Here is a 57250-nt window from a genome sequence, read left to right as displayed (position 1 = left end):
AGATGGCCGGTGACGATGCCGCGACGCTCGGCGGGGTGCTGCATGACGCCTGTGTGCTGCGCCCGGCGGACCCGGTGGCATGGGTGATCGCGTCCCTGCGCCAGCGCACCGGCGACGGCCCCGCGCACGCACGCGACACGCGGCTGGCGGCATGGGACGCCATACCGGACCTGCGCGGGATATGACGATGCATGACATGACCGACCCACACGCCATCCCCATTCCCGCCGTGCCGGACGGATGCGCATGGCGTCCGGCGGCGGGGGATGTCGCGGGCCTGCTGGCGGCCATGCGCGCGGGGATGACCATCCTGCCACGCGACCTGACGCCCGCACGCCTGCACGCCCTGCGCACGCAGATGGCCCATGCCGATAACGCCGCCCGCCCCGCGCCGCCGGTCGTCATTGCCGCGTGGCTGAAAAAACTTGCCCCGCTGGTCAGCAATCCCCCACCCACGGCGCAGGTCGTGGGACAGACCGCCGCCATTGCCGAAGTCTGCGCCGATATCCCGTTCGGGGCATGGACACCCGCCACCCGCATGGCCTGGTGCCGACAGCCGCCGCGCAACGGATATCCCGTCGGCGCACGCTGGCCCGCGCCCGGCGAACTGCATGCCCTGCTGTACCCAACAGCACAGCGCATCCGCACGGAACAACATAATTTGCGGCGGCTGCTGACATTGCGGGAACGGGAATGACCCATTGGAAACCGTGACTTCGTCAACAGATCAGGATGCGGGGAACATGCGTCCCGCCGGGGCCGGGCGGAACGCGGAGAGGGCGACTGTTTGAAAAGTCAGGCGTGATAACATCCTGAAATCATAAAGGTTTTTGGTGAAGCTTTTTCCAAAAAGCTTCGAAAGACGCCGCTTTTTTGGAAAAAGGCGGCACCCAAAGATTTTTCCTGTTGTTTATCAATGGGTTATTTTCAAACACTCTCTAAATGCGACATTCAGGGGCTTTGCCCCCGCACCCCCACCAAAGGGTATTCCCCTTTGGAAACCATGACTTTTCGGCCGATGTCCCTGTTGCCTTATGCCATAGCGTTTTTTCAGGAGTCTTCATATGCCCCGTCTTTACACCGCCACCACCGCGCGTCCCGACATGGGCGCACCCGGTCCAGCCGCGCGTGCGCGCGAGGTTGTGTCCGACATGGTCGTCACCACCCCCCGCACCCCGGCGCAGGCCGTGCGGCGGGTGCGGTGTGAATGTATGCTCGACCGGCTGTTTTACCGCGCCAACAGCGCCATAGATCCCGCACAGTATCGCGCGGGCCTGCGCTTTCGCGGCCTGTGGACACGTGCGGCGCGGCAGACACCGTTAACACAGTCCTATCGCCCCACAACGGGCGACGCCCGTGGCCCGGCGGGCGGGCATGATCCGGTCACGTGGGCGGTGCTGGAGCTGAACGAAGCCCTGTCCTGCCTGAGCGCCGCGCAACGCCGCGCCGTCATCGCCACATGCGGCATGGATGAACCCACCGGCCTGCGCACGCGCACGCTGCGCGCGGGACTGGATGCGCTGGACATATTCTGGCGCAGGGCAAGGAGCTGATCTCCGCCGGTTGGAAAATACAGGACGGCCTGAACACAATGCATGGACAGGAGACAGAAAATGCTTCGGACCCTGCCTTTTGCAAAGGCGCTGTTTTGTAAAGATTGCCGCCGAAATTTTCATGATTCCGATCACTGGCCTGCGCTGACACCCCCAACATTCCAATATCCCTTGGGGGACAAAAATACCCCCGGCCCCACCAGAAGATTGCCTGAAAACAGACCAGCAATAAAAAACAAGAAAAGCGTCAAAAAAAACCTTATGATTTCAGCATGTTATAAGTCCAGACATTTCAAACATCCTGTAAAAGTCACGGTCTCCAAAGGGCAATGCCCTTTGGTGGGGGTTCGGGGGCAAAGCCCCTGAGTAAAGCAAGCCCCCCTGAAGCAACCCCCCCGCCCCATCACAAATAACGGAAGGCACATCCCTTTCCCCCTGTCGCGGCGTTAGTGCCTGCAACGCGGCGTATCCCGCGCTGTCGGGACAATAAAGAAAGAACATCGTTCATGTCTCTTGTTGGGAAAGTGGCCGTCGTGACGGGTGCGGCACAGGGCATCGGGCGCGGCATTGCGTTGCGTCTGGCGCGTGATGGCGCGGACGTGGCGCTGGTGGATATGAACATGGACCGCCTGGCGCAGGTGCGCGCGGACATCATGGCGCTGGGGCGCAGGGCGGTTGCCATCAGCGCGGACATCAGCGTGCGTGACGAGGTCTTTGCCACCATTGCACGGACGATGGAGGAACTGGGCGGTGTTGACATCATGGTCAACAATGCAGGCGTGGCGCAGGTCAAGCCGTTGCTGCATGTGACACCCGACGACATGGGGCGGATTTTCCGCATCAATGTGGACGGCACGTTGTGGGGGATTCAGGCCGCAGCGGAGGCATTCAGGAAACAGGCATGCAAGGGCAAGATCATCAATGCCTGTTCCATTGCGGGGCATGATGGTTATGCGCTGCTGGGTGTCTATTCCGCGACGAAATTCGCGGTGCGGGGCCTGACGCAGGCGGCGGCAAAGGAACTGGCGACCTTTGGCATCACGGTCAACGCCTATTGCCCCGGCGTGGTGGGCACGGACATGTGGGTGGAAATCGACCGCCGCATGGCCGAGGAAACCGGCGCGGAAATCGGTGCGACATACAGGAAATATGTCGATGGCATCACGCTGGGCCGGGCGGAAACGCCCGATGACGTGGCCGGTTTCGTCGCATGGCTGGCGGGGCCGGATTCCGATTACATGACAGGACAGTCGGTGCTGATTGATGGCGGGCTGGTGTTTCGCTGACACCATGGGGCGCGCGGGTGTTCACGCCCGCGTGTCATGATGCCTGTGGCGCGCGGGGGCGCGGGTGGTGTACGCTGCCGCCCGGTTATCGTCACACCACACGGAAAACGACCATGGGAAAGCAGCCATGAAAATTGACCTTACGGGCCGGACGGCCATTGTAACCGGATCGACAGGCGGCATCGGGCTGGCCATCGCCACGGGTCTGGCGGGGTGCGGGGCGCGCGTTGTGGTCAACGGGCGCAGGCAACCGGCGGTGGACCGGGCGGTGTCCATCGTATCGGGGGCGGGCGGCGACGCGGTCGGGTTCGTGGGGGACCTTGGCACGGCAGACGGATGCGCGGCCCTGGTCGCGGCGCATCCATCATGCGATATCCTGATAAACAACCTTGGCATTTTCGAACCCAAGGATTTCTTTGACACCCCGGACGAGGACTGGACCCGTTTTTTCGAGGTCAACGTCATGTCAGGCGTCCGCCTGTCGCGCGCATACCTGCCGGGCATGCAGGAACGCGACTGGGGGCGGGTGGTGTTCATCTCGTCTGAATCCGCGCTGAACATCCCGGTGGAAATGATCCATTACGGATTCAGCAAGACCGCACAGGTGGCGGTGGCGCGTGGCCTGGCGGAACGGATGGCCGGGACGAACGTGACGGTCAATTCCGTTCTGCCGGGGCCGACCCTATCCGAAGGGCTGGCGGAAATGTTGCGGCCAGAGCAGGAAAAAACCGGAAAGACGCTGGAGGACGTGGCCGCCGACTTTGTCATGACGCATCGTCCCTCCTCCATTATCCGTCGCGCCGCAACGGTGGAGGAAGTCGCAAACATGGTGGTGTACCTGTCCTCGCCCCAGGCTTCGGCCACCACGGGGGCATCGGTGCGCGTCGATGGCGGGGTGTTAAGCGTCATCTGAACACCCCATCCATGAGATCAAAAACAAGAAAAGTTTTTGGGTGCCGCCTTTCGATCGGCGAAGGCGGCGTCTTTCGAAGCTTTTTGGAAAAAGCTTCACCAAAAACTTTTATGATTTCATGATCTTAGCGGACTTAGCTTTTTTTGGGATCGAATCTCATGAGGATGGGGGCAGATTGTTTCCAACCTCATGACCATAAATCGCGATTGAGAAAGCAAAACACCCTATCCGGCCTTCCCTGTAAACATCAGCGTTCCTTAAGAGACTGTTTGAAAAGTCAGGCCTGATAACATCCTGTAATTATAAAAGTTTTTGGTGAAGCTTTTTCCAAAAAGCTTCGAAAGACGCCACCTTTTTGAAAAAAGGCGGCACCCAGAAACTTTTTCTTATCAACGCGTTGTTTTCAAACACTCTTCCAAGTAACGGAAATAACTCTATTCATTTTCGGTCAGGCTTTTCAGCCATGGCGACATAGGCACAAAAGGACAGGCCACGCACAGGGAAAGGCACGGTCCCTGCTCCATATCCATGCCCCCTTGACGCGCGGCGTGTGACGCGGTGCAATCGTGGCATCATACGTCCCGATCCATACGAATAAACAGGCCCCCGATGAAACATTACTGCGCGACGCAGACACAGGCGCTGCTGCCATTCCCGGCGCTGGTGGACATGCTGGCGCGCACCGTGCGCGATTACGCGGGCGGCACCATCGCCTGCCCCGAACGCACCACCGTTCCCACCCACGATGGGGGCGGGGTGCTGATGTGCATGCCCGCCGTCGGGGCGGACCTGATTACGACCAAGCTGCTGACGATCTTTGGCGCGAACACGGCGCTGCACCTGCCGGCCATACAGGGGACGGTCACGTGCGCGGATGCGCATGACGGGCGGTTCCTGTTCGGGCTGGATGGGCCAACGGTCACGATGCGCCGCACCTCGGCCATCAGCATGCTGGCGATCCGCACCTTCGTTCACGGGCATGTGCGCCGCGTGCTGGTGATCGGCACTGGCACGCAGGCCCTGGCACATGTGGAGGCATTGGCCGCCCTGCATCCCGCCATCGAGGTTGCGATCCGTGGCCGCACCCCCGACCGGGCGGAGCGTTTTTGCACCCAGCACGCAACCGACCGCCTGACGCTGCGTCCCGAACGGGCCGGGGCAGAGGACGGATTTGATGTCGTCATCACCACGACATCCAGCACCACGCCCATTTTCGACACACCCGCCGATGCGCGCCGCCTGGTGATCGGGGTTGGGGCCTATCGCCCGGACATGGCGGAAATCGCCCCGCAGGTCGTCCGCGCCAGCCAGATTTACGTGGATGATCCCATCGGCGCCCCGTCAGAGGCCGGGGACATCCTGCAGGCCGGTGTGCCATGGGGGGATGTCCGCGCCCTTGCGCAGGCATTCGACACGCCACGCGACCCGGCCCGGCCCGTATTTTTCAAATCCGTGGGATGCGCGGCATGGGACCTTGCCGCCTGCCGGGTCGCACGCGACATGCAGACACGCCTGTCACCCGAAGCCTAGGGCATTTCCACCGAAAACCGGTTCGGTGAAAATGCTCCGGTTTATTGTTTTTACGAGCATCTTCACCTGTTTGAAGGCACGCCTTCAAACAGGATCTGCCCTAGCCCCACAGACCGTTTGGAAAAGGGGCCGCAGCGCCCCATTGGACGCCAATGGTTCCGGGGGATGGCTTTTTCAAAAAGTCCTGAAAATATTAAGAGAGTGTTTGAAAAGTCAGGCTCTATAACATTCTGAAATCATAAAAGTTTTTGGTGAAGCTTTTTCCAAAAAGCTTCAGAAGACGCCGCCTTTTTGAAAAAAGGCGGCACCCAAAAACTTTTCCTGTTTTTTATCAATGAGTTGTTTTCAAACACTCTCTAAGAAAAGTTCTTGGATGCTGCTTTTTGATCGAAAAAGGTAGAGTTTTCTGAAGCTGTTTCCAAAAAGATTTACCAAAAAACCTTATATTATTTAAGGATATTGTTAATCCTGACTTTTTAAACAGTCCCTATATCAGGATCTTTCAAAAACTTTCCCTATTCCAACAGGTTGCTGTTCCCCAATATTTCCAGCCATCTCTTATGGTCTGGACCCTATCACACCGTTTTGCGTGATGCCACATGGCATGGCGGCAATCTGTCGGGGAAACATCGTGTGTTCACAAGGAGATTTTGCAATATCCGTCTTTTTGAAAAAGCTTCACGAAAATATCGACTTCTGGGAAGCAGGCGTTTTGTGAAATTATTCCCCTTCCTTATCAATGGGTTAATTTGAAATCGCATCCGCTTCGCGCGCGCCGCTGTCTTTTACCTTTGGGATGGGGGAATCCTTGGGGCAACATCCCTGTGCGTGCCTGCTACCTTGATATGCATTTTAAACATTCATTCAGAATGGATCTTATTGCCGGGCATTCTGCGGCCCTGCGCAGGGGGCTGCCCTTGTCACACATGTGCAAGGCGGCCTAAAATGGGGAATGACCGTGTATTTCCATGCCCCGGCGGGGTAAGCGCCACCATGACCCGGATCTTTATTGACGCCGATGCCTGCCCGGTGCGCGATGAAACCTATCGCGTGGCGCTGCGCCATGGGGTGCATACTTTTGTCGTGGCAAACCGGATGATCGCCATCCCGCCCTCGCCCCTGATTGAACGGGTTGTCGTGACACAGGGCATGGATGTCGCCGATGACTGGATCGCCGGGCATGCCCACGCCCATGATATCGTGATTTCAACCGATATCCCGCTGGCCGCGCGATGCGTGGCACAGGGCGCCTGCGTGCTGGACCCGCGCGGGCGCATCCTGGATGAAAACGCAATCGGCATGGCGCTTGCCGTCAGGAACCTGATGGACGACCTGCGCTCCACCGGGGCCATCATGCAGGGGGGACGCGGCTTCTCCCGCGGGGACCGCTCCAACTTCCTCTCCGCACTCGACACCGCCGTCGTGCGCGCCCGCAAAAACGCCACACGCCCAAAACCACCCCCGTTCGTCCTCCCAACAGAATGACAGGGACGGGCCGCGCCCGGAGGGTGCGTCTGTTATAAGTGCGGCATTCAGGGGCTTTGCCCCCGAACCCCCACCAAAGGGTATTACCCTTTGGAAACCATGACTTCTTAAACAGATCAGGGTGCAGGGAGCACGCTCCCTGCCGGGTCCGGGCAGAGCCCGGATCGTGAGACTGTTATAAGTGCAGCATTCAGGGGCTTTGCCCCCGAAACCCCCACCAAAGGGTATTACCCTTTGGAAACCATGGTTTTCAGGTTTCCGCCAGTGCGCGCAGGGCGACCTGTGTGGCGAGTGTCAGCGGGGTGGGCAGGTCATCCAGCGCGAACCAGCGGACGGCCGACAGGGCGTCGGGTTCACATAACAGCGCCCGCGCCGAGGTGATCGGGGTCGCAAGATAGACAGGCGCAACCCAGTGCGACGCATCTTCGCGCGCGGTGGCCGGGGTGATGTGGTTCACGACACATAACAGGCGCGACAGGCGGACCACCAGGCCGGTTTCCTCCGCCACTTCGCGCCGGACGGCGTGTTCCACCGTTTCCATCCACTCCACCTTGCCACCCGGCAGGCCCCAATGCCCGGCCTCTGGCGGGCGGCGGCGACAGACCAGCACGATGCGCCCATCGCCACGACGCACCAGCGCGCCACATCCCACGCGCGCATCCGCCACACCCTCCCGCGCCATCGCGCCATACCCTCAGCGCGTGGGGGTATAGGACTGCACATCCTCGATCGTATGATTCAGCACAAGGCGCTTGTCATCAATGGAGGCAACCCAGTCCGCCGGGATTTCGAACATGCTTTCGGCGGGACCATCAACCGTTACCTGGATCATGCCATTGCCTGTCACCGCGCTTAATGTCCCGACGCGGCCACCTGCGGATGCCATGACGTCACGACCTATCATCTGTTGGGTTACATCAGCCATGTCATGTCCTTTCATATCAATGCCCGCGCCATGCCCATCCCGCCGGGACGCATGCCCCCACCGGTCCGGTGGGGCCGGCGCATCGCCTGTCATGGCCACGACAGGCAGGCCCGGCATCATGTTTGCGGTAAAGCCGACTGTACCGGCTGCCGCCGCCAATCACAACCCTGCCGGGCCACGCACGCTATTGCCGCATCCGACGCCACATCGCGGCAATGACGCCGTACAGGCTAACGCTGCTCCAGAAGGCTTCGATGCACAGTGACGGCATGTTGAAGTGAACACATAACGAGGCCATCACCATCAGGCTGCCGCACAGATTGCCCAGGGGATAGGCCACGCCCGTCGTGTCGATACGCCCGCGCAGGCTGAGGTAATATTGCACCACGATCACGATCGACCCGACGAAACCGATGCTGTCGGCCGCGATGTCCATGCCCGTCATGCCCCACCCCACGCCTGACGCGCCGGCACGTCAGTTGACGCCGTACTGCTTGCGCTGGTTCATCTTGGTGTTCAGCTTCTCGTTATACGTGTGATAGCTGCCCTTGGGCACGCATCCCATTTCCTCCAGGTCCTCCAGATGGACGCTGTCATTGATCCAGCCATTGACCTCGGCAAAGGGGATGACGGCAGGGATGGGACGGTTGGCGAACACGATCGGCTCATCATGGCCGACGACATAACCGAACTGCGCGAAATGGGCGCCCCGGGCCGGGGTTTCGGCCACCTCGCCACACACCACGCCCGCACCATCGGCATCATGGGCCGCAAGGTGGCGGAAGCGTGCATCGTTCGGGTGTTTCAGGGTGGCGGCGACCTTTTTCATTGCCTCTGCCGCGCCTGCGACATGGGCGTCACTGCCGTCCAGCACCGTCTGCGCCGCGCACGGACCGCCCGGCACACCAGCAAGAGCCGCGCCAAAAACCGCCGCCAGTATCATGGCCTTGTACATCTGTCGTTTCCTTCCTGCCCTGGACCTGCGCCGTGGAATATCCATCGCGATCGGGCCAGGTGCGTGCCCCTTGGTGCCTGCCTTCGCCGCGTGGGGTCAAGCATCGGGATGGTTCCTTTTTCAATTGTATTACGTTTGATAATATTGTGGAAAATATGTGCGTCATGGCCACCGCGACCGGCGGGCAAGCGGTGCGAAGGCCGGGTTTATGGTATGGCTGCGGCCATCTGATGATGACGAGGACGACAATGAACACCGACCCGAAATGCCCGCAATGCGGCTGTGCCCATGCCTATCCCGATGGTGGCCTGTGGATCTGCCCCGAATGCGGCCATGAATGGAACCCGCAGGCCGCCGCCGACACGGATGCGGATGCTGCGGCGCAGAACGTGGTGCGCGACGCCAATGGCACCCCCCTGTCCGATGGTGACAGCGTGACCGTCATCAAGGACCTGAAGGTCAAGGGCGCGTCCTCCGTCATCAAGGGCGGCACGAAGGTCCGCAACATCCGCCTGGTCGATGGGACGGACGGGCATAATATCGCCTGCAAAATCGGCGGGATCGGGGCGATGAACCTGAAATCGGAATTCGTAAAGAAAGCCTGACCCCGTATTTGGCCTGAAGGCTGCATTTATAACAGGCGCAGCATCCGGGCGCTGCCCGGACCCGGCAGGGAGCACGCTCCCTGCACCCTGATCTGTTTAAGGAGTCATGGTTTCCAAAGGGTAATACCCTTTGGTGGGGGTTTGGGGGCGAAGCCCCTGAATGCTGCATTTATAACAGACGCAGCATCCGGGCTCTGCCCGGCCCCGGCAGGGAGCATGCTCCCTGCACCCTGATCTGTTTAAGAAGGCATGGTTTCCAAAGGGTAATACCCTTTGGTGGGGGTTCGGGGGCAAAGCCCCTGAATGGCGCACTTATAACAGGCACAGCATCCGGGCGCTGCCCGGACCCGGCAGGGAGCGTGCTCCCTGCACCCTGATCTGTTTAAGAGGTCATGGTTTCCAAAGAATAAGTATAAAATTTTTTGGTGAAGCTTTTTTCAAAAAGCTTCATAAACCCGTGCATTTTCCAAAATATCCGCACTACGCCCTGCCCCGCCTTGCGCGCAATGCCGCCTAGAGCGCCATCCACATCAGCGCCGTCCCGGCAAAGGCGGTCAGGGCGGCGATACCGGTCATGACGGTCCAGCTCGACAGCCCTTCCCCCACACTCAGCCCCGCCATGCGGGTGACGATCCAGAACCCTGCGTCATTGACATGTGACAGCGCCATCCCCCCGGCCCCCATCGCCAGCGCCAGCAGCGCAAGGTGCGTCTGGTCCAGATGCAGCCGCGTAATCAGCGGCCCGACAATACCCGCCGTCGCCATCAGCGCCACCGTCGTCGGCCCCTGCGCGACGCGCAGGATCATCGTCATGACGAAACACAACGCCAGCACCGGCAGCCCCGCCGCCGACAGCATACCGCCCAGCGCATCGCCCACCCCGCTTTGCACCAGCACCTGCGCGAATGCGCCGCCCGCGCCGGTAATCAGGATAATCCCGGCGGTGGACGGCAATGCCGCCGCCAGCACGTCCGACACGGTGGCCAGCGCCATGCCACGCCGCAACCCCAGCAGCCACGCGCACATCACCACGTCGATACCCAGCGCGACATACGGAATGCCCGCAAACGCGATGACAGAGCGCACGCCCCCCGCCGCCATCATGTCCGACGCCAGCGTGCCCGCGATCATCAACACGACCGGCACACCGATCACCAGGGCGATTTCACCGGGATGGACCGGCCGCGCGCGCACGGCGGCAACCAGGCACGCATCGGCGGCGGAGCCATGGTCGGGATCGGTGGTGGTGCCCGCCTCCTCCACAATCGCGCGGATATCGGGCGCGCAGCCCAATGGCCGCGCCATGACCGGGCGTGACAGAACATAGGTCAGCGCCACCGAAAACGCCGCCAGCGGCAGGCCCAGCATCAGCACCCGTCCCGCCCCGACACCCAGCGCGCCGCCAACGGCCACGGCCCCCGGATGTGGCGGCAGCAGTGCATGCACCGTCAACATCGTCACCGCCATCGGCACGGCGAACATGGCGGGCACACGCCCGGTCTGGCGCGCCATGCCATAGACAAGGGGCATGAGCATGATGACGCCCACTTCGAAAAACACCGGTATCCCGACGCCAAAGGCCGCAACCACGATCGCCAGCGGCACATGCGCCGCCCCCGCGCGCCGCACCAGTGCCTGCGCCACCGCCTGCGCGCCCCCCGACAGGTCCACCATCCGCCCGATCATCGCACCCAACGCCACGATGATGGCGATATGCCCGATGGTCCGGCCCAGCCCGCCCTGTATTGCATCGGCCAGACGGGCGACCGGCGTGCCCGTCAACAACGCCACGGCGGTCGCCACCAGCAGCAGCGCCAGGAACGGATGCACCCGCCCCATCACGATCAGGGCCAGCAGAACGGCAATTGCCCCCGTTCCGATCAGGGCCAGCATAATGGGGGTCATACGTGTTCCTGCGCAGAATATGGCCTGCCCCGTCACGACATGGGGGCGGGCAAGGGGACGTAATCAGTCCCCTTTATCATGAATCACCACCCCCGCCGCAAGGGGGATCGCACCCCGACGGCACACGCCAATCCCCCACCCGCTTCCCCTGCGCGCATTGGGGCGGAACCGCGAAAACAGCCATGTCAATGTCGCAGGGCGCAAATGCTTTGTAATATAATGTCTCATATTGTATCTGTTATAACATAATTTGGGATTCGCATCCGGTCCCGCGATCATTGGTCGTTCCACGCCTCCTGCTCCATGCCCGTTCCGTCATGAAGTTGCTGGGAAGACCGCCCCGGCACAGGAATTTGGGCAAATGGCACAGAACTATATTGATTACAGCAACAAGAGTTATTCGCTGACGACCAACAGCAACGGCTATCTCAGCAGTGCGCAGATCTTCGCGGCCCAGAACACCACGACTGATGGCAATGGCAACCTGGTCTTTTCCGTGGACAACATCGCCTCGGTCAACGCGGATGGCCCGACCACCCCTGATCCCGGCTTTACCAACGGGACACGCACCATGACGCTCAACAGCCTTTATGAAAATGGCGCCAATACCGGTTTTGTCATGGCGACGACCACGGGGACCGACGGCGGGCAGGAAAACGCCCTGCTGCAACAGACGCCATATTCCACCAGCGACGGCACGATCCTGTACGCCCCGCCCCAGACCATGGACGACACGGTCAATGGACAGGTGGCGCAGACCGAGACCAGCGGGACGCACGGCTCGTACCTCTATTTCACGAACACGGCCGCAACCCCGATGTCGGACGCACCCTCCACCATCACCACAACCAGCAACGGCAACGATTTCACGCCCGCCACATCGGTGCCCAGCACGCCATGCTTTACCGAAGGCACGCTGCTGCTGACCCCCCGTGGCGAAGTCGCGGTGGAGGATCTGCGCGCGGGGGATGAGGTCGTCACCGCATCCGGCGCGCACCGCCGTGTCCGCTGGCTTGGCCATCGCCGCATCCTGTGCACGGGCATGCCCGCATCACGCCGCCACATCGCACAGCCCGTGCGCATCAGCGCCCACGCCATCGCCCCCAACGTCCCCACGCGCGACGTCGCGGTGTCGCCCGGCCATGCCATCGCCATGACATTGCGCGACGGCACCGACGTGTTCGTGCCCGCCAGCACGCTGCTCAATGGCATCAGCATCACGCAGGATGACCGGGTGGAGGTCCGTTACTGGCATGTCGAACTCGACAGTCATGACGTGCTGGTGACGTCCGGCCTTGGCAGCGAGAGCTTCATGGATGTCGGCAACCGCCATGAATTCGCCATCGGGGCAGAGGGCCTCGACCCGCAGCGCACGCCCGGACTGATCCACAGGCACGCCCTGCCCTTCCATGACGAAGGCCCCGTCATCCACGAACTGCGCGAACGTCTGCTGGCCCGTGCGCAGGACATGGGATGGCGGCCGACGCAGGATGCCAACCTGCACATGATGGCCGATGGACAACGCATTGCCCCCGTCATGACCGGTGGCCTGACGCACTTCACCTTCCCCGCCACCGCGCGCAACGTCACCCTGCACAGCGCAACCTTCCGTCCCGCTTACCTTGAGGGCGAAACGGGCGACATGCGGGCGCTGGGCGTGCAGGTGCGTGATGCGTGGATCGGCGACAGCCGCACCGGGGGCGGGGTCGCCATCGGCGTGGATCACCCCCTGCTTGCCCCCGCATTCCACCCCGACGAACGGGATGCGGAATGCGCATGGCGCTGGACCACCGGCATGGCGCGCCTGTCCCCCGAACTGTGGAACGGCCGCAGCGGCGTCATTACGCTCAGCCTGCAGGTGAACCACGCGGCCCACGCACGCTGGACCCGTCCCGCCACGCAGGACGCCGCACACGCGGCCTGATACAACGCAGGGGCACCGCCCCTGCACCCCGCCAAAGGGTATTACCCTTTGGAAACCGTGACTCCTTAAAACAGATCAGGGTGCAGGGAGCACGCTCCCTGCCGGATCCGGGCAGCGCCCGGAGGCTGCGTCTGTTATAAATGCGGCATTCAGGGGCTTTGCCCCCGAACCCCCACCAAAGGGTATTACCCTTTGGAAACCATGACTCTCCTTCAACAGATCAGGGTGCAGGGAGCATGCTCCCTGCCGAGTCCGGGCAGCGCCCGGATACTGCGCCTGTGCACGGATTCCGAAACCGGTATCAGATATGATTTGCAACAATAGATTTCATAATGTAACGGTCAAAGTCAAAGAGACCCACCTGGATATTTATTCAGCCGCAGATCCTAAAGATGCATAAAGAATGCTGGATATAATTCCTTTCAGCCGTCGCGGAATTATTTTTCCATCCGCCCGATACCGGAGAATTCGCAGAAATGGCGAACACGTATACTGATTACAAGAACACAAAATATACAACGACGATTGATAAGAACGGCAACGAAACCAGTAGCCAGGCTTTCCTTATCGACACGAACGACAATTCGGACACGTCCACAACCGCATCGTCCCCCCTGCCACAGAACAGCGACGGCAGCACGACACTCCAGGTTCAGACACTTGCTGAAGCTAACAGCGAAAATACACAGGAGTCCGGCGGTTCAAACGAAACCGCCTATGATCCGGGTTTCGGGACCGGCACCCAGACGCTGGAACTGAACAGTATTTATGACAACGGCGTAAATACCGGCTTTGTCGATGCCACACTCCAAAGCCCGGAAGGCGGCACTGTGACAACGGTCTTGCAGCAGACGCCCTATTCCACCAGCGACGGCACGATCCTGTACGCCCCGCCACAGACAACAAACAACATGGATAACGGCAAGATCGTAGATACTAACCAGTCCGGCGGTTATTATACCTATCTGACGAATACGACCTATACGACGTCCAATGATGTTCCCTCCACCATTACCGCGACCAGCAACGGCAACAGCTTCACGCCCGCCACATCGGTGCCCAGCACGCCATGCTTTACCGAAGGCACGCTGCTGCTGACCCCCCGTGGCGAAGTCGCGGTGGAGGATCTGCGCGCGGGGGATGAGGTCGTGACCGCATCCGGTGCGCACCGCCGTGTCCGCTGGCTTGGCCATCGCCGCATCCTGTGCACGGGCATGCCCGCAGCACGCCGCCACATCGCACAGCCCGTGCGCATCAGCGCCCACGCCATCGCCCCCAACGTCCCCACGCGCGACGTCGCGGTGTCACCCGGCCATGCCATCGCCATGACATTGCGCGACGGCACCGACGTGTTCGTGCCCGCCAGCACGCTGCTCAATGGCATCAGCATCACGCAGGATGACCGGGTGGAGGTCCGTTACTGGCATGTCGAACTCGACAGTCATGACGTGCTGGTGGCGTCCGGCCTTGGCAGCGAGAGCTTCATGGATGTCGGCAACCGCCATGAATTCGCCATCGGGGCAGAGGGCCTCGACCCGCAGCGCACGCCCGGACTGATCCACAGGCACGCCCTGCCCTTCCATGACGAAGGCCCCGTCATCCACGAACTGCGCGAACGTCTGCTGGCCCGTGCGCAGGACATGGGATGGCGGCCGACGCAGGATGCCAACCTGCACATGATGGCCGATGGACAACGCATTGCCCCCGTCATGACCGGTGGCCTGACGCACTTCACCTTCCCCGCCACCGCGCGCAACGTCACCCTGCACAGCGCAACCTTCCGTCCCGCTTACCTTGAGGGCGAAACGGGCGACATGCGGGCGCTGGGCGTGCAGGTGCGTGATGCGTGGATCGGCGACAGCCGCACCGGGGGCGGGGTCGCCATCGGCGTGGATCACCCCCTGCTTGCCCCCGCATTCCATCCCGACGAACGGGATGCGGAATGCGCATGGCGCTGGACCACCGGCATGGCGCGCCTGTCCCCCGAACTGTGGAACGGCCGCAGCGGCGTCATTACGCTCAGCCTGCAGGTGAACCACGCAGCCCACGCGCGCTGGACCCGTCCCGCCACACACGCGGCCTGACACAACGCAGGGGCACCGCCCCTGCACCCCGCCAAAGGGTATTTCCCCTTTGGAAACCGTGACTCCTTAAAACAGATCAGGGTGCAGGGAGCGCGCTCCCTGCCGGGTCCGGGCAGCGCCCGGAGGCTGCGCCTGTTATAAGTGTGGCATTCAGGGGCTTTGCCCCCGAAACCCCCACCAAAGGGTATTACCCTTTGGAAACCATGACTCTCCTTAAAACAGATCAGGGTGCAGGGAGCATGCTCCCTGCCGGGTCCGGGCAGCGCCCGGATACTGCGTCTGTTATAAATGCAGCATTCAGGGGCTTTGCCCCCGAACCCCCACCAAAGGGTATTACCCTTTGGAAACCATGAATTGGTGATATGGCGTTTTTCCGCCATTGTGACGCGGCCTGACCTGTGAATATGTCACAGGCGGCATTTTGCGCATTGACTTGTGCCGCATGCAGGGGCATCAGGCCCGACCGTTCATACATCGAAGTCGTTTTTGGGGGTGCCTGACCCCACCCCAGGAAGCCACGCCATGTCCCTTTCCTGCCTGCCCCGCACATCCTGCGCCACGCCTGCTGGCGTCGCATCGTCACGTGGCGTCACCGCGAACGCGCGTCCCGCACCCACCCACCGGGCCATGCGGCAGGTGCGTGCGGTCCTGCGCGACATCTGGGTTGGGCCGGTCATCGCATTGGGCAGCGTCGTCTGCGGCGGGTTCTTTACATTGCTGACCCATCTGCTGGGCCACGGCGCGCCCTGATCCGTTGCCCCCGACAATGGGGCGCATATCCCTCTAATCGAGGGTTTGAAAACAACGCATTGATAAAAAACAGGAAAAGTTTCCGGGTGCCGCCTTTCGATCGAAAAAGGCGGCGTCTTCTGAAGCTTTTTGGAAAAAGCTTCACCAAAAACCTTTATGATTTCAGGATGTTATTGGGCCTGACTTTTCAGACACGCCCTTAATGCAGGCCGCTGGCGCGTGGGGTTGTATCCAGCCACCCGCGCAGGATACGCCGCACGCGCACCCATGCGATGGCGCGGCGGAAATCACCTGTACTCAGGAAATAGCCCGCCCGCGTGGTGGCCACCTGCACGGCCTGCGGGCCAAGCGTCTTCAGCATATCGGATGCAAACTGCACGGGATCATCAAACAGGGCCGCATCTGGTGCCGGCTTTGGCTGTTCACGGCCTTTGGCACGTTCGATCATCAGCATCAATCCGATTCCGCCCCTGGCCGTCCATGACCAGCACCCGGCAAAGGACCCCCCGCAAGAAAACCGCCCCCGCCATGAGGACGCGGCATTGCATCCATTATGCAGCGCCAAGTGTATGTTACGGGTGGTTTCTTACGTTGATCTGTATCAAACCTGAATTTAAAAAACAACAACCCAGGGTTTAGAATATACCCCACTGAATTCGTTGAAGATGTTCAGGTAACAGGTCCAACGCATATCGAAATAATACTTATTTCTTACTTGTTAATGACATAACGAAAAAGACCACACCAATGGCCAGCAACCCGAACAGCACAGCCAGCGGTTGCAGATACAACAAAAGCAGCACCACAAACAGCACGAACAATGATGCATATTTAAGTCGGCTGTCCTCGCCAGAGAACAGGTCATTCACCCCCATGCGGATCATCGCCAGCGCCTGTCGCGCCTGGGTTGCGGTGGGGTCCGCCATTATGACCTGAAATCCCGACGCCTCCAGCCGCTCCAGCACCGCGCGCGCCTGTGCGCGGCGGGCGGCGTCATTGGTGGGCACGACCGTCGGCGCAGCACCCGGCGGCGGGGCAAGCGCATCAGACAGGGCGGCGACGATTCTGCTATCCATGGTGTTTTCCCCACTTTCACGGCGCACGATCGCCGCATTTTCACATCGTTTTCCACATTACTGACGGATTTATCCACACGGTTACCCGTATGCCTATCCCCGAAACTGTGGGTAAACCGGATCAGCGACCACACGCAATGCGTCGCCCGTCCTCCAACGACGGATCGACCGTCATTTCCCCACGCGGCACCGGCCCATCCGCCAGCTTCCGCCCCTTGCCCATATGTCCCGACCACGTGGCATAGGACAGGGTGCGATACGTATTGGCGGCACAGTTATACATGACCGAAAACCGGACGGACGCGAACGGCAGGCCATGGCTGACCATTTCGTCATCGAAATCCTGCATGAACGTGGCAGAGGCATGATTGCCATGTACCCGGATGGAGGAACGGTCGATATATTCCGTCACCTTGTTCTGGTATGGCGGCAGTTTCTGCAACACCGGCGCGGGGTCCGTGCCGGGGACATGGGACGCGGATGCAGGCGACGTGGTCACGGGGGGCGCGGTCACGGGGGCCGCAGCACCGGTCGTGGCGGCGGCAGAGACAACAACCGGGGGCACGGTAGCAGGGGTGACACGCGCAGGGGTGGCGATTACTGGGGTGGCGATCGCAGGAGTGGCGCTCATTGGGGACACAATCGCCGGGGCGGCCCATGCGGCGGGCGCACCGGCGGCCGATATCATGATGGCCGACATCGCGGGGGCCATCATCATTGTGGCCCACATCACTTTTGACGCCATGGCGAATGCCACACGATCCTTCATACGCTCCTGTCTCCCTGCATGCGGTGCCAGACCGCCATGCCCGGTTGCCACCATGCCCGATTTATGCAGCCGCGTTGTATATCCCATACCGCAACCGCTTCGCATAGGGGCGATGCCGCAATGCAGCATGATGCGCGCCCTTATGCCCCCGCGATCTGGCGAAAGCGCGCCCATGACATCTTGTCGCGAAAGATAAACAGGACGTAATAATCCTTGTGCCGTGTGCGGGTCATGGTGGCGTTGGCGTAAAATGGGAACACGTCGCACGGCCCGTCATACCCTGCGGGCACCGGGTCGGACCGCAACTGGCTGCGGACGCGAAACAGGGGGGAATATTCGTGGCTTGGCCCCGTGTTGCGACGGACATGGTACAGGTTCTTGCGAAAGCGGCGCAGACGGTCGGGCAGGACAAAGATCATGTTGCGTTCGATAAAACCGTCCACCGGGTCATGGTTGCGCAGATACTGCATGTCCGGCGTCATGTCGCAAAAGAAGTTATAGCCCCGAATAATCATCCCAACCCAAACCCGTCCTGCACGTGACCGCGCGCCCATGCCGTGGCCCTTCATACCATATCCGCCACCGCATATCCGTCATACCATACCCACCGCACAGAGGGGAAAGCCATGGGTGGGGAAAGCCATGGGCGGCCAACGCCATGGGGCATGAAAACCATGGGGGGTTGAAAGCCATGGGGGCGTGGTTTAATTCCATCCATATGGATTGAAACCACGCCCCTTGAAACCACACCCCGAACGGCAGGGGATGACAGCAGATGGCGACAGCAGGCAGGGAACATCATGGCGCGACCCAAGACCATCGACCGTGAAAATGTGCTGCACTGCGCCGAACAGGTGGTACAGCGTTCGGGGGCGGCGGCCCTGACGCTGGATGCCGTGGCGCGGCAGGCAGGGATTACCAAGGGCGGGCTGCAATATTGTTTCGGCAACAAGGATGACCTGATCGCCGCCCTTGTGGAACGCTGGATCGCGGCGTTCGATATGCAGGCCGCGCAATATGGTGGTCCCGATGCCTCCCCCATGGCGCGTGTGCGCGCATATGTGCGCGTATGCAGCCAGATTGACGACGCCACGCGCGCGCGCATGGCCGGGATGCTGGTCACGCTGTTGCAATCGCCCCGCCACCTGCACCGTATCCGGCAATGGTATGCCGGATGGTTCAGCCCCGCCGCCACATCCACCACGCACGAGGTGCAGCGGCTGCGCACGATGCTGTTTGCGGCAGAGGGTGCTTTTTTGCTGCGTACCCTTGGCTTTATCGACATGGCGCAGGCACAATGGGACACGGTGTTCGCCGATATCCAGACCATGATATCGCCCGCCGTTGCCTCCCCCGCCCCGGCGACATAGCGCCTGAGTGGCGTCCAACTTGCTCTTTTCTTGCTATCTTGCACGGATATTTACAGACAATGGATACGACAGGTCACACCCCGGTCACGACAGCCCCCGCCGCACCTGACGCCACGGGCACGCAGACACAGACGGCCGGCGCCCCCTTTGCGGGGATGGGCAACAGCATGACGCACACGATCTCTGCCGCGTGCGACTGGCTGATACAGCAGCAGAAACCCGATGGTCACTGGGTGGGGTCTGTCGGCTCCAATGCCTCGATGGAGGCGGAATGGTGCATCGCGCTGTGGTTCCTTGGCCTGGAAAACCATCCGCTGCGCCCGCGCCTTGGCAACGCGCTGCTGGAAATGCAGCGCGAGGACGGGTCGTGGGGGGTCTATTACGGCGCGGGGAATGGCGACATCAATGCAACGGTGGAGGCATATGCCGCGCTGCGTTCGCTGGGATATCCCGCCGATACGCCCGCCCTGGCACGCGCGGCCACATGGATCGCGCGCAAGGGGGGATTGCGCAATATCCGTGTCTTTACACGGTATTGGCTGGCGCTGATCGGGGAATGGCCGTGGGAAAAGACGCCCAACCTGCCGCCCGAAATCATCTGGTTTCCCAATAAATTCGTCTTTTCCATCTATAACTTTGCCCAATGGGCACGCGCGACACTGGTGCCGCTGGCGATCCTGTCGGCACGCAGGCCCAGCCGCCCGCTGCGCCCGCAGGACCGGCTGGATGCGCTGTTTCCCGAAGGACGGGCGAATTTCGACTATACCCTGCCCAAAAAGGAAGGGCGCGACCTGTGGGCCACCTTCTTTCGCACCACGGACCGGGGGCTGCACTGGCTGCAATCCAATGTCCTGCGCCGCAGCACGATGCGCGGGGCGGCCATCCGCCACATGCTGGAATGGATCATCCGCCACCAGGACGCCGATGGCGGGTGGGGCGGCATCCAGCCGCCATGGGTGTACGGCCTGATGGCCCTGCATGGCGAGGATTACCAGTTGCACCACCCCGTCATGGCCAGGTCGCTGGGTGCGCTGGACGATCCGGGCTGGCGTCATGACCGGGGCAATGCATCGTGGATACAGGCCACCAACAGCCCGGTATGGGACACCATGCTGGCGCTGATGGCGTTGCATGACGCGGGGGGGGAGGACCGCTTCACCCCGGAAATGGACCGTGCCCTTGACTGGCTACTGGCGCGGCAGGTGCGCGTGCGCGGCGACTGGTCCATCAAGCTGCCGGATGTGGAACCCGGCGGATGGGCGTTCGAATATGCCAATGACCGGTATCCCGACACCGACGACACCGCCGTGGCGCTGATTGCGCTGGCGCCATGCCGCAACCGCCCGGAATGGAAGGAAAAGGGCGTGGACGCCGCCATCGACCGCGCGGTCAGGTGGCTGGTGGCGATGCAGAGCGAATGCGGCGGATGGGGCGCGTTCGACAAGGACAACAACCGCAGCCTGCTGTCGAAGATCCCGTTCTGTGACTTTGGCGAGGCACTGGACCCGCCATCGGTCGATGTGACGGCGCATATCCTGGAGGCATTCGGCCTGCTGGGCCTGCCGCGCGACATGCCCGCGATCCAGCGCGCCCTGGCCTATGTCCGTGCGGAACAGGACCCCGCCGGTCCGTGGTTCGGGCGGTGGGGCGTGAATTACGTCTATGGCACGGGGGCGGTCCTGCCCGCGCTTGCCGCGATTGGGGAGGACATGACCCAGCCCTATATCGCCCGCGCGTGCGACTGGCTGGTGGCGCACCAGCAGGAAGATGGCGGATGGGGCGAAAGCTGCGCCTCATATATGGAAATCGCATCGGTCGGGCGCGGGACGACCACACCATCACAGACGGCATGGGCGGTGATGGGGCTGGTGGCCGCGAACCGGGCACAGGATTACCCGGCGATCGCGCGCGGGTGCCGTTACCTGATCGAACGCCAGCAACCCGACGGAAGCTGGCATGAAGCAGAGTTCACCGGCACGGGCTTTCCCGGATACGGGGTGGGACAGACCATCAAGCTCGACGATCCGATGCTGTCGCAACGCCTGTCGCAGGGGGCGGAACTGTCCCGTGCGTTCATGCTGCGTTACGACCTGTACCGGCAGCTTTTCCCGATCATGGCGCTTAGCCGGGCGGCACGCCTGATGCCGGTGGGGGGCGCGAAACAGCAAGGGACCGTTTGAAAACAAACCGTTGAGAAACAATGGGAAAAGATTTTTGGTGTTGCCTTTCGATGAAAAAAGCGGCGTCTTTCGAAGCTTTTTGAAAAAAGCTTCACCAAAAACTTTTATAGTTTCAGGATATTATTGATCCTGATCTTTCAAACAGTCTTTAAGGGACTGTTTGTCAGCACAGGGAATATCCTGAAATCATAAGGCTGGTTTTGGGAAAGTGGTTGTCCAGATAGCTTTGACACAACCTCACCTTGTTAAGAGAGTGTTTGAAAACAAGTCATTGATAAAAATAAGAAAAGTTTTTGGGTGCTGCCTTTTTTCAAAAAGGCGGCCTCCTCTGAAGCTTTTTGGAAAAAGCTTCACCAAAAACTTTTATAATTTCAGGATATTATTGATCCTGATTTTTCAAACAGCCTTTAAGGGACTGTTTGTCGGCATAGGGAATGTCCTGCAATCATAAGGCTGGTTTTGGGAAAGGGGTTGTCCAGACAGCTTTGACACAACGTCACCTTGTTAAGAGAGCGTTTGAAAACAAGTCATTGATAAAAAAGAAAAGTTTTTGGGTGCTGCCTTTTTTTAAAAAGGCGGCGTCTTCTGAAGCTTTTTGGAAAAATCTTCACCAAAAACCTTTATAATTTCAGGGCGTTCTCGAGCCTGATTTTTCAAACAGTTTTTAAGGAATCGGACATTTCAGGCGTTATTTTAACATTTTTTAAAATACGATGATTTTCAAAGGTTTTTTAGAAAATTATCATTCTTCCCGCGAGGGTATGGAGAGGGACTTTTCAAACAGCCTGTAAACACCCCGCACACAGGCATGTCCGGCACCGTCCGGGGGACACGCTCCCCCGGCGGCATGGCGCCCTGTCACAATCACCCCTGCCACAACCCGCCAGACAGATATCGCACATGCCTATATGCAAGACACATGCAGGACAGGCCGGAAGTGCCCACGGGCAACCGACAACACGCCCCCCTTGCAAAAGCGCGGCATATGAGCCGCCCTGCCCTTATTGCCCCCCCCTGATAAGAGGCAGTTTGAAAAACCAAAGACAATATCACCTTGAAATCATAAAAGTTTTTGGTGAAGCTTTTTCCAAAAAGCTTCAGAAGACGCCGCCTTTTTTAAAAAAAGACAGCACCCAAAAAACATTTCCTGTTTTTTATCACTGATTTGTTTTCAAACGCGCCCCTAACCGCCAGATATCCCGTCGAGGGTGCCTTGGAAAAAAACATCACAGGTCGCGGGGGCTGGCGGCATCAATGGGCCCCCATCGCATCCGGCCTGATACAGGCGGCGACACCACGCACCGATCAGGCGCAAACCCAGCGCGTTGGCCCCACACGACGTTGCCCGGCCCCTCCTGTCCTGCCCCATCATGTCCCCCTTCTCATCTCCCGCCCCAGTCCGTTCCAACCCTGCATATCCCGGACCGTGGGCATCCCACCCCCATGCCTCCCGACCCTGCCTATCCTGATCCAACATGTATCTGGCCCAACGCATCCCACCCCCAGCCTGATGGCCCGTCATGGTGGCCGGGCGTGACGTATCTGACATAACGTTCTGGCAGGGTGCCTATGCCGGGGCGCACCCGGCGGGACGTGACGGATTGGTCCCGCCCGGTTATAGCGGCCCCGGCATGGCATGACGGCGCGATACGGGCTAGGATCGTTACAGATTTAGGGTCGTTACAGAGTGCACCGGGAAACCACAGCCGGGCACGCGGGCCATGCAGGGGGACATTACCATTCGCGCCGTTACGTCCATTGATGTCGCCCGGATGGCTGGCGTATCGCAATCCGCCGTTTCGCGCGCATTTTCGCCGGGTTCGAGCATCTCTGCACGGACAAGGAAAAAGGTGATGGACGCCGCCGCGCACCTGGGATATCGGCCCAACCGCATCCCCGCCATCATGCAGTCGGGCCGGTCATACATGGTGGGCGTGGTCATCGGGGGGCTGGAAAACCCGTTTTATGCCACCGCACTTGAACGGCTGGCGACGGCGCTGCGCGAAAGCGGCCTTCAGGTGTTGCTGATGCATGTGGATGACGCCCTGACACTCGACAGTGCGCTGGACCAGTTGGTCAGCTATCGCATCGACGCCATCGTCACGTCCCTGGCCATCGGGTCGGCCGCCGTGGTGCGGGCGCTGTCCGCGCTGCGCCTGCCGGTTGTGTGCTTTAATTCATCACGGGTGGGACCATGGATTTCAACCGTCAATTCCGACAACCACGGCGCGGGGCGGGCGGCGGCGCACCTGCTGGCGCGCCATGGGGTCATGCGCCCGGTGTGGCTGGCCGGTCCCACGAAAAACGCGGCGTCGCACGCACGGGGCACGGGCTTTTGCACCGGGCTGTGCGCAACCGGCCTGCCGCCTGCGCACCTGACGACGGTACGGGGCAACGATACATATGATAGCGGGTATGCCGCCATCACCCAGCTGGATCGGCGCGGCATCCGCCCGGATGGCATTTTCGCCAGCAACGACATGATGGCCTGCGGCGTGATCGACGCCCTGCGCGAACGCATGGGGCTGCTGTGCCCGCGCGATGTCGTGGTGGCGGGATATGACAACATCCCGCAGGCCGCATGGCGCAGTTACGACCTGACCTCCTTTGACCAGCATACGGAACAGATGGTCGCACGCGCCATGGGCCTGCTGGACGAGGCCCTTGGCACCAAGGACACGCCCCTGTCGCGCACACATGTGATTGACGCACAGTTGATCGAACGTGGCAGCACGGGCGGCGGCGGGCGAAACGGCGATCCCGCCATTCCGTGATGCGCCGCATGAGGGGCGCACGCAGGCGCAGGAAACGCGGACATCGACACGCACGCATGCACACGCAGATACGCAGATACGCACAGCAAGCAGACAGACAACAGACAGACACAAGCACGCACAGCACGAGGACGGGACGGCCCCGAACACAGGACGGACGGGACGGGACGGCACCGCACCACACCGCACCTGCCCGAACACGGGACGGGACAGGCACAGGCACAGGCACAGGCACAGCATGAGCATGAGCATGGGCATGGGCATGGGGCAAAGACCCGGCCCTGCGCGATTAGGGGTTGCATCGGGGCATGAAAAGCGTGTTGTTTTGCATAGCTATGCAATCCTCAAGCACGCAGGACCGCACCCATGCCCGAACAGAATTTCCGCAGCATCCTGACCGGATCATTTTCCACGCCCTGTGGTGACAATCCCACCGTCGCGATGATCGAGGCGGCATATCGCCATGCCGGGATCGACGCGCGTTACATCAATTGCGACGTCAGCGCCGAAAACCTGGCCGATGCGGTGCGCGGCGCGCGCGCGATGGAATGGGTTGGTTTCAACTGTTCCCTGCCGCACAAGGTGGCGGTCATCGCGCATCTGGACGACCTGGCCGAAGCGGCGCGGATCATCGGTGCGGTGAACTGTGTCACGATCCGTGATGGCAGGCTGGTGGGCAACAATACCGACGGCAAGGGCTTCCTCGCCTCCTTGCAGGATGTGGTGGACCCGAAGGGCAAGAGGGTCTTCATGCTGGGGGCCGGTGGGGCCGCGCGGGCCATTGCGGTGGAACTGGGCCTGGCGGGGGTTGCGCATCTGGATGTCGTGAACCGTGACCCGGCCAAGGCCGAGACCATCGCCGCTCTGGTGCGTGACAATACCGACAGCGACGCAACCGCCCACCCGTGGGATGGCGCGGCCCGCATTCCCGAAGGGACCGATATCGTCATCAACGCGACCTCGGTGGGGTTGGGCGATGCGCAGGCCATGCCGGAAGTGGACCTCGATACCCTGACAAAGGGGCAGGTCGTGGCGGATGTCATTCCCAACCCGCCCATGACCCGTTTCCTGCGTGCGGCGCGCGAACGTGGCTGCACGCCGCTGGACGGGCTGGGGATGCTGGTGAATCAGGGCGTGATCGGGGTGGAGCTGTGGCTTGGCAAGACGATGGATGCCGATGTGATGAAAAAGACCCTGCGCGATATCTTCGCCGCATCGGACGCGGGCTGAAGCACATCACGGGTTCAGGGGGCGGCCTCCCCCCTGAAAAACGCTGCCCTTGGAGGCTGTTTGAAAAGTCAGGCTTAACAATCTCCTGAAATCATAAAGGTTTTTGGTGAAGCTTTTTCCAAAAAGCTTCGAAAGACGCCGCCTTTTTCGACCAGAAGGCGGCACCCGGAAACTTTTCCTGCTTTTTTATCAATGAGCTGCTTTCAGACACTCTCTTAAAAAAACCTAGCCAAAGGACCCCGGCATGCCCACCACTGCGGACATCCAGGCCACATCGCATCACCAGACCCACCAGCGCGCGTTATCCGCGCTGTCGGGCATGGTGCATCGGGGGGACCAGACCGTGGCCGCGCGGCGATATGTCTCCATCGCCGCGGCCGTCGCGGCGGTGGGGGGATTGCTGTTCGGATATGATACCGGGATCATCGCCTCTGCCCTGATTTTCGTCACGCAGACCTTCTCCCTGTCCACCGCGGGGCAGGAATGGGTTGCGGCGGCACTCAATATCGGTGCGATCTTTGGCGCATTGCTCAGCGGTCCGGTGTCGGACCGGTGGGGGCGGCGACCGGCCATCATGGTGGCGGCCGCGATCTTCATCGTCGCGTCGCTGGTCTGTGGGCTGGCCCCTGATGTGCGCACGCTGATCGGGGCGCGGCTGTGGCTGGGGGTTGCGATCGGGGCCACCACGCAGATCGTGCCGGTCTATGTCGCCGAACTGGCGCCCGCGGCACGGCGCGGGGGGCTGGTGTCGCTGTTCCAGCTTGTGTTCTCGCTGGGGCTGCTTCTGGCGTTCTTTGTCGGGTATGAACTGTCGGGGGGGGCCGGGTCATGGCGTGCGATGTTCATGCTGGGTGCCATCCCGGCGCTGCTGCTGGGGGTGGGGATGCTGTTCCTGCCCGAAAGCCCGCGCTGGCTGCTGCATCATGAACGTGAACATCATGCGGTCTCCATCCTGTATAAACTGCGTGGGCATCAGGATATCGTGCGACAGGAACTGGATGATGTCCTGCGCATTGGCGCGGCCACGACGGCGGGGGAACACCGGGCCAGCCTGAAACCGCGCTGGATCCGTCCCGCGCTGATTGCCGCGCTGGGGGTTGCGGCCTTTTCACAGCTTTCAGGCCCGAATGTCATTGTCTATTACGCGCCCATCATCCTGTCACAGGCGGGGTTGGGGCATTCGGCGGCACTGCTGACATCGGTGGGGGTCGGGGTGACATCCACCATCACCACGGCCATGGGCATCGCCCTGATCGACCGGGTCGGCCGCCGGCGCATGATGTTGTGGATGCTGCCGGTGGCGGCGCTGTCGCTGTTTGTGCTGGGGGGTGTCTTCCTTGACCCCGCGCCCCTGACGGGGGTGCGGCTGGTGCTGATGGTTGCATCGCTGCTGGGCTATATCTTCTTTAACTTCGGCTCCCTGTCGGTTGCGGTATGGCTGATCGCGGCCGAGGTCTTTCCCCTGTTCGTGCGCAGCAAGGCCATGGGCATGGCAAGCGCCACGGTCTGGCTGTCCGATACGCTTGTCTCGCTTGTCACCCTGTCGCTTGTCGCGGCGCTGGGCACGACGGGGACGTTCTGGCTGTTCGGGGTCATCAATGTCGCGGCGTTCGCGTTCGTCTGGAAATACGTGCCCGAAACCGCAGGCACCAGCCTGGAACAGATCGAAGGCGCGCTGCGCTCGGGCACGTTTTACGCCGGCACGTTTCATACGGATACCGGCCATCGCACGGACATGCGGCCGGGGGGCTGACGCGCCCGCCCCGGATGGCCATACCCATGGTATCCGCGCGCCCAAGAGAGTGTTTGAAAACAGGTCATTGATAAAAAAGTTTTTGGGTGCCGCCTTTTGATCGAAAAAGGCGGCGTCTTCTGAAGCTTTTTGGAAAAAGCTTCACCAAAAACTTTTATGATTTCAGTGTGTTATTGAGGATGACGGTTCAAACATCCTCAAAGTCCCTGATATCGGCGCCGCGTTGCGGGCGTGATTGTGAAAACGGCATCCCCCGAAACTTTTACCCCGGGCATTGGCGGTTTTTTCACGGAACACGCGTTATGGTCCTCATGCAGCCAGTTTTGGCACAGCATTGAGGAAGGTCCATATGAAATTAGCCACAATACTGGCGGGCGCACTGCTTGTTTGCGTCATGGCGTGCCCCCTGGCCCACGCCGCGGCGGACCCGGTGACACTGACGACATACCTGCATGATCCCGCCTGGACAAAGCGGTTCGACACGATGTTTGGCAAGACGCCAAAGCCGGGCTGGCTGAACAGCGCAACCCAGTCCGAGGCCGTGCCCGTCACCATGGGGGGCAAGCCCTATACCGTTCTGTTGGCCTGCAAACAGCATGATTGCGCCAATCACCAGCTTGTCGTCCTTTTCGACGCCACGACGATTTACGGCCTGCGTTTCGAAACCACGGACAACAGCCCGAAAGAGACCCTGACATGGCTCAATATCGGCGGTGGCCCCGAAAGCATTGATGGCAAGACGATCCTGTATGCCGCCATCACCGGCAGCCTGTTCAACCATCCCGCGATGTTCGCCTTCCCCGCCTCGAAATAGGCGCGACATCACCGCCCGCCCCCCTCACCCGCCATGCCGGGGGGCGGCTGTTTGACCAGCACCGGGGCAGACCCGTACAGGGTTTGGGTGGCGCTTGCCTGTCAGCACGCCGTGAGAGAGTGTTTGAAAACAGGTCATTGATAAAAAACAGGACAAGTTTTTGGGTGCCGACTTTTTTCAGAAAGGCGGCGTCTTTCGAAGCTTTTTAGAAAAAGCTTCACCAAAAACTTTTATGATTTCGGTGTGTTATCGAGCATGTCTTTTCAAACAGTCTCTGAAAGACATTGCCATGTGAAAACACGGCACCGTCCAGAAACATGCATGGTCCCCGGCCCGTCGGCCAGTTGCAAACAGCCCCCGCTATAATCACGAAAGGATCGGGCGCGGTGTCCCGAAAGTGTCCCACAAAGGGCAGATCCCACAAGGGACACACACACACGGGGGCACATACAGGGGGCATGTCCCGCAAGGAGCGCACCCACAGGACGCACGTGCCCTGCCTATTATGTATCGTGGGGGGACATACCGTCTGAAAGCCCGAACTGTTCAGGATAGGGCATGGCGCTGCGGCTGCGTTTTTTCTTTTTCCACTCCGCCAGCGCCCGGTTATATTCGACATGCCGCAGGACAAACTGCAAGGCCGCCACATGGCGTTCGTCACTGGCGTCCATCCTGTTGCGCCGCCATCCCGCCGCGATCAGCCAGTATTCCCCCGCCAGTTGCCAGGCCCCGGCCTGATGATGCGCCATGGCCAGCCGTTCAACCCCATGATAGCCATTATCCGGGTTTGCAAGCACCTGTGGTGTGATGATGAAATCGTCACCTTTCCACGGGAACGTCGCTTTCATATAGGGAAACTGCCGCGTCAGGGCACCGGGATCGCCGAAATGCTCCTTGATCAACATCGGAACCAGCCGGTCATAAGACCTACGCCATTCGCACTGCACAGACTGTCCCCGCAAAATCATGATGAAGAATGCTGCTTTTATAACAGCGCGCCCCTTATAACAGCGCCCCCTGCCAAAGTCGATTTTCCGACATCCGCCCCACAGGCGGCCCCCACCCGCGACAGGGGCGGACCTGCTGTCGTCTTTGCGGGCAGATAAAGGCAGGACAAGGCCCCCACGGGAAGAATAGGAATCCCGGCAAGGATTTTTCAAAAGGGCTTTGTAAAGCTGCCGCATTCTTGAAAAAAGGCATGATCGCTTCTAGACTGAAGCCGTTGAACACAGAATAAAAAACCCATTTTACCGAACGCGAATGTAAGGGATTGTTTGAAAACAACTCTTTGATAAAAAACAGGAAAAGTTTCTGGGTGCCGCCTTTTTTCAGAAAGGTGGCATCTTTCGAAGCTTTTTGGAAAAAGCTTCACCAAAACCTTTTATAATTACAGTATGTTATCAAGCCTGACTTTTCAAACAGTCTCCAAAACAACCTCCGAGATTTAGAAACCATGTCCCTGATTGCTTTTGTTGCCGCGGCCTCCCTTCTGACCATAACACCGGGCCTTGATACGGCCATGGTCCTGCGTGTCGCAACAAGCAGCGGGACACGACCCGCATTGATGGCAGGGCTGGGCGTGGCGCTGGGATGTCTGGTCTGGGGGATCGCGGCATCACTTGGACTGGGGGCCGTTTTACGCGCCTCTGAACTGGCGTATAACCTTATTAAATGGAGTGGGGCGGCCTATCTATGCTGGCTGGGCATCAACCTGCTGCTTCACCCACGCACAAACCTGACCGATGGCATGACGTCATCAATGGCTTCTGCGTCAAAGGCATTGAGGCAAGGCTTCCTGACCAATATCCTCAATCCCAAGGTCGGGATATTCTATGTTACTTTCCTGCCGCAATTTATGCCGCCATCGGGCCATCTGGTACAGTATGCGCTTTTACTGACCTCTATTCACGCCATGCTTACCGTGCTGTGGTTTTCCATTCTGGCCATGGCAACGGCACCTCTGCTCCGGCTGTTGAAAAGGCCGCGTTTCCTGTCTTTGATTGATCGCTTGACCGGCGGTCTTTTTATTGCTTTCGGTTTGAAAATAGCCCTTTCCAAGGCCAGATAACGCGCAAGCCTTTTCCCGTCACAACCATGACGATTTCAGAAAATTCCTTTCCCGCACACGCCCCTCCTTCCTCCATATCGCAATGGCACGGATGACAGTTGGGAAGTGTGATCCCACAGGATGCGATAAAAAAGATATTCAGGATGTTGAAAAATTATTTGGTATTTTTAAAATGTCCATTCCCCGCAAACATCAATCTTAATTGCCATGGTTTATTTTTTATCCTTTTTACATTCCAATTATATTTCGTGAATATTTCATCGCCCATGGCCAGGACGGGCGGAAATTTTCCAGACGATGTTGCGATATTTTCCCATGATGCAGATATCTGTCAGTATCTGGCCGGAGAATGGGACAGCAGCCTGCCGCAGAACAGGAAAACTGAACTCTCTGCTGAAATGGATAAAAATTGTTCTGACATTTATCAACGACAGGAGCATCTTAAAAAGAAATATAGCAGGAATAAATTCATTATGCATAAATTAAATTCTTATGAGTTCTAAAATAACCATTTGAAAAAAGCCTTTGATAAAAAATAACAGTTTTTGGGTGCCGCCTTTTGATCGAAAAAGGCGGCGTCTTTCGAAGCTTTTTGGAAAAAGCTTCACCAAAAACCTTTATAATTTCACCATATTATGGAACCCGATCTTTCAAATACTCTCTGCGGCAGGCGCCATTTTCCAACGCCTGTTGAAAATGGCGTCACCAGAACGTTCTATGATACCGCGTGGTGCCGGGGCCTGCCCTGTCCGGACCGTTTCCCTCCCCCCGCATACGCACCTGCGACATGCGGGGGCGGTGGTTGCCCGTATTGGTGAAGGGCGGCATGATTGGCCGACGCGCGTTGCCGTGCCGCGCCACATCCCCGATATCGCAGGATACCCGCCCATGTCCCCTTTGTTGCGCCCCTTTTGCCTGATGCTTGCCGCCCTTGCGCCGGTGGTGGGGGGGCTGCCTGTGGCATGGGCCGCACCCGCACCCGCCGTCAGTTTCGACCGCGCCCCGTTTGGCGCCACCGATGATGGACATGCGGTGGAACAGTTCACCCTGCGCAATGCCCATGGCGTGACCGTGCGGTTCATGACCTATGGCGCCACCATCACCGCGATCGAGACCCCGGACCGCCATGGCGACATGCGCGACGTGGTGCTCGGCTTTCCCACCCTGTCGGGCTATACCCATGACAGCGCACGTGGCGGCCTGTTCTTTGGCGCGATTATCGGGCGTTATGCCAACCGTCTGGCACGCGGGACATTTTCGCTGCATGGCCACACCTATCACGTTGCCATCACCGCACCGCCCAATGCGCTGCATGGCGGGAAAAAGGGGTTCGACAAACAGGTCTGGACCTTTGAGGGCGAACAGACCGACGCCCATGGCGCCAGCGTCACGCTGGGGCTGATAAGCCCTGATGGCGACCAGGGCTTTCCCGGCACGCTGCATGTCCATGTGACCTACCGGCTGGATGACGCCAATACGCTTGGTGTGCATTACACCGCGACAACCGACCGGCCCACGGTGCTGAACCTGACGAACCACAGCTATTTCAACCTTGCGGGCGAAGGCAGCGGCAGCATCGAAAACCATATCCTGCGCATCAATGCCGACACCTTTACCCCCACCGACGCGACCTCCATCCCGCTGGGGCCGATCGCCAGCGTGGCGGGCACACCGATGGATTTCCGCACGGCCCACCGCATCGGCGATCACCTGCGCGATAACGACCCGCAGATCATGTATGCACGCGGGTATGACCAGAACTGGATCATCAATACGCCCGCCGGGACAACACCGCGCCTTGCGGCACAGATCAGCGACCCGGCGTCAGGCCGCATGATGGAGGTCTGGACCACACAGCCGGGATTGCAGGTCTATACCTCCAATTCGCTTGACGGGGCCTATGCCGGGGTGTCGGGCCGCGCCTATCGCCAGACCGACGCCGTCGCGTTCGAGGCCGAACATTTCCCCGACTCCCCCAACCATCCCGACTTTCCCACCACGGAACTCCGCCCTGGTCAGACATTTGATCACACGACGCTTTTCCACTTTGGCATCAGCGCGACGAAAGCCCCCTGACCTGCGCCGCCATCATGGCGGCGGCCCCGCGGGATTCGCCAAACAACGTCTTTTCCTTTTGCTGGTGGCTACCTAAATATATCACCAGAACGTGAATAAGGACGATTGATGATGTGGACGGCCATGACACGCATGATATGCATCGCGGGCATGCTGGCGGGACTGGCGGCATGCGCGTCGAACCACCCACCCAGCGACCCCAGCCAGAGTGGCGGCATGGGCGGCATGACCGGCTCCCCCGGGCAGGACGACAGTTCCGACGGGCCGGGCGGTTCAGGCGGGCCGGGAATGGGTTGAGTGTAATGCCACCGGCGGGGGCTGCCGCCTTTATGGCGGTCGCCTGAAAAGGTCAGGCCAAATAACATACTGAAATTACAAAAGTTTTTGGTGAAGCTTTTTCCAAAAAGCTTCGAAAGACGCCGCCTTTTTCGATCGAAAGGCGGCACCCAGAAACTTTTCCTGTTTTTATCAACGGCTTGTTTTCAAACACTCTCTTCCGCCACAGGCCGCCATGAAAACAGGCCACAGCCCCAAGGTTTCATGCGGCTGTTTTCACGCGGTCCCTTTCGCCAGGATACGTGCGGGCCAGAACAGATCCTGTGTGAATGCATGCATTCAAAACGGGTGAAGATGCGCGTAAAAACAATAAACCGGAGCATTTTCACCGAACCGGTTTTTTGGTGGAAATGCCCTAGTGACGTTTTGCCGTCGCTGCTTTTTCCGGCAGGGCAAGCCAGCGGATACGCGCATCGCGCAGTTCGAAATTACGCTTTCCCTGCACGCCCATATCCCCGAACGGGTCATACACGATGCCGGTCACTTCCGCGCGGCATTGCGGGTGCATGCCGGTATCGCCGCACATCTGCTGCGCCTTGTCCGAGGACGCGGCCTCCAGCGATGTGCCATCCAGCGGCACGCTGCCGTTCCAGTTCACGCTGCCGGGCAGGTCGTCAATGCGGAATGCGGCACACGCGGCCCCGCCCGCACTGGCGGAGGCGATATAACATGACAGGGTCACACGTTTCCCCACCAGCGACGGCGCCTGTGACAGCAGGGTCGGCACATCCATGACCGGCGGGGGCGGTGCGGGCGGGGTGACGTGACGGGCGGCGGCATGGCCCATGCCCGGCATCGTGGCGCATGCCGCCGACACCGTGACCGCCACCGCCGCCGCACGCCATATGCGCCCAAGAAACACTTGATTCACTTTATTCTGTCCTTCCGTGGGGTCCATGCGATGATGGGCGGGATTTTTTCCCATCCCATCCGCATTGTCACCACGGGGCGGGGGGCAGGCTGTCATGCGCTGGTTGCGGTGCGTGGGGCATGTGGGGGACGTGGGGCGCGGACATCGCCCCATCACCCCGCCAATGTCGGAACCGCCCGGATCAAAATGGGCCGGATCAGAATGGATTGGCGCGGTTGCCCGGCGCGTGGCCAAGGTCGGCGAAATGGTTGGTTTCGGCACATCCACGGAAACGGTCCAGCACAGGCGCGCTGCCACCCAGCGCCACATCAACCACCGTGCGCGACCCGTATTCGACCGACGCCCGCTGCCCACGTTCCATGCCATTCAGCAGGTCGGTCATTTCCTGCGGCTTCAGGTCCACCGACAGGGTGGTCGCGTCATTCGCCTGCATGTGAAAGACATGCTGATAGGCGCCGATGCGCACCGTCATGTCCCCCGTGGAACCGGGCGTCAGGGTCCAATGGTCGTCCGCGCTGCGCATCTGCAACGAATCCGCATCGGCGCGCAGCATCAACACCTCGTTCTCCGCCCCGGCGATGCACAGGTCGGTATGCAGGCCGTGGTCGGGGGAATGGTGGATCGCCACCCACCCGTCATGGCGTTCGTCAATGGTCATGGCCGGCACGGCCGGGGCGGATGCCGGGGCATCGGGTGTCGCCAGCGCCTGACGCGCGCCCGCGGGGGACTGCGCCCATTGCGTGCTGTCCTGCACCTGTCCCGTTGCCTGCGCGGCGGCCATGGCGGGCAGCAGGGACAGGGTGATGATCCCCGCGATAAAGCCTTGATGTATCTTCACTTTGCAACAATCCCGTAGTTGCGACCCATAATGGTTGACCCAAAAAGCACCACCGGGACATGACCTGCCGCGCCATTGCGCGCCCGCCCCTGATGACGTGACATATATTGTCACTTTATCTTGACGAAAAAAGGGCATAGGCAAGGTAGTGCCTGCTTCTGTGACGTTTTATATGCGCTGTGCCGCCTTAATCCTTCGTGGCATGTAAAACCTGACATGACGTGTTGTCCTGCTCCGCGGGCAATGCAGGGTTGCCATATTGTGAACGTATTTTGGTCATGATTTTATGGCATGAGCAGGGTAATGAAGAACACTAAACAAGATTTTCATATTCATGATCCCGTGGCGCACGCAGTGTCGATGATCCGCCTGTTCGGGGCCAGAGCCTCTGGCATTGCGGGCCTGCGATCCGGCATGTGCTTCAGCGCGGGCGATCTGGAAATGGCGATCACATGGGCGCGCGTGCGCAATTCGATCCAGAACCTGATGGATGAAGGGGACACCGCCCCCCATTCCCGCCTATCCCACTGACGCCCTGACGCCCTGACGCCCTGAATGCGGTCGCCTGTATCCTGACGCCACCCTTTTCTGTCCTGCATGCGGCCCTGTTTTCCCCTTGCCCCCTTTTTCCCATCGGGCTGCAACGCCTGCGCCTGCCGGGGCTGCGTTACACGCCATTGAGGCAGGGGCCGCGGCGGGTTATCATGCGCGCCTCACATGCCATGGCAGTGTCACCAGACGGAGGGAAACAGGTCGGGATGCGCATTTTTTCTGTCGTGTTTTCTGTCACGACCCCACCCGTCGCATCCACGCCTGTCGTGCCCATCCCTGTTGTATCCCCCCCTGCCGTGTCGCCCCCTGCCGTATCCATCCCTGCCCGCGCGTTGCGGGCCGTGGCGCTGGGATTAGGGCTGGGGCTTGCGCTCCTCCCCGCCATTGCGATGCCCGCCCGATCCGCACATGCCGCCCCGGCCATGGCCCCGGGCGATAATGGGGGCGATGGCGCGCAGGGCGGTGCCCAGGATGCCGGATGGTCGTTTTCCCCCGACGGGGCGCAGGGACAGCCGATGGTCATATCCCGGCAGAACCAGCTTGACATCATGTTCTATCGTTCTGCGTCCGGCTCGCTTGGGATGGCGGTCCATGACCTGCATAAACGCTATCGCAACCCGGCGGGCGTCACCACGGCGGGTGTGGTGATCGGCAAGTTCGAACTGGTGATGCAGATCTTCTCCAAGGGGCGGAAGTGGGATACGGCGGGCGGTGACATGAAACCCGACGCCGTGGCCGACCTGATGCAGCAGTTGCACACCGTCACCACCGGCAACCTTGTGCCGCCCGAACACGCGCCCGTGCCATTTTCCGTTGCCGGGGCGGCCAACGCCCTGTCGCAGATGGGGGAATATGCCGCCGCCCATGCCCTGTGGATGCCACCGCCACTTGGCCCTGCGGCCGCCACCCCCCATGCCGCGCCGCCGCTGGATATCGAAAAGCTGGCCCACCACCCCTATGACACGCAGCACGGGCGCATGGTGGCGCTGCCGCATTATCCGATTGCGCAGAACTGCGCCCGCGCACATGTGGAAATGCAGGACAGCGATACGGACTGCATCACGGCGGAACAGAAAAGCGAGGCCGCCCTTTCCACCGCGTGGGCGCATTATGACAGCGACCTGAAGGCCGCATGTCTGGGCATGGCGGGCGATGTCGGACGGCTGGAGAAATATCAGGCGCTGGAAATGTGTCTTTCACGCTATCAGGATGATCGCAGGCAGTGGCAGCTTGTCTCCGGCTCCTCCGGCAGTGACGACATCATGCCGCATGACCATCCCACGCCCCCACCCGCGACGCCCTGACGGTGGGAACAGCAGGCGGGTCATTCCGAGAAAAGACAGCCTGAAACCGACCCATTGATAATATAAATCTTCATTTTCTGGGTTTTTATCAGGGCCTGTTTGGAATTAAGTTTTCTAAAGGACCCAGATGTGTTTCAAAGATCCTATGGATCGCTTGATACTGACGGATGCCCAATGGGCGAAGATGGAACCGCTGTGCCTTGGCAAGAAAACGGATCGCGGGCGCAGCGGGAAGGATAACCGCCTCTTTATCGAGGCAGTCTTATGGATTGCGCGGACGGGCAGTCCATGGCGGGACCTTCCGACATATTTCGGGCATTGGAACTCGGTTTACTCGCGCTACAGCGACTGGACGAAAGCCGGAGTTTTCCAGAAAATTTTTGAGGCCGTCTCTGACGATGCCGACATGGAATATGCGATGATTGACGGCACGGTGGTTCGGGTTCATCGCCACGGCCAGGGCGCAAAAGGGGGACCCGAAGCCAGGCGATAGGACGCAGTGTGACGGGATGGTCGACCAGGATCATCGCCATGACCGACGCCTTGGGCAATCTGGTCCGCTTTACGCTGATCCCCGGCCAGCATTACGACACGGTTGGGGTTGCGCCCCTTCTGGAACCGGCGGATTTCAAGGCGCTTCTTGCTGACAAGGCGTTTGATGCCCACTGGATCGTGGATGCCCTACATGCGCAAGGGGCCTGTGTAGTCATTCCCCAGCGCAAGAACCGCCTCGACAGGCGCACGTTCGATGCCGCCCTGTTCAAGGCGCGCCATCTCATCGAGAACTTCTTCTGCAAGCTCAAGGGAGTTCAAGCGCATCGCCATACGGAGCGAAAAGACAGATAAATCCCTTGCAGCCATGATCTATCTCACAGCCGCTATCATCAATTCACGATAATTCCCAACACGCCCTTTAAAAATGAAGATATATACTTGTTCGATAATTCTAAACTATGTCTATTCATGTCCTGTTACGAATGCGCGAAAACCACCCTGGATTTTTTGAGGGGGGTGGATAAACCTGTGTGCCAGCAAGAGATTCAATGCGTGCGCAATTCCAGACCCCATCGTCTATTGCTTGTTGAAGCATGGCCAATGTGACCGGCACTGTTGTCAGGTTGAGGGCTGGTTTGCCCATTAAACGTTGCCAGATCAGAAATCGAAAGAAAACAAAAAGGATGGTAGGAATAATTGAGAAAACCTCTGTTTCATCATTAAAATATCGATGAAAATCAAAATCCCCTACCTTGATTGAGAACGTTTCTGAATAAGATTCCATGAGGTAATGAGCATCAATTCCATCCAGACCAAGATCTTCTACTATTCTTGTTGACGGTTTAATTTCTTTTTCGGAAATTTTTTCTTCAGAAATTAAGAATTTTGTTAGTTCCTCTGAGATAATATCCATTTAAAAAATCCTATCTTCAGATTTAACCAGCCGATTATACTTCTGAACAGTATGATAAACAATTTTCGATACATCGTAAAAGGTGATAGCGACACCTACATAAGGTACAGATCTCCCAACAAAAACTCCAATTTTTTTGGTGAGTATGTACTTGCAATTTATCAATGGAATCCCAGTAAACGCTGGAAGAATTCTATATTTTATTTCATATGGCAAAGATTTCCGTGCTACAATAGATGCAACGGAAGTTCCTTTTGTGGCTTTGTTAAATTTACCTCGAACTGTTATGTAGTTTCGTCCCGCACTGCCATGCATGGGCCTTGTGCCGTCCCCTGCCACCATGCCGCGCGTAAAAGCCAATACAGCGATCATTACACAACAGGACAATACTGGTTCTGTATTTTTGTAAAATAGATGTAATTTACATGCCTGTTTTAAATAAATTGTGCATTTTACAAAGCACCCATATCCTTATGTAAGAATTATCATATTTCATAAAAGTAGAATATATTGCGGATGTTTAGGAATTTCACTTTCGCATGGTTGGTGCTGCTGTCCTCTGGCGGGAGTGTCCATGCCGCCCCGCCCCAATACCTGCCCGGCCCCCCACCGGACCCGCATCATGCACAGACGCGGTTCGGCGATGCCGATACCTCCAGCGGAACGCTGACCATCGCGGGACAGGCGACGACACCACGCGCGATGGGCAACGGTGCGTTATTCGTGGAAAAAGTCGGGCAGGTGGGCGATACGGATTACCTGTTGCTGACCTCGACAGGCAATGCGCTCTGTCCCGCCAGTTTTTCCATCGTGCGGGTGGATTCCGGCATGGCCACACCCACCGCATTTTTTGGCAACTGCAACGATATCCACAGGGTGCAGATCGTCCATGGGCAGGACATCGCCGTCATACAGCCCGAATTCACCAGCAGCGAAGCCGACACCCCACAGGCCATCACCGTTTACAGCAACAGCACGCGACGCCTGGCGGAAAATGGCGCACTCCTTCATACCGGGTGCCCCAATAATCTGTGCGATGGGTTATAGGGTTCGCTCATCCCGCGCACATTCAGGGGCGTTGCCCCCGACCCCCCACCAAAGGGTATTACCCTTTGGAAACCATGACTCCCCTTTAACAGATCAGGGTGCAGGGAGCACGCTCCCTGCCGGGGCCGGGCAGAGCCCGGAGGGGGCGTCTGTTTAAGTGCAGCATTCAGGGGCGTTGCCCCCGAAACCCCCACCAAAGGGTATTACCCTTTGGAAACCATGACTCCCCTTTAACAGATCAGGGTGCAGGGAGCGCGCTCCCTGCCGGGGCCGGGCAGAGCCCGGAGGCTGCGTCTGTTATACGTGCAGTTCCCCTCGCCAAGTGGAAGATTGTGGGCTAACTGTCTGGAATGACATGTGTACGAAAAGGGAACATGCTCCAGCTTTGTGCGCTGGCCATGGTGATGGGCCTGTGGGGAGGATCGGCCATGGCCCTACCCGACGGTGGGGATGCAGCCGTGGCCTATCGCGTTCCGGCGCAGGCCATCGGATGTGCAACGGCCACCGCCGCGCGGCACCTGTCGGATGGGCGCGTCGGGACGGGATGCCACCCTGCGGGTGCGGCAGTACGCTGGGTACTGGCGCAAAGGGACGGGGATGTCATCGCCCTGCGCCGGGGGGGACGGCGGGCGCCATGACCGCGCGGTATATTTCCGCATGCATGATGTTACGCGCGATACCTCATCAGGTAGTATTTCAGCCCTGTGGCACGGGCTGCGCAACAGGGCCACCGCCATGCAGGCGGCCCTGTTGCAGGGGCCGGGCGGAGGGTGGGTCGCGCATCGGCACGCCCTGCACTGGCGTGCAATATTCGCGGCGGGGGTGGCGATTACCGTGGGCTGGCCGGTACTGCGCCTGATGGTGCGATGGTGGGGGCGACGGCGCGCACGCGCGATCTGTGCCGCATTGGTCATGCAGCATGCCGATACGTTGCGCCTGCGGCGGCGGCAGTTGTTGGGCCGTAACAGTTATGGCGTTGTCAAACCGGAAAAATGGCATCGTGAACGTGATGAATTCATTGCAACCATCATGCGCCCCGCCCTGCGTCAGGCGGGACGTGCGGCGCAATGGCCCCGAATCGCCCTATGGGTCACGGCACGCATCGAACAGGTCGCGCGCGGCACGCCCCAACGACCCGATATCGTCGGGCCGGGCATGGACCCATTGGAATACGAACAGTACTGCGCCGCCGAACTGCGCGATGACGGGTGGCAGGCCGACACCACCGTAGGCAGCGGCGATCAGGGCGCGGACATCATCGCCACGCGCCGGGGCCTGCGTATAGTGGTGCAATGCAAGCTTTACAGTCGCACGGTCGGCAATGACGCGGTCCAGCAGATCAGCGCCGCGCGCGCCCATTATGATGCGGCGGTGGCGGTGGTCGTGTCCAACGCCGCCTATACCCGCGCCGCGCGGCAACTGGCACGGACCAACGGCGTATGGCTGTTGCATCATGACGAACTGCGTGGCCTTGCGCACCGGTTGAAACAGGGCGTCACCCCGGCGGTCACGGCCTGAGTCCCACGGATGGCGGCCATGCGGCCGGGATTATGTCAAACTATGTTTTTTGTGGCCGGGACGCGCGTTATAACGCACCCCCGATTCCATGCGTCGCCCGCATGCCAATCCCCCGGCAAAACCAGCGGCAAAAAGGCTGCGGCCACGGACCAATATCCCGGTTTTTTCCGGGGTTTAGTCCTGTTTGCGCGTTGTGTCGTTCGGCAGCGGCTTTTCACGCGGCATGCGACGGATATTGATAAGAAGGTGGGCAATCATGCGTGCTGAGTTGCTCATGGCTCATGTCTCCTATCTCCTCTATACATATAGAGCCTGACGAAAGCGAAGGTTTCATGCCTCATTTCAGAAAAAATCCGACATGGACTGTTACCGTCGCTGACATGGCCGGGAACGCGCCAATCCTGTAAAGGCGGCGCGGTATGCCGGGGCATGGTGCCCGCCGGCCGTTGGGAAGGACACCACCATGGCCTATCTCTATCTGGCGCTTGCCATCGGGGCGGAGGTCACGGCAACTTTCTTCCTGACCCTGTCGGATGGATTCACCCGGCGCATGCCGTCATGCGTGACGGTGGTGGGATACCTGACCGCGTTCTATGCCCTGTCACAGGCCCTGCGCACCATTCCCACCGGCATCGCCTATGCCATCTGGTCCGGCGTCGGAACAGTCGCCATCACGCTCGTCTCGTGGGTGTGGCTGGGGCAGAAACTCAACCTTGCCGCCATCGGGGGCATGGTGCTGATTATCGCCGGGGTCATGGTGATGAACCTGTGTTCCGGCGGGTCTGGCCACTGATCCGCCGCCCGGGGTAGCGGCCAGAAGAAGCGACCAGAGGAAGCCGCCAGAGGAAGCTTCCCGGGGAAGCGAGCCGGGGAAGCCGCCGGAGGAGATCGCCCAAGGAAGCGATCAGGGAAAGCAGCCAGAAAAAGCAGCCGGGGGAACGCGACGCACGCACGGCCCCGCGACGCCGCATCCATCGTCATCGCAGGGGCGTCAGGATATGGTCGGACTCATTGTCCCCATCAGGGGGCATGAGCCCGTTGCAACCATAACGTCATAAAAGGGCGCGGGGGCGGACGGCCTTATCGCCTGCCGCCATGGCCACCACCGGGACCACCCCCACCGCCGGGGCCACCGCCCGGCCCGCCACCATGATCGCCGCCGTGCCCCCCCCCGAAACCGCCGCCGCCCCCCGGACCGCCACCGCCGCCGGGGCCACCGGGGCCACCGGGGCCACCGGGTTGCCTGCCGCCGCCGAAACCGCCACCACGGCCACCACCAAAACCGCCACCTGGGCCACCACGGCCACCATCACGGCCGCCGCCACGGCCCGGACCGCCCCAACCGGGGCCACGGCCGCGCCCACGATCGCCATAGGACGGATAACCACCATAATAATCACGCGTGTAATAGCCGCCATAACCGCCATACCCGCTGTAATAATCATATCCGCCGTAATAATTGCCGCCGTACCCGCCCGGCCCACCCGGACCGACACACGCGCACAACGCGCCAGCCATTGCCAGCACCGGCACAAGTCTGATGGGTTTCATATTACTGTCTTTCCACTGTCGATCCTGTTTCATCACAATCATCCGCCAGAACCCGGATCAGAACAAGGCGCGGGGATGGCCATCCTATGGCACGTCCCACCATTCCCCACCGCATCCGCCTCCGGCCCGGCGGGCAGGCGATCAGGAAACGGAAAGAGTACCCACCCATTCAATAACAAAGCGTATGCATGGCAAGACGCCACCTGAAAAGGCAGGGGCCGCGCCACTGAAATCATCAAGGTTCCCGGTCAATCTTTTTTCAAAAATCCTTGGGAAACTTCGTATTCTGAAAAAATCACATCAGATGGAAACGTTCCCGATTGACACAAAAACCCGATCCTGCCGTCCCCCCTTGGGAAACCCGTCAACTCCGGTGCCTATACCTGCCCATTTCATTCATTAAGAGACTGTTTGAAAAGTCAGGCGCGATAACATCCTGAAATTATAAAGGTTTTTGGTGAAGCTTTTTCCAAAAAGCTTCGAAAGACGCCACCTTTCTGAAAAAAGGCAGCACCCAGAAACTTTTCTTGTTTTTTATCAATGACTTGTTTTCAAACACTCTCTAATATAGGAAACCGCACAAGAAGCTCCCGCCCATGTTGCCAGAGCGTGCCTTACTGACGATTTTCCTTGCTCCATGGCCCATCACGGCGGTCTCCGCGCGGCCCCCCTGTCGGTCGGGGGTTACTTTGCACGGCGCACGGCATGTGCAACCCTCACATCCCGAACGGGGCGGCCCACACGCCACCCCGATCCACCGAGACAGACAGGAAGTCACGCCATGAAACTGTATTACGCCCCGGGCGCATGTTCACTTGCCGCGCATATCATCCTGAATGAAACCGGCCTGCCCCATCAGGTGGAACGGGTGGACCTGAAGGCTAAGAAAACCGCCAGCGGCGGCGACTATCTCAGCATCAATCCACGCGGCGCGGTGCCCGCGCTGGAGGTCGCACCGGGCGAGGTCCTGACGCAGAATGTGGCGGTCCTGACCTATATCGGCGCACAGTCTGACATTGCGGCCCTGCATCCCGCCCCCGGTTCACTGGCGCAGTATCGCCTGCTGGAGGCCATTGGCTTTTGCGAGGACGTACACGCCGCCTTTGCCCCGCTGTTCGCGCCCGACCTGCCCGACACGGTGCGTGAACGACAGTTCGCCAACATCAAGCGCCGCCTGACACAGGTGGAGGCGATCCTGAGCGCCAGCGGCGACGACCATATGCTGCCGGTTGGATTCACGCAGGCCGATGCCCTGCTGGCTGTGATCCTGAGCTGGGCGCCACACGTCAATGTGGACCTCTCCCCCTACCCCGAGGCCAGCGCCCTGCGCGAACGGGTATTCGCCCGCCCCGCAACGCAAAAGGCGCTGAAGGAAGAAGGGCTGGCCTGATCCCGCGCCCGCGCATCCGTCAACGGGCGCGGCGCGGGCCATTACGGGCGCGACAGGTGGTGTGCCCCCTGGGGATTGTTTGAAAACAAGAAAAGTTTTTGGGTGCTGCCTTTTGATCGAAAAAGGCGACGTCTTCTGAAGCTTTTTAGAAAAAGCTTCACCAAAAACCTTTATGAGTTCAGGGTGTTATCGCGCCTGACTTTTCAAACAGTCCCTTATGGGGCTGTGCGTCGCTATTGTGCGGGCACGGCCCCCGATGACGGGTGCAGGTACTGATCCAGAAACCGCACCAGTTGGGTATAGGCAAAGCGCGTCTGGGGCAGGTTTTCCATATCCCACGGATGGTTCGCACCCGGCAGGGTGACAAGCGCGAACATTTTACCCTGTGCGATCATGCGCTGCGCCATCGCCATGGTATCGGCATACAACACGACCTCGTCACGTGTGCCGTGGATGATCATCAGCGGATCGCGCAGGCCGTCAGTATGATACAGCGCCGACTGCCGCTGGTACCGCGCGGGGAAATCCGACCCGGCGGGCGGCCCCATGATCCATTCCTGTTCGGGATAGGCATGCGCGACATTGCTGGCCGGTGCGCCCGCCACCCCGACGGCATAAAAACCGGGTTTGGTAAACAGTGACATCAATGTCATCAGCCCGCCATAGCTCGACCCCCAGATGCCGATGCGCGCCGGATCGGCATAGCCGCGATCGACCATGAACCGCGCCCCGTCCTGCAGGTCATTGACATCCAGCACCCCGTACTGGCCCAGCATCGGGCGGTTCCATGCCTTTCCCCGGCCAAAACTGCCACGGATGCCCGGATTGATGACGATATACCCGCGCGACACCAGATACTGGTCCAGCCCCCATGTCGGATGGGCGTTGCGCCCGCCCCACTGGTCACGCACCGCATCGGAATAAACCGACCCGACGATCATGGGATAGCGGCGGCTGGCGTCATAATCGGGCGGCAGCATGACCCGCATGGTCAGCAGCGCGCCGTCCACATGGCTTTTGTAATCCATGTAGCGCACATCGGCCCATCGCCGCGCGTCAAACGACGGCAGGGGGGAATGCGTCACACGGCCAAAGGACGGGGTGCCCGCGCCCAGAGCCGCGACATACAGGTCCGGCGGCGTGATGTCGTTGCTGAACCGGTCGGCAACATGGTCGAACCCGGGGGAAAACACGACCTCATGCGTGCCATGCGTCCGGGTCAGCAGTTCGGGCGTCCCGCCCTCCATCCCGACGCGATAAACCTGCCGCTGCGCATAGCCGGTCTGGTTTGCGGTGAAATACAGCCGCCCATGCACCGGGTCCGCCACAAAGGATTCGATTTCCCACGGTCCCTGCCCCGGCATCACGCGCGTGATGGCGCGGGGACGCGCGCCGATGGTGGGAATGTGATAAAGCTGGTTATACCCGTACCGGTTGGTCAACACGACCAGCCCCTGCCCCCGTGGCGCCCATGCCACCTGCCAGTCGGGGCGGACCTGCGCCGGGTCGGCAAAGCGGTAGAACACCTGCCGCCGCCCGGTTGGCACGTCGTAAATGTCGATGGCGTGATGCTTGATCGTCAGGTCGCTCTGATTAACGAACAGGGACCGCCCATCCGGCGACAGGCCGAAATTCCACACCGGGTCCTGCGCATTGTCACGCGCCATCCAGCGCGGCGCCCCACCCGCGACATCGACCACCCCGACCGCGAAACCGGTATCGGGATCACCGGGAAACGCGCGGGTCACATGGTCATGATGGACCTGCCCATCATGGTCGTAATCAATTTCCACCTTATGCACGGCACGGTTATCGGCCATGACGACGGCAATCCGGTCGGAGGCCGGGCTCCATTCCATCCGGTCCACACCGTCATCGGCGGTACCGGGCACCACGATGCGCGCGGGTGTGGACGCGGCCTGCCCCATGTCACGCAGCCATAATGCCCCATCCGACACGAACGCCAGCCACCGCCCGTCGGGCGACGGCGATATCTGCCCCACACCATGGCGCACGATTTCCAGCACACCCACATGGCCATGCAGGTCCGCCACCCGCAACGCGCCATCCATCACAAAGGCCATGCGCCCGTCAGGCAGCCAGGCAAGCTGCGTCACGCCCACGCCCTTTGCCTTGCCATGGGCGGCCTCGTCCATATGCGTCACCTGCTGCACCACGCCTGTCTCGGCCTCGTACACCCAGATGTCGCGAAACGCCGTGCCATGGTCATTCCATGCAAAGGCCAGACGCGCGCCATCACGCGACCAGGCGTAATGTTCGGGCGACGTGCCGATGATGCTCTGTTGCGCATACAGGCCCGCAATCGTCAGCGGCGGCGGAAGGCGTGACGGATGTGTATCTGACGCCGCGGCATGCGCCACGGGCGCGGCACACAGCGCAGGCGCCGCCGCCAGCAGGGATGCAAGCAGAACAAGGGCGGCGGGCCGCCGGCATGGCCCATGGCGGGTGTTATGGCCGGTGTTATGGCCGGTGTCATGGCGGGTGATTCTCATCATGGCCCATCTAACGGCGCGCAGAGGTGCATGGCAATATCGTTTCTGCCGCGCCCGGAATATTTGCGCCCGTGGTATTGATGAAAGTAATGGACATCCACCCATGCCGGTTTTTTCAACAAATCCGGCGTCTGTGACGATTTGCGCGAAAAGATTCGCCAGACCACCTTAAATGTCCACCACGCGCGGGCAGGAATTGACACCCTGTATCCGGTGCGGGCAACGTATGACATCATATCGTAACGATCGGGAACAGGAATGCTGCAAGAAATTCTCAGGCACCGCGCAAAGGCCCTGCTGTGCGCGGGGGCCATTATTTTGTTGCCCCAATGCAACATTCTGGCCACCCCGGCACATGCCACCAGCGCACAGCTACAGACGTTGTTTACCGACTGGCGCGCGCTTGCCACGCCGGAACAGCGCGACGGGGCGCCGGATTATGACGCAAAGGCCCTGTCGCATAAAAAAGACGGCCTGAAACAGATGCAAAAGCGTCTGGCCGCGCTGGATCACACAGGCTGGACCACCGACGACGATATCGACGCGCGCCTGATTGCCGCTGAAATGAACGGGCTGGATTTCGACCTGCGGGTGCGCCGCCCATGGGCGCGCGATCCCGGATATTTCGCCACCATCTTTGCCGAGGAAAGCGACGTCCCCGCGCATGAAGGCCCGTCGGCCGATACGATCGACCTGTTCCATTACGATTATCCACTTTCGCCACAGGCGGCGCAGGACCTTGCCGCGCGCCTGTCGGGGGTGCCCACGCTGCTGGCGCGTGCGCATGGGTGGCTGGCGAAAAGCAACGCCGCCGACCTGTGGAAATATGGCGACCGCGATTTCCGCCGGCAGGCCAAGGTGCTGTCCGCGCTGCTGGATGGATCGCTGAAGATGCGCACCCTGGAGGGGCAGAAGGCCGCCACCCTGGAGGGCGCGGGCCCGCAGGTGCGTAAGGCGGCGCAAAAGGCGCTGGCGGCGACGCAGGATTTCGCGAACTGGATCGCGGCCCAGGCCCCGACCAAGACCGGCCCGTCCGGCGTGGGCAAGGACAATTACAACTGGTACATGAAAAATGTGCAGCTTGTCCCCTATAGCTGGGACGAGCAGGTTACGCTGTTACGGCGCGAACTGGAACGCGCGCAGGCGTCCCTGCGGCTGGAGGAACTGCATAACCGCAACCTGCCGCCGCTGAAACCCATTGACAATGCCGTGGCCTATCGCAAATACGCCACGACGAAAATGCAGCAGTTCACCGATTTCATCATCAAGTCGGGGCTGGTGCCCGACCAGCCTTATTACCGTGCGGCGATGGCGGCGCAGACCCTGGATTACACCGCGCCGGGGGATCGCAATTTCTTCCTCAGGATCACGGCACTCGACCCGTGGCCGCTTTATTCCCATGACATCCACTGGACGGAACTGGCGCGGATCAAGGACGATCCCAATCCCGACCCGATCCGCCGTGGTGCGCCCCTGTTCAACATCTATGCCGCGCGATCCGAAGGGTTCGCCACCGCGTACGAGGAAATCGTGATGCAGGCGGGCCTGTATGACCACGAACCGCGCGGGCGCGAACTGGTATGGATCATGCTGGCCAACCGTGCGGCGCGCGGGCTTGCGTCATTGTATGTGCAGGCGAACCAGATGGACCTTGCCACGGCGGGGCGGTTCCATGCGTCATGGACGCCACGCGGCTATTCCGATCCCAACAGTTCCCTTGTCGGGTTCGAACAGCTTTTGTACCTGCGCCAGCCCGGATACGGCACCAGCTATGTCACCGGCAAGCTGATGTTCGATCAGTTGATTTCCCGACAGGCGCATGAGGCGGAGGCCGCAGGACGCCCGTTCGATGTCCGCACCACGTTCGCGGGCATCGCCGCGACCGGCATCGTGCCATGGCCGCTGGTGGAAGAAGCGCTGCTGCCGGCACAGGCACTGGCGAACGCGCCCTAAAATCCGGGGGACTGGACAGGGGAACGGGACGGGGGGAACGGGGCGGGGACGGGATGGCCCGGCCCCAGACCATGTCGCAAAACAGACCATGTCGCAAAACCGGTGCCGGGTGTCGCCTTTTCCCAAGAGGGCGACACCCGCACACGGCCATGGCGAAACCGTGGCGCACGGCACCCGCCGCACCACCAGCAACCTTCATCACGATGGGTCAGGGCCATGTGCATGGCCGGAGGGATAAAGCCGGCGGGCCACCCGTTCCATGCTCAATCCCTGCACGATGATGGTGAACACCACCACGCCATAACAGACAGGCAGCAGCAGGTCGCGCAACGCGCCCCCCGGCAGACCCAGCGCCAGCGAGACCGAGATCCCGCCACGCAGCCCGCCCCATGTCAGGATACCAAGGGCACGGCCGCGTTCCCAATGCCGCAGATGGACCGGCAGGATCGACAGCAGCACACTCAATGCCCGCGCGGCAATCGACAGCGGAATGATGGCAAGCGTCGCCAGCACCGTAAACAGGCGTGGCGTGATCTCAAGGATTTCAAAACCGATCAACATGAACAGCAAGACGTTCAGCACCTCGTCAATCAGTGTCCATGGAATGTCGAGTTCCGCGCGCGATGCCCCGTTATGGCCCGAGCCAAAGCACAGCCCGGCCATGACAACGGCAATCGCGCCCGACATGCCAAGGTGGGCGGCGAGGCTGAAGCTTCCGGTCGCCAGCGCCAGCGACGCCAGCAGATCAATATGCGGGTCCCGCTGTCCCCTGATGACACACAGTACGCCCCATCCGGTCAGTGCGCCCAACAGGCCGCCACCAATCGCCTCGCGGCAGAAGCTCAGGGCGATGTCCAGCGCGCTGACCCCATGGCTGTCACCGGTGGCAAGCCCGACGGTCACACCGAAAATGACCACGCCCACGCCGTCATTAAACAGGCTTTCCCCCGCGAAAACCGCCTGGAGCGGTCCCGGCAGCCCAAGGCGTTTGAGCATGCCGACAACCGAAACCGGGTCGGTGGGGGCCAGGATGGCGCCAAGGACGATGCACCATGCAAAGGGAACGGCATGCCCCAGCAGGGCAAAGACAGACCACGCCGCGACCGATAACAAGGCAACGGCCAGCACGGTCCCCAGAACCGACAGGGCGGCCACCGATGCAAGCCGTGCGCGCAGGTGCCCGACATCCACCTGCATGGCCCCCGCGAACAAAAGGAGCGACAGCGCGCCATTCAGAAGTGACGTGGGCAGGTTTACGGCCCCCAGCACAGAACGTGGAAGGGCCTGAAGGTCATAAGACGGGATCAACGGGTTCAGGATCATGAGCAGCAGGGAAGCCAGCAATGAAAACACCAGCACACCGATCGTCACCGGCAGGCGTAATGTGTGGTGATTAAGGATGCTGAACCCTGCCGAAAGCGTCAGGAGCAGGGCAAGGAGGCTGATGGTATCCATGCCGTCATTGCTGGCGGCTTCCACATCCTTCGTCAAGGAAAACCGCCCCGTCCTGACAAACATCCGGCTAAAAAATAAAAAATCTGGGGGAAACTTTTTTAGAACACATTGGGATAATATGATATTTCAATAAAAGTAAAAATATAAATCATTGATTGCAAAATTTAAATTTCACCAATACATCATTTAATCACAACTATCATTTTTATATTTATCGTATAATAACTTCTGAAGATTTTTTGGAAAATATTTCCTGAAAAGTTTTGTTATTTTCTAAAGAGACTGTTTGAAAACACATCATTGATAAAAAGAAAAGTTTCTGGGGGCCGCCTTTTGATCGAAAAAGGCGGCGTCTTCTGAAGCTTTTTGGAAAAAGCTTCACCAAAAACCTTTATGATTTCAGGATGTTATTAATCCTGAATTTTCAAACAGTTTCTAAGGTATTATTCTGGTTTTCAAACCATGTCCCAAAAGAAAGGGCCGGACCCTTTCGGACCCGGCCCCTTCTGCCTGATTGCCCTGTCGATCAGGCGACGGTGCGTCCGTCTTCCTTCGCCAGTTCCTTGACACGGCGCAGGAAAGACACGGCATAGTCATCGCCTTCCATCTTGGACGAAAAGCCGCCAAGCGTCGTCGTCAGGCCGCCCACGTTTACGGTGATGGAAAACTTACCCTGTGCGTCGGGACCCTGCGTTTCTACGGTCTTGCTCATGTCTGTATCCCCCATGGTTCATGACGGGCCAGTGCGGCCTGCTGTCATGATATTATGGGGATGACCACCCCACAGTTCCATGCCATCGCCGCGCATGACTGCGCGGTGCGAACAGCATATGGATGTTTGACCGACATCATGGAAAACACGCCATGCATGGGGGCGGTGCCCCAGATTCCCCGCCATTGCCATCATGCGTACCCCGTCATCAAACCGTGCCGTGTTTTGCACCTGTCCCGGACGGCCTGTATCGGAAGGATCTCGGTAAAGGACTGTTTTAAAACACCCGATCAAGAGAAAACGGGAACATTTCCGGCGTTACCCTGTTTTTTAAAAGTCAGGCGCAATAATATCCTGAAATCATAAAAGTTTTTGGTGAAGCTTTTTCCAAAAAGCTTCAGAAGACGTCACATGTTTGAAAAAAGGCGGCACCCAAAAACTTTTCCTGTTTTTTATCAATGATGTGTTTTCAAACAGCCAGCCAACTCCATTTCATCCGCACACATGGGCGCACGATAAATATGACAGGCCACTGCCGGGATCTCCGTGCCGCGCCACGGGGGGTGTTCATGCCCGATCCGGCAGACCGTCAGAAACGGTTCACAACCAACAGATGGCGCAGGAATGGAAAACCATTTCCGGGGGATTGCTGGAACAGACTTCGCCATCAACTTTCAGGATTGCCACGGCTTACGGGCTGAGACATTTCAAACCACCCCTTACTTCCACATCCATTTGCCAACCACGCGGCCATTGATGACCAGGTCCGCGATATCGACCTCATCCATGGGATAGGTGGGATTGATGCTGATGATGCGAATGCGCGGCGGGTTGGAATGAGGCACCAGCATCAGTTGCTTGAGCACGACGCCAAGCCCGTTCCACAGCACATACACCCCATCGGGCGACGGCACGCGATGCGCGGTATCGACCATCACACGTTCCCCCGCCATGAAGTCGGGTTCCATCGAATTGCCCGATACCCGCAGGATCACAAGCGCCGACGGGTCGGAAACATAATTTTCGACAAACGCGCGCGGCATGTGCCACGCCGCAACGCTGGCATGGCCTTCGCCCGCGCCACTGTCGGTTTCACCCACGATCGCACCGCTGCCGGCATGGGGGGCGATATCATATTCATTGATGGTGACGGTGCCGTCCGCATTGCGGCGCGGGGCCTGCGCGCGCGCGGCGCGTTCGATCCCTTCATTCAGGTCCGATCCACCGGGAATGACACCCGACAGGGCCCAGACCTCGTTCGCGGCAATGGGCGGGTCCCCCCGTTCGCTCAGCAGCGGGACGAGCCGACGCACGAGGTCAACCGGCAGATAGTCCTTCTTCAGCTTGTGTTCATAAAAGGAATAGGAAGAAAATTTGTTTCCCATCCCCAGATCCTGCGCCAAGGCCCGGACGCTGTAGCCCGCACGTTCGCGCAATGCCTTCAGCCGTGCGGAAACGGGTTGATATTCCGGGCACGGGGGGGGGGACGATGATGCTGCCATGGGAAATGTCATGTCCGATCAGGGCGGGGAAAGTCCAGTCCCTTGCAGGCCTGCCCATGCATAATTTCACCCGCCGCCATCAGGCGCAAGGTTCATCACGCCCCGGCGGCCAGGAATTTTCCCCCATCGTGCGGGCATGGTATGACATGATACAGCCGCGGCGCGTGCATCCGCCGCTGCAATTTGCGTCCATCCCCACACATCGCCAAGGAGCGTATGCGCCCGATGATAACACGCCTGCCCGGCCTGTTCCGGATTTCCCACCTGTTCGACCTGTTCGAAGAAGGCGTCATGCTGGTGCTGACGTTGCTGATTGTCGTGATCGCGGGGGTATCGCTGGTCCATGTCGTCATCGCGGTGGGACAGATGCTGCTGGGGATCGGGCTGACCCCCACCAGCCCCGAAGTCATCCAGAGCATCTTCGGCATGTTCTTCACCGTCCTGATCGCGCTGGAGTTCAAGCATTCGATCCTTGTCCTGCCCGATGCACAGCCCCACAGCATGATCCGCATGCGTTCCGTCCTGCTGATCGGGATGCTGGCGACGGTGCGCAAGTTCATTGTCCTTGACCTCAAGGAAGTGAATGTCATGGAAATGCTTGCGCTGTCGGCCTCGATCCTGGCGCTGGGTATCGTCTACTGGCTGGTGCGTCCGCAAATGCCGTCCACACCCGATGACATGGCCCATGGCGTGCCACCAGACATGCCCCATGACATGCCCCGGCACACGGACCAGAACACGGACCAGCACGTGGCGCAGACCGTATCGCGGAACGTTGCCACACCTGAATGAACAGGCCCCCGGTCCGGCCGCCATGACCTCCCGCCCCAAACCATGGGAATACGTGATGGGGCATGAAGCCGGGCCGCCTATTGGGGCGTTGACTGGGGGTGCTTTAGCGATTGTTTGAAAACAGGTCATTGATAAAAAACAGGAAAAGTTTTTGGATGCTGTCTTTTGATCGAAAAAGTTAGCGTTTTTCGAAGCTTTTTAGAAAAAGCTTCACCAAAAACCTTTATAATTTCAAGGTGTTATCGAGCCTGACTTTTCAAACAGTCTCTTACCGGGGCCAGCAAAGGAACAGGCCCCCGCCCCCTTGCGCAATCGAGAGCCATCTTTGGGGACGCGCTGTGTGCAAAAACCCTGCCGCCTGTCTGCAACAATCCTCCGGCGGACCTGTTTCATGGTCTTGGCGGGCTGCTGGATTGGGGGCGAAAATCGCGCCTGCATGTCATTTTCACACAGGAAGACCACACCCTTTGATGCATCAATTCATAATATGCCTGTTTTCCGGCAGATCATTTCAGGAATATGCCCAACCCGACAGGAAATTAGGGGCTGCCTGAAAAAGCAGGGGCGATAACATCCTGACATTCCGAAGGGTTTTAGTGGGTATTTTCCTGAAAATCTTCAGAAGACGCCGCCTTTTTGGAAAAAGGCGGCACCCAAAAATTTTTATCATTTCAGGAGGTATGCTGATTTTCTTTTCAAGAGGATGGTATTTTATCATGATTCGGCAACACATCACTTCCCAAAAAAAAACATCTCTATTGAAAAATACATAATCCACACATGGGTTTTTATAAAATATTTACCAATTCCCTTTAATATTTCGTCAGACTGAGAACTTTTGCAAAAGACATCGGGATAGTCTTTCCATTTTCATACCAGTTAAATTATAAATTCTCTGCAAATTACAAATGGAAGTCGATCCCCCGATCCTCCAAGCTATTTGAAATTTTGCACCAAGCCCCCTGAAATAATAAAAGTTTTTGGTAAAGCTTTTTCCAAAAAGCTTTGAAAGTCAAAAACATTCCAAAAACCCAGAATAACGTCTGAAATGACCCACCAATAAACAATGGGGAAATATTTTTAGTATTGCCTGTCGATCGGAAAAGGCGATGTCTTTCGAAGCTTTTTGAAAAAAGCTTCACCAAAAACTTTTATGATTCCGCGATCTTATCGGACTTACCTTTTTAAACAGCCTCTTATACTCCCATCACATCACCGTGCAGGGATCGTGCTGCGTACCGGGTTGGGGCAGCGGACGGATATTCCATGCACCCATTCTGCCTGTGCGCGGGGACCATGCACCACAGGCGGCAACAGGCCGCAATCATTTGCACATCATGCCCTTATGGATGGTCGGCGCGTGTTGGACGCCACATGGGCCGTGCCCCTCACGCCTTCTTGACGTGGGGACAGGGGGCGGCTTTGCTTGGGGCACAGGGATCACCCGATTACGGACGGGAGGGCACATAATGGCTTTTAAGGACGGTGACGTCGTCATGATACGCAAGGACGCGATATCGGACCCTGAATGGAGCGGGACGCGCGGCACCGTGGTGGAAATCATTGATAACGGGCAGATGCGCGTGCGTTCCGACCAGACGGGCGATGACAAATGGTTTACCCCCGAACAGGTTGTCTCTGGGTGATCCTGTCTCTGGGTGATCCTGACCTTTGCCGGGCGAAACCGGGGCGTGGCGCGCGGGCTCACGCCCTTTTTTTCATGCCTGCCGCGTTTTCATGACATTGCATGCGTAACGCGGGCACGGGCCATGTGTTGTGTGCGGGGCGCCTTGGACGCAGGTGGCGGCATGATGATAGGATGATGGCCGGTTGCCCGCTTTCGGGACAAACCGACGGAGGCGTAAGGCAGAAACACGATGGATCGCGGCAAGATTGTAAAATGGGGCACCATCCTTTCGCTGCTGCTGATGATCGGCAGCGTCGGCGTGCTGGTACGCGGCATGACGCCCGACGGGATCGGCCCCATGGCATGGATGGTGGCAGAGGGGCTGGCCGGGCTTGGCCTGCTGGGTCTGGGCATCATCAACATCACCGGGGGACGGGATAAATAGTACCGGCCACGCACCGGCCTACCTCTCCTGCCACCCTCCCCTGCCGCGCCACTCCATGGGGCGCGTCTGGCGGGGTTCTGAAACAGCTTCGCATCACAGCATATTTCTGAAAAAATCCGGCGACAGGTGCCTGTGGCCTGTCCCTATGCCGCGCGGCCGGCCGGGTCGTCCGACAGGATGGCCCAGCGTTCGTGGTCACGCCATGCGCCGTCGATGAACAGGTAACGCGGCGAAAATCCCTCGCACCGGAACCCGACACGCCGCACCAGCGCGCGGGATGGCAGGTTGGCGGGCTGTATGTTGGCCTCCAGCCGGTGCAGGCCCATCGCATCGAACGCGTGGCGCACGGTCATGCGCAGCGCCTGCGTCATCAGGCCGCGCCGCGCCTGGGCCTTCATCGCGTAATATCCCAGATAGGCGCTGCAGAACGTGCCATGGACGATCTGGCTTAGTGTCAGCACGCCAATCACGCCGTCCACGCCCGCCATGTCATCGCGCCGCGCCACCAGTGCGACATTGGCCCCTGTCACCACCTGATGAAACCATTTTGCAAAACCGTCATGGTCGGTAAAGGGCGCGACCCATGGCGCATGGAAATCGCGGCTGGCGATATTGGCCGCCACAAGGTCATCTTCATCCATGCGCGTGACGGGCGCCACCATCACGCCCGTATCATGCGCGCCCCCATCCGACCGGTCGGGAAAGGCCGCAGGGGCGGGATCATCCATGCCCATCATCCCTATCCCCACCCGCCGCACCTGTCGTCCCTGTCATCCCTGTCGCCCCTGTCGCACCACGACGCGCGGGCATTGCGCCAAGGTGGTTTTCGCCCCGCGCATGCGCCATGCGGGCCTGTCGTTCACGTTCGGCATAGCGGGCGCGCTGGATGTCGTCGCGCGCGTCATGGCAGGCGGGGCAACTGACCCCCGGCACATACAGGGCGGAGGCCTGATCCGCCAGGCTGACGGGCATGCGGCAGGCATGGCACGGCACATGGGTGCCGGGGCGCAAATCGTGCGTAACGCTGACGCGCTGGTCAAAGACGAAGCATTCGCCCTCCCACATGCTGTGGGCCTCTGGCACGGTTTCAAGGTATTTCAGGATGCCGCCACGCAGGTGGAACACATCGTCGATCCCTTCGGCACGGACAAAGGCCGTCGCCTTTTCACACCGGATGCCCCCGGTGCAGAACATCGCGATTCTGGGCGCACGGCCACGCGCCATCATCTCCGCCCGTCGCGCCCGGAACCATGCGGGAAATTCACGAAACGACCGGGTGGCGGGATTGATCGCACCCGCGAATGTACCGATCGCGACCTCGTAATCATTGCGCGTATCGATCACGATGGTATCAGGGTCCGAAATCAGGTCGTTCCACTGTGCGGCCTCCACATAATGACCGGCATCGTGGCGCGCATCAATGTTGGGCACGCCCATCGTCACGATCTCGCGCTTGGGACGGACCTTCATGCGGTGGAACGGCACACTGGCGGCGCGGGTTTCCTTGACATCCAGACCCGCGCATCCCGGCAATGCACGGATATGCGCCAGCACATGGCCGATCCCCGCATCGCTGCCCGCAATGGTGCCGTTGATCCCCTCTGCCGCGATCAGCAGCGTCCCACGCACGCCCTGTTTGGCGCATACCCGTTCCAGCGGCGCGCGCAGGGCAAGGTGATCGGCAAACGGGGTAAAGCAGTACAGCGCCGCAATCCGCACCGGCAGGGCAGTGCCGGCAGCCGTGTCGGGGGTGGTGGAAGGGGCGGGCGCGGTGCTGGTCATGGGGCGAAACCCTGAAAACGGGGGGACAACCCCACCGCCATATCAGGCCGCCGCGCGATCTCCAAGCGGCATCGGGGGATGCGTGCGACATTTGCCGATTATGCGTGCCCCGCGCCTTGGTATGCCTGCCCCATGGTGGAAGGCCATCGGCAACATGCCCCCTGGTCAACAGACTGTTTAAAAAGTCAGGATCAATAATATCCTGAAGTTATAAAGGTTTTTGGTGAATATTTTTCCAAAAAGCTTCAGAAGACGCCGCCTTTTTGAAAAAAGGCGGCACCCAGAAACTTCTCCTGTTTTTTATCAATGTTTTTTCAAACACTCTGCAAGGAACAGGAAATGTCAGTCATTACTTTAATATTATGAAATCATGACCATTTTGACAAATATCTCTGGAAAAATACCCGTCAAAATTCATTGTTTCAATTCTGTATTGGCACATGGTTTTCAGACAACCTGTGCAGCACGCCTACCGCGCGGGGCGGTGCGCTTATGCCATGGCCGCCGTCGCCGGACGTGCCAACATCACGCATGCCGCATTGCGATATGTGCATTCCCCTGTCGGGTGGTACCCCATCCGCGCCGCCAGTCGCAGGGAGGGATGGTTGTCCGGGTCGATGATGGCCACCGTGCGTTGTGGGCCATGGGTGCGCGCGAACCAGTCATGGGCGGCGCGCGCGGCCTCTGTCGCATATCCGTGACCATGGGCGGCGGCGGTCATGATCCACGCCACCTCCGGGCAGCGATCGAACTCCGCCCCCAACCCGCGATGGAAATCCGCCAGCCCCACATCGCCCAGGAACCGGCCATCCGCCCGGTCGAACACGCCAAACAGGCCATATCCCAACGCCGACCAGTGCCCGATATAACGCAGGAGGCGATTCCAGGACTCCTCCTCGCTTGGCAAAGGGGAACTGAGGAAGCGGCGCGTGCCTTCATCAAGGAACATCGCGCGCCATTCATGAAAATCCGACAGGCGATGCGGGCGCAGCAGCAGACGCGGCGTCTCGATCACGGGCTGGGTCAGGGTCAGGGGATCGGCCATTTTCTTTCCACGGTCTGTATCGCCCACAGGGGCAGTGCCAGATACATATCATGGATTGCAAAGACCGACGATGCACCTGGCCCCTGTCCCCACCGGAAACACACCACACAGATCACAGCCGGACACGACAGAAATCACGCCCCCACACCCCGATCCATTTACATCATGGTTTCCAAAGGGCCAGCCCTTTGGTGGGTCAAGGGCAGAGCCCTTGTGTCACCCTTTCCCCACCGGAAACACGCCACACAGACCACAGCCGGACACGACAGGAATCACGCCCCCTACACCCCGATCCATTTACGTCATGGTTTCCAAAGGGCCAGCCCTTTGGCGGGTCAAGGGCAGAGCCCTTGTGTCACCCTTTCCCCACCGGAAACACACCACACAGACCACAGCCGGACACGACAGGAATCACGCCCCTACACCCCGATCCATTTACATCATGGTTTCCAAAGGGCCAGCCCTTTGGCGGGTCAAGGGCAGCGCCCTTGTGTCACCCTGCCCCCACCGGAAACACGCCACACCCCATATTACAGATGGTTTCATCCACCCCGCCCCCATTGCATGCGGGCCGGGGCGCATGC

The 57250-nt window shown here is 59.8% G+C and carries 55 protein-coding genes and 1 pseudogene (1 of these 56 cut by a window edge); 34 read left to right on the top strand and 22 right to left on the bottom strand.

Annotated elements, in window-relative coordinates:
- The 8 genes from FYB92_RS03735 to FYB92_RS03700 form a co-directional block, all read left to right on the top strand.
- Nucleotides 1–185, top strand: partial view of a hypothetical protein gene (locus tag FYB92_RS03735; RefSeq protein WP_332828191.1) — the 3' portion only. It extends 691 nt beyond the left edge of the window; only the last 185 of its 876 coding nucleotides appear in the window; its start codon lies beyond the left edge, outside the window; the stop codon is at nucleotides 183–185.
- Complete coding sequence (locus tag FYB92_RS03730) at nucleotides 182–697, top strand: hypothetical protein (protein WP_332828190.1); 516 nt, start codon at nucleotides 182–184, stop codon at nucleotides 695–697. The genes FYB92_RS03735 and FYB92_RS03730 overlap by 4 nt, the downstream gene beginning before the upstream one ends.
- 367 nt (nucleotides 698–1064) lie before the next feature.
- A complete protein-coding gene (locus FYB92_RS03725; protein ID WP_062809507.1) occupies nucleotides 1065–1553 on the top strand; it encodes a hypothetical protein in 489 nt (162 codons plus the stop codon).
- A 60-nt stretch (nucleotides 1554–1613) separates the two neighbouring features.
- Nucleotides 1614–1919, top strand: coding sequence for a hypothetical protein (locus FYB92_RS03720; RefSeq protein ID WP_192265554.1), 306 nt, complete (start codon nucleotides 1614–1616; stop codon nucleotides 1917–1919).
- A gap of 140 nt (nucleotides 1920–2059) precedes the next feature.
- Nucleotides 2060–2839 (top strand): acetoin reductase, encoded by a 780-nt coding sequence (locus tag FYB92_RS03715; RefSeq protein ID WP_062809509.1) that lies wholly within the window; start codon nucleotides 2060–2062, stop codon nucleotides 2837–2839.
- 127 nt (nucleotides 2840–2966) lie between these two features.
- Nucleotides 2967–3752 carry an SDR family NAD(P)-dependent oxidoreductase gene (locus FYB92_RS03710; protein ID WP_003621725.1) on the top strand — a complete coding sequence of 262 codons (786 nt, stop codon included), beginning with the start codon at nucleotides 2967–2969 and terminating at the stop codon, nucleotides 3750–3752.
- A gap of 609 nt (nucleotides 3753–4361) precedes the next feature.
- On the top strand, nucleotides 4362–5282 hold the full coding sequence (locus FYB92_RS03705; protein ID WP_075625174.1) for a delta(1)-pyrroline-2-carboxylate reductase family protein: 921 nt from the start codon (nucleotides 4362–4364) through the stop codon (nucleotides 5280–5282).
- Between the two features lie 993 nt (nucleotides 5283–6275).
- The gene (locus FYB92_RS03700; protein WP_003621721.1) at nucleotides 6276–6767 is read left to right on the top strand and encodes a YaiI/YqxD family protein; all 492 of its coding nucleotides are present in this window, start codon (nucleotides 6276–6278) and stop codon (nucleotides 6765–6767) included.
- A gap of 250 nt (nucleotides 6768–7017) precedes the next feature.
- Here FYB92_RS03700 and FYB92_RS03695 read toward each other — a convergent pair whose 3' ends face one another.
- The 4 genes from FYB92_RS03695 to FYB92_RS03680 are packed head-to-tail and all read right to left on the bottom strand — an operon-like array spanning nucleotide 7018 to nucleotide 8647.
- Nucleotides 7018–7449 carry an NUDIX domain-containing protein gene (locus tag FYB92_RS03695; protein ID WP_048858946.1) on the bottom strand — a complete coding sequence of 144 codons (432 nt, stop codon included), beginning with the start codon at nucleotides 7447–7449 and terminating at the stop codon, nucleotides 7018–7020.
- A gap of 12 nt (nucleotides 7450–7461) precedes the next feature.
- Entirely contained in the window at nucleotides 7462–7851 is a 390-nt protein-coding gene (locus tag FYB92_RS03690) for a DUF2171 domain-containing protein (RefSeq protein ID WP_225578754.1), read from the bottom strand.
- Nucleotides 7852–7876: 25 nt separating this feature from the next.
- Entirely contained in the window at nucleotides 7877–8137 is a 261-nt protein-coding gene (locus tag FYB92_RS03685; protein ID WP_081256634.1) for a CBU_0592 family membrane protein, read from the bottom strand.
- A 30-nt stretch (nucleotides 8138–8167) separates the two neighbouring features.
- Nucleotides 8168–8647 (bottom strand): hypothetical protein, encoded by a 480-nt coding sequence (locus FYB92_RS03680; RefSeq protein WP_075632551.1) that lies wholly within the window; start codon nucleotides 8645–8647, stop codon nucleotides 8168–8170.
- Nucleotides 8648–8895: 248 nt separating this feature from the next.
- Between FYB92_RS03680 and FYB92_RS03675 the strand changes: the two genes are divergently transcribed.
- Entirely contained in the window at nucleotides 8896–9252 is a 357-nt protein-coding gene (locus tag FYB92_RS03675) for a zinc ribbon domain-containing protein YjdM (RefSeq protein WP_062810017.1), read from the top strand.
- Between the two features lie 513 nt (nucleotides 9253–9765).
- Here the strand turns inward: FYB92_RS03675 and FYB92_RS03670 are convergent.
- Nucleotides 9766–11157, bottom strand: coding sequence for a gluconate:H+ symporter (locus FYB92_RS03670; RefSeq protein ID WP_075596455.1), 1392 nt, complete (start codon nucleotides 11155–11157; stop codon nucleotides 9766–9768).
- Between the two features lie 361 nt (nucleotides 11158–11518).
- Here FYB92_RS03670 and FYB92_RS03665 point away from each other — a divergent pair, with 361 nt between their 5' ends.
- The 3 genes from FYB92_RS03665 (at nucleotide 11519) to FYB92_RS03655 (ending at nucleotide 15915) form a co-directional block, all read left to right on the top strand.
- A complete protein-coding gene (locus FYB92_RS03665) occupies nucleotides 11519–13081 on the top strand; it encodes a Hint domain-containing protein (RefSeq protein ID WP_332828189.1) in 1563 nt (520 codons plus the stop codon).
- A gap of 476 nt (nucleotides 13082–13557) precedes the next feature.
- A complete protein-coding gene (locus FYB92_RS03660) occupies nucleotides 13558–15165 on the top strand; it encodes a Hint domain-containing protein (RefSeq protein ID WP_332828188.1) in 1608 nt (535 codons plus the stop codon).
- A gap of 522 nt (nucleotides 15166–15687) precedes the next feature.
- Complete coding sequence (locus FYB92_RS03655) at nucleotides 15688–15915, top strand: hypothetical protein (RefSeq protein ID WP_332828187.1); 228 nt, start codon at nucleotides 15688–15690, stop codon at nucleotides 15913–15915.
- Nucleotides 15916–16114: 199 nt separating this feature from the next.
- Here the strand turns inward: FYB92_RS03655 and FYB92_RS03650 are convergent, their stop codons facing one another.
- The 4 genes from FYB92_RS03650 to FYB92_RS03635 all read right to left on the bottom strand — a co-directional run bounded on the left by FYB92_RS03650 (nucleotide 16115) and on the right by FYB92_RS03635 (nucleotide 18275).
- Complete coding sequence (locus FYB92_RS03650) at nucleotides 16115–16369, bottom strand: hypothetical protein (RefSeq protein ID WP_003621713.1); 255 nt, start codon at nucleotides 16367–16369, stop codon at nucleotides 16115–16117.
- A gap of 250 nt (nucleotides 16370–16619) precedes the next feature.
- Nucleotides 16620–16991, bottom strand: a complete 372-nt coding sequence (locus FYB92_RS03645; protein ID WP_064305511.1) for a hypothetical protein — start codon at nucleotides 16989–16991, stop codon at nucleotides 16620–16622.
- A 121-nt stretch (nucleotides 16992–17112) separates the two neighbouring features.
- Nucleotides 17113–17847 (bottom strand): surface-adhesin E family protein, encoded by a 735-nt coding sequence (locus FYB92_RS03640; protein ID WP_332828186.1) that lies wholly within the window; start codon nucleotides 17845–17847, stop codon nucleotides 17113–17115.
- Nucleotides 17848–17900: 53 nt separating this feature from the next.
- The gene (locus tag FYB92_RS03635) at nucleotides 17901–18275 is read right to left on the bottom strand and encodes a hypothetical protein (protein WP_003621706.1); all 375 of its coding nucleotides are present in this window, start codon (nucleotides 18273–18275) and stop codon (nucleotides 17901–17903) included.
- 285 nt (nucleotides 18276–18560) lie between these two features.
- Here FYB92_RS03635 and FYB92_RS03630 point away from each other — a divergent pair, with 285 nt between their 5' ends.
- From FYB92_RS03630 to FYB92_RS03605, 6 genes are all read left to right on the top strand, one after another.
- Nucleotides 18561–19130: a TetR/AcrR family transcriptional regulator gene (locus tag FYB92_RS03630; protein WP_003621705.1), complete on the top strand. Its 570-nt coding sequence runs from the start codon at nucleotides 18561–18563 to the stop codon at nucleotides 19128–19130.
- Nucleotides 19131–19285: 155 nt separating this feature from the next.
- Entirely contained in the window at nucleotides 19286–21310 is a 2025-nt protein-coding gene (gene shc, locus FYB92_RS03625) for a squalene--hopene cyclase (RefSeq protein WP_048859354.1), read from the top strand.
- A 1721-nt stretch (nucleotides 21311–23031) separates the two neighbouring features.
- Nucleotides 23032–24084, top strand: a complete 1053-nt coding sequence (locus FYB92_RS03620; protein WP_075596426.1) for a LacI family DNA-binding transcriptional regulator — start codon at nucleotides 23032–23034, stop codon at nucleotides 24082–24084.
- A 366-nt stretch (nucleotides 24085–24450) separates the two neighbouring features.
- A complete protein-coding gene (gene aroE, locus FYB92_RS03615) occupies nucleotides 24451–25314 on the top strand; it encodes a shikimate dehydrogenase (RefSeq protein WP_003621694.1) in 864 nt (287 codons plus the stop codon).
- Between the two features lie 244 nt (nucleotides 25315–25558).
- A complete protein-coding gene (locus FYB92_RS03610; protein WP_062809520.1) occupies nucleotides 25559–27067 on the top strand; it encodes a sugar porter family MFS transporter in 1509 nt (502 codons plus the stop codon).
- A gap of 349 nt (nucleotides 27068–27416) precedes the next feature.
- Nucleotides 27417–27881 (top strand): Ivy family c-type lysozyme inhibitor, encoded by a 465-nt coding sequence (locus tag FYB92_RS03605; protein WP_003621691.1) that lies wholly within the window; start codon nucleotides 27417–27419, stop codon nucleotides 27879–27881.
- 503 nt (nucleotides 27882–28384) lie between these two features.
- Here the strand turns inward: FYB92_RS03605 and FYB92_RS03600 are convergent.
- Complete coding sequence (locus FYB92_RS03600; RefSeq protein ID WP_231106300.1) at nucleotides 28385–28786, bottom strand: hypothetical protein; 402 nt, start codon at nucleotides 28784–28786, stop codon at nucleotides 28385–28387.
- Nucleotides 28787–29334: 548 nt separating this feature from the next.
- Here FYB92_RS03600 and FYB92_RS03595 point away from each other — a divergent pair.
- The 4 genes from FYB92_RS03595 (at nucleotide 29335) to FYB92_RS03580 (ending at nucleotide 32322) form a co-directional block, all read left to right on the top strand.
- Nucleotides 29335–29949, top strand: a complete 615-nt coding sequence (locus tag FYB92_RS03595; RefSeq protein ID WP_062809522.1) for a LysE family translocator — start codon at nucleotides 29335–29337, stop codon at nucleotides 29947–29949.
- 266 nt (nucleotides 29950–30215) lie between these two features.
- A complete protein-coding gene (locus tag FYB92_RS03590) occupies nucleotides 30216–30452 on the top strand; it encodes a hypothetical protein (protein WP_075632674.1) in 237 nt (78 codons plus the stop codon).
- Between the two features lie 385 nt (nucleotides 30453–30837).
- The gene (locus FYB92_RS03585; protein ID WP_408902388.1) at nucleotides 30838–32025 is read left to right on the top strand and encodes an aldose epimerase family protein; all 1188 of its coding nucleotides are present in this window, start codon (nucleotides 30838–30840) and stop codon (nucleotides 32023–32025) included.
- A 123-nt stretch (nucleotides 32026–32148) separates the two neighbouring features.
- A complete protein-coding gene (locus tag FYB92_RS03580; RefSeq protein ID WP_155116163.1) occupies nucleotides 32149–32322 on the top strand; it encodes a hypothetical protein in 174 nt (57 codons plus the stop codon).
- Nucleotides 32323–32716: 394 nt separating this feature from the next.
- On the opposite strand, the gene FYB92_RS03575 is transcribed toward FYB92_RS03580, so the two are convergent.
- Together FYB92_RS03575 and FYB92_RS03570 are read right to left on the bottom strand one after the other, a co-directional pair.
- Complete coding sequence (locus FYB92_RS03575; protein WP_141313084.1) at nucleotides 32717–33232, bottom strand: hypothetical protein; 516 nt, start codon at nucleotides 33230–33232, stop codon at nucleotides 32717–32719.
- A gap of 196 nt (nucleotides 33233–33428) precedes the next feature.
- Nucleotides 33429–34070 carry a hypothetical protein gene (locus FYB92_RS03570; protein WP_003621674.1) on the bottom strand — a complete coding sequence of 214 codons (642 nt, stop codon included), beginning with the start codon at nucleotides 34068–34070 and terminating at the stop codon, nucleotides 33429–33431.
- A gap of 303 nt (nucleotides 34071–34373) precedes the next feature.
- Between FYB92_RS03570 and FYB92_RS03565 the strand changes: the two genes are divergently transcribed.
- From FYB92_RS03565 to FYB92_RS03555, 3 genes and pseudogenes are all read left to right on the top strand, one after another.
- Nucleotides 34374–34601, top strand: a complete 228-nt coding sequence (locus FYB92_RS03565) for a hypothetical protein (protein ID WP_040511042.1) — start codon at nucleotides 34374–34376, stop codon at nucleotides 34599–34601.
- A gap of 227 nt (nucleotides 34602–34828) precedes the next feature.
- Entirely contained in the window at nucleotides 34829–35926 is a 1098-nt protein-coding gene (locus FYB92_RS03560; RefSeq protein ID WP_332828185.1) for a hypothetical protein, read from the top strand.
- Nucleotides 35927–36071: 145 nt separating this feature from the next.
- Nucleotides 36072–36824 (top strand): annotated as a pseudogene (locus tag FYB92_RS03555) (IS5 family transposase).
- A 63-nt stretch (nucleotides 36825–36887) separates the two neighbouring features.
- Here FYB92_RS03555 and FYB92_RS03550 read toward each other — a convergent pair.
- Nucleotides 36888–37334 carry a DUF1493 family protein gene (locus FYB92_RS03550; protein WP_332828184.1) on the bottom strand — a complete coding sequence of 149 codons (447 nt, stop codon included), beginning with the start codon at nucleotides 37332–37334 and terminating at the stop codon, nucleotides 36888–36890.
- Nucleotides 37335–37676 carry an STM2901 family protein gene (locus FYB92_RS15455; RefSeq protein WP_408902387.1) on the bottom strand — a complete coding sequence of 114 codons (342 nt, stop codon included), beginning with the start codon at nucleotides 37674–37676 and terminating at the stop codon, nucleotides 37335–37337. It lies immediately after the preceding gene.
- Nucleotides 37677–37850: 174 nt separating this feature from the next.
- On the opposite strand from FYB92_RS15455, the gene FYB92_RS03545 reads away from it, so the two are divergent.
- The 4 genes from FYB92_RS03545 (at nucleotide 37851) to FYB92_RS03530 (ending at nucleotide 40692) form a co-directional block, all read left to right on the top strand.
- Nucleotides 37851–38381 (top strand): hypothetical protein, encoded by a 531-nt coding sequence (locus FYB92_RS03545; RefSeq protein WP_003621663.1) that lies wholly within the window; start codon nucleotides 37851–37853, stop codon nucleotides 38379–38381.
- Between the two features lie 374 nt (nucleotides 38382–38755).
- The gene (locus FYB92_RS03540; RefSeq protein ID WP_332828183.1) at nucleotides 38756–39019 is read left to right on the top strand and encodes a hypothetical protein; all 264 of its coding nucleotides are present in this window, start codon (nucleotides 38756–38758) and stop codon (nucleotides 39017–39019) included.
- On the top strand, nucleotides 38979–39899 hold the full coding sequence (locus FYB92_RS03535; protein WP_332828182.1) for a restriction endonuclease: 921 nt from the start codon (nucleotides 38979–38981) through the stop codon (nucleotides 39897–39899). Before FYB92_RS03540 ends, FYB92_RS03535 begins: the two co-directional genes overlap by 41 nt.
- Before the next feature lie 463 nt (nucleotides 39900–40362).
- Nucleotides 40363–40692, top strand: a complete 330-nt coding sequence (locus FYB92_RS03530; protein ID WP_003621659.1) for a multidrug efflux SMR transporter — start codon at nucleotides 40363–40365, stop codon at nucleotides 40690–40692.
- Between the two features lie 287 nt (nucleotides 40693–40979).
- Here the strand turns inward: FYB92_RS03530 and FYB92_RS03525 are convergent, their stop codons facing one another.
- Nucleotides 40980–41450: a hypothetical protein gene (locus tag FYB92_RS03525; RefSeq protein ID WP_332828181.1), complete on the bottom strand. Its 471-nt coding sequence runs from the start codon at nucleotides 41448–41450 to the stop codon at nucleotides 40980–40982.
- A 781-nt stretch (nucleotides 41451–42231) separates the two neighbouring features.
- Here FYB92_RS03525 and FYB92_RS03520 point away from each other — a divergent pair.
- Entirely contained in the window at nucleotides 42232–42840 is a 609-nt protein-coding gene (locus FYB92_RS03520) for a glutathione binding-like protein (RefSeq protein ID WP_075596432.1), read from the top strand.
- 233 nt (nucleotides 42841–43073) lie between these two features.
- On the opposite strand, the gene FYB92_RS03515 is transcribed toward FYB92_RS03520, so the two are convergent.
- Nucleotides 43074–45356: a prolyl oligopeptidase family serine peptidase gene (locus FYB92_RS03515; protein ID WP_332828180.1), complete on the bottom strand. Its 2283-nt coding sequence runs from the start codon at nucleotides 45354–45356 to the stop codon at nucleotides 43074–43076.
- Nucleotides 45357–45611: 255 nt separating this feature from the next.
- Between FYB92_RS03515 and FYB92_RS03510 the strand changes: the two genes are divergently transcribed.
- On the top strand, nucleotides 45612–47306 hold the full coding sequence (locus FYB92_RS03510; protein ID WP_332828179.1) for a DUF885 family protein: 1695 nt from the start codon (nucleotides 45612–45614) through the stop codon (nucleotides 47304–47306).
- A gap of 198 nt (nucleotides 47307–47504) precedes the next feature.
- Here FYB92_RS03510 and FYB92_RS03505 read toward each other — a convergent pair whose 3' ends face one another.
- The 3 genes from FYB92_RS03505 to FYB92_RS03495 all read right to left on the bottom strand — a co-directional run bounded on the left by FYB92_RS03505 (nucleotide 47505) and on the right by FYB92_RS03495 (nucleotide 50975).
- Entirely contained in the window at nucleotides 47505–48761 is a 1257-nt protein-coding gene (locus tag FYB92_RS03505; protein WP_332828967.1) for a sodium:proton antiporter, read from the bottom strand.
- Nucleotides 48762–49287: 526 nt separating this feature from the next.
- Nucleotides 49288–49473 carry a hypothetical protein gene (locus tag FYB92_RS03500; RefSeq protein ID WP_281649265.1) on the bottom strand — a complete coding sequence of 62 codons (186 nt, stop codon included), beginning with the start codon at nucleotides 49471–49473 and terminating at the stop codon, nucleotides 49288–49290.
- A 719-nt stretch (nucleotides 49474–50192) separates the two neighbouring features.
- Complete coding sequence (locus tag FYB92_RS03495) at nucleotides 50193–50975, bottom strand: S24 family peptidase (RefSeq protein WP_003621643.1); 783 nt, start codon at nucleotides 50973–50975, stop codon at nucleotides 50193–50195.
- Between the two features lie 225 nt (nucleotides 50976–51200).
- On the opposite strand from FYB92_RS03495, the gene FYB92_RS03490 reads away from it, so the two are divergent.
- The 3 genes from FYB92_RS03490 to FYB92_RS03480 all read left to right on the top strand — a co-directional run bounded on the left by FYB92_RS03490 (nucleotide 51201) and on the right by FYB92_RS03480 (nucleotide 53839).
- Complete coding sequence (locus FYB92_RS03490) at nucleotides 51201–51767, top strand: phosphate-starvation-inducible PsiE family protein (protein WP_332828178.1); 567 nt, start codon at nucleotides 51201–51203, stop codon at nucleotides 51765–51767.
- A gap of 1469 nt (nucleotides 51768–53236) precedes the next feature.
- Nucleotides 53237–53413, top strand: a complete 177-nt coding sequence (locus tag FYB92_RS03485; RefSeq protein WP_003621640.1) for a hypothetical protein — start codon at nucleotides 53237–53239, stop codon at nucleotides 53411–53413.
- 231 nt (nucleotides 53414–53644) lie between these two features.
- The gene (locus FYB92_RS03480) at nucleotides 53645–53839 is read left to right on the top strand and encodes a hypothetical protein (RefSeq protein ID WP_003621639.1); all 195 of its coding nucleotides are present in this window, start codon (nucleotides 53645–53647) and stop codon (nucleotides 53837–53839) included.
- A 143-nt stretch (nucleotides 53840–53982) separates the two neighbouring features.
- Here the strand turns inward: FYB92_RS03480 and FYB92_RS03475 are convergent, their stop codons facing one another.
- From FYB92_RS03475 to FYB92_RS03465, 3 genes are all read right to left on the bottom strand, one after another.
- Nucleotides 53983–54567, bottom strand: a complete 585-nt coding sequence (locus tag FYB92_RS03475) for a GNAT family protein (RefSeq protein ID WP_332828177.1) — start codon at nucleotides 54565–54567, stop codon at nucleotides 53983–53985.
- Nucleotides 54560–55621, bottom strand: coding sequence for a rhodanese-related sulfurtransferase (locus tag FYB92_RS03470; RefSeq protein WP_332828176.1), 1062 nt, complete (start codon nucleotides 55619–55621; stop codon nucleotides 54560–54562). Before FYB92_RS03470 ends, FYB92_RS03475 begins: the two co-directional genes overlap by 8 nt.
- A 490-nt stretch (nucleotides 55622–56111) precedes the next feature.
- A complete protein-coding gene (locus FYB92_RS03465) occupies nucleotides 56112–56666 on the bottom strand; it encodes a GNAT family N-acetyltransferase (RefSeq protein WP_062810025.1) in 555 nt (184 codons plus the stop codon).
- Nucleotides 56667–57250: the final 584 nt, after the last annotated feature.

The organism is Novacetimonas sp. GS1 (assembly GCF_036686925.1).
Taxonomy (GTDB): domain Bacteria; phylum Pseudomonadota; class Alphaproteobacteria; order Acetobacterales; family Acetobacteraceae; genus Novacetimonas; species Novacetimonas hansenii.
The sequence above is the reverse complement of the archived record's forward strand: the minus strand, read 5'-3'. Positions and strand labels throughout refer to the sequence as shown.

Bases quoted from the DNA above. Each gene is read 5' to 3' on its own strand.
- FYB92_RS03635 (WP_003621706.1), bottom strand. From the start codon at position 18,275: ATGATTATTCGGGGCTATAACTTCTTTTGCGACATGACGCCGGACATG.
- FYB92_RS03560 (WP_332828185.1), top strand. From the start codon at position 34,829: ATGCGCATTTTTTCTGTCGTGTTTTCTGTCACGACCCCACCCGTCGCA.
- FYB92_RS03505 (WP_332828967.1), bottom strand. From the start codon at position 48,761: ATGGATACCATCAGCCTCCTTGCCCTGCTCCTGACGCTTTCGGCAGGG.
- FYB92_RS03655 (WP_332828187.1), top strand. From the start codon at position 15,688: ATGTCCCTTTCCTGCCTGCCCCGCACATCCTGCGCCACGCCTGCTGGC.
- FYB92_RS03510 (WP_332828179.1), top strand. From the start codon at position 45,612: ATGCTGCAAGAAATTCTCAGGCACCGCGCAAAGGCCCTGCTGTGCGCG.
- FYB92_RS03725 (WP_062809507.1), top strand. From the start codon at position 1,065: ATGCCCCGTCTTTACACCGCCACCACCGCGCGTCCCGACATGGGCGCA.
- FYB92_RS03515 (WP_332828180.1), bottom strand. From the start codon at position 45,356: ATGATGAGAATCACCCGCCATGACACCGGCCATAACACCGGCCATAAC.
- FYB92_RS03535 (WP_332828182.1), top strand. From the start codon at position 38,979: ATGTCATCGCCCTGCGCCGGGGGGGACGGCGGGCGCCATGACCGCGCG.
- FYB92_RS03600 (WP_231106300.1), bottom strand. From the start codon at position 28,786: ATGTTGATCAAGGAGCATTTCGGCGATCCCGGTGCCCTGACGCGGCAG.
- FYB92_RS03495 (WP_003621643.1), bottom strand. From the start codon at position 50,975: ATGGCAGCATCATCGTCCCCCCCCCCGTGCCCGGAATATCAACCCGTT.
- shc (WP_048859354.1), top strand. From the start codon at position 19,286: ATGGGCAACAGCATGACGCACACGATCTCTGCCGCGTGCGACTGGCTG.
- FYB92_RS03645 (WP_064305511.1), bottom strand. From the start codon at position 16,991: ATGGATAGCAGAATCGTCGCCGCCCTGTCTGATGCGCTTGCCCCGCCG.
- FYB92_RS03680 (WP_075632551.1), bottom strand. From the start codon at position 8,647: ATGTACAAGGCCATGATACTGGCGGCGGTTTTTGGCGCGGCTCTTGCT.
- FYB92_RS03620 (WP_075596426.1), top strand. From the start codon at position 23,032: ATGCAGGGGGACATTACCATTCGCGCCGTTACGTCCATTGATGTCGCC.
- FYB92_RS03475 (WP_332828177.1), bottom strand. From the start codon at position 54,567: ATGGATGATCCCGCCCCTGCGGCCTTTCCCGACCGGTCGGATGGGGGC.
- FYB92_RS03640 (WP_332828186.1), bottom strand. From the start codon at position 17,847: ATGGGATATACAACGCGGCTGCATAAATCGGGCATGGTGGCAACCGGG.
- FYB92_RS03670 (WP_075596455.1), bottom strand. From the start codon at position 11,157: ATGACCCCCATTATGCTGGCCCTGATCGGAACGGGGGCAATTGCCGTT.
- FYB92_RS03545 (WP_003621663.1), top strand. From the start codon at position 37,851: ATGTTTAGGAATTTCACTTTCGCATGGTTGGTGCTGCTGTCCTCTGGC.
- FYB92_RS03490 (WP_332828178.1), top strand. From the start codon at position 51,201: ATGATAACACGCCTGCCCGGCCTGTTCCGGATTTCCCACCTGTTCGAC.
- FYB92_RS03565 (WP_040511042.1), top strand. From the start codon at position 34,374: ATGAAGAACACTAAACAAGATTTTCATATTCATGATCCCGTGGCGCAC.
- FYB92_RS03720 (WP_192265554.1), top strand. From the start codon at position 1,614: ATGCTTCGGACCCTGCCTTTTGCAAAGGCGCTGTTTTGTAAAGATTGC.
- FYB92_RS03665 (WP_332828189.1), top strand. From the start codon at position 11,519: ATGGCACAGAACTATATTGATTACAGCAACAAGAGTTATTCGCTGACG.
- FYB92_RS03685 (WP_081256634.1), bottom strand. From the start codon at position 8,137: ATGACGGGCATGGACATCGCGGCCGACAGCATCGGTTTCGTCGGGTCG.
- FYB92_RS03580 (WP_155116163.1), top strand. From the start codon at position 32,149: ATGACACGCATGATATGCATCGCGGGCATGCTGGCGGGACTGGCGGCA.
- FYB92_RS03465 (WP_062810025.1), bottom strand. From the start codon at position 56,666: ATGGCCGATCCCCTGACCCTGACCCAGCCCGTGATCGAGACGCCGCGT.
- FYB92_RS03530 (WP_003621659.1), top strand. From the start codon at position 40,363: ATGGCCTATCTCTATCTGGCGCTTGCCATCGGGGCGGAGGTCACGGCA.
- FYB92_RS03695 (WP_048858946.1), bottom strand. From the start codon at position 7,449: ATGGCGCGGGAGGGTGTGGCGGATGCGCGCGTGGGATGTGGCGCGCTG.
- FYB92_RS03675 (WP_062810017.1), top strand. From the start codon at position 8,896: ATGAACACCGACCCGAAATGCCCGCAATGCGGCTGTGCCCATGCCTAT.
- aroE (WP_003621694.1), top strand. From the start codon at position 24,451: ATGCCCGAACAGAATTTCCGCAGCATCCTGACCGGATCATTTTCCACG.
- FYB92_RS03470 (WP_332828176.1), bottom strand. From the start codon at position 55,621: ATGACCAGCACCGCGCCCGCCCCTTCCACCACCCCCGACACGGCTGCC.
- FYB92_RS03540 (WP_332828183.1), top strand. From the start codon at position 38,756: ATGCTCCAGCTTTGTGCGCTGGCCATGGTGATGGGCCTGTGGGGAGGA.
- FYB92_RS03705 (WP_075625174.1), top strand. From the start codon at position 4,362: ATGAAACATTACTGCGCGACGCAGACACAGGCGCTGCTGCCATTCCCG.
- FYB92_RS03550 (WP_332828184.1), bottom strand. From the start codon at position 37,334: ATGGATATTATCTCAGAGGAACTAACAAAATTCTTAATTTCTGAAGAA.
- FYB92_RS03500 (WP_281649265.1), bottom strand. From the start codon at position 49,473: ATGAGCAAGACCGTAGAAACGCAGGGTCCCGACGCACAGGGTAAGTTT.
- FYB92_RS03590 (WP_075632674.1), top strand. From the start codon at position 30,216: ATGGCCAGGACGGGCGGAAATTTTCCAGACGATGTTGCGATATTTTCC.
- FYB92_RS03595 (WP_062809522.1), top strand. From the start codon at position 29,335: ATGTCCCTGATTGCTTTTGTTGCCGCGGCCTCCCTTCTGACCATAACA.
- FYB92_RS03520 (WP_075596432.1), top strand. From the start codon at position 42,232: ATGAAACTGTATTACGCCCCGGGCGCATGTTCACTTGCCGCGCATATC.
- FYB92_RS03630 (WP_003621705.1), top strand. From the start codon at position 18,561: ATGGCGCGACCCAAGACCATCGACCGTGAAAATGTGCTGCACTGCGCC.
- FYB92_RS15455 (WP_408902387.1), bottom strand. From the start codon at position 37,676: ATGGTGGCAGGGGACGGCACAAGGCCCATGCATGGCAGTGCGGGACGA.
- FYB92_RS03480 (WP_003621639.1), top strand. From the start codon at position 53,645: ATGGATCGCGGCAAGATTGTAAAATGGGGCACCATCCTTTCGCTGCTG.
- FYB92_RS03610 (WP_062809520.1), top strand. From the start codon at position 25,559: ATGCCCACCACTGCGGACATCCAGGCCACATCGCATCACCAGACCCAC.
- FYB92_RS03585 (WP_408902388.1), top strand. From the start codon at position 30,838: ATGTCCCCTTTGTTGCGCCCCTTTTGCCTGATGCTTGCCGCCCTTGCG.
- FYB92_RS03715 (WP_062809509.1), top strand. From the start codon at position 2,060: ATGTCTCTTGTTGGGAAAGTGGCCGTCGTGACGGGTGCGGCACAGGGC.
- FYB92_RS03650 (WP_003621713.1), bottom strand. From the start codon at position 16,369: ATGCTGATGATCGAACGTGCCAAAGGCCGTGAACAGCCAAAGCCGGCA.
- FYB92_RS03605 (WP_003621691.1), top strand. From the start codon at position 27,417: ATGAAATTAGCCACAATACTGGCGGGCGCACTGCTTGTTTGCGTCATG.
- FYB92_RS03730 (WP_332828190.1), top strand. From the start codon at position 182: ATGACGATGCATGACATGACCGACCCACACGCCATCCCCATTCCCGCC.
- FYB92_RS03700 (WP_003621721.1), top strand. From the start codon at position 6,276: ATGACCCGGATCTTTATTGACGCCGATGCCTGCCCGGTGCGCGATGAA.
- FYB92_RS03525 (WP_332828181.1), bottom strand. From the start codon at position 41,450: ATGAAACCCATCAGACTTGTGCCGGTGCTGGCAATGGCTGGCGCGTTG.
- FYB92_RS03485 (WP_003621640.1), top strand. From the start codon at position 53,237: ATGGCTTTTAAGGACGGTGACGTCGTCATGATACGCAAGGACGCGATA.
- FYB92_RS03710 (WP_003621725.1), top strand. From the start codon at position 2,967: ATGAAAATTGACCTTACGGGCCGGACGGCCATTGTAACCGGATCGACA.
- FYB92_RS03660 (WP_332828188.1), top strand. From the start codon at position 13,558: ATGGCGAACACGTATACTGATTACAAGAACACAAAATATACAACGACG.